The organism is Candidatus Enterococcus moelleringii (genome assembly GCF_017377575.1).
Lineage (GTDB): Bacteria > Bacillota > Bacilli > Lactobacillales > Enterococcaceae > Enterococcus_A > Enterococcus_A moelleringii.
Window position 1 is genome coordinate 1 of record NZ_JAFREM010000021.1, and the last position, 57671, is coordinate 57671.

The 57671-nt window shown below is 41.5% G+C and carries 61 protein-coding genes and 1 riboswitch (1 of these 62 running past the window's edge); of the genes, 16 read left to right on the forward strand and 45 right to left on the reverse strand.

The genetic code is table 11. From position 1 onward, the window contains the following. Positions 1-252: 252 nt before the first annotated feature. On the reverse strand, positions 253-1185 hold the full coding sequence (locus JZO70_RS13770) for an AraC family transcriptional regulator (RefSeq protein WP_207674169.1): 933 nt from the start codon (positions 1183-1185) through the stop codon (positions 253-255). Between the two features lie 124 nt (positions 1186-1309). On the opposite strand from JZO70_RS13770, the gene JZO70_RS13775 reads away from it, so the two are divergent. The 3 genes from JZO70_RS13775 to JZO70_RS13785 are packed head-to-tail and all read left to right on the forward strand — an operon-like array spanning position 1310 to position 2387. After that, entirely contained in the window at positions 1310-1885 is a 576-nt protein-coding gene (locus JZO70_RS13775; protein ID WP_207674170.1) for a TetR/AcrR family transcriptional regulator, read from the forward strand. Positions 1886-1890: 5 nt separating this feature from the next. Next, positions 1891-2142 (forward strand): zinc ribbon domain-containing protein, encoded by a 252-nt coding sequence (locus JZO70_RS13780; RefSeq protein ID WP_207674171.1) that lies wholly within the window; start codon positions 1891-1893, stop codon positions 2140-2142. Continuing rightward, the gene (locus JZO70_RS13785) at positions 2130-2387 is read left to right on the forward strand and encodes a TfoX/Sxy family protein (protein WP_207674172.1); all 258 of its coding nucleotides are present in this window, start codon (positions 2130-2132) and stop codon (positions 2385-2387) included. The genes JZO70_RS13780 and JZO70_RS13785 overlap by 13 nt, the downstream gene beginning before the upstream one ends. A 48-nt stretch (positions 2388-2435) precedes the next feature. Here the strand turns inward: JZO70_RS13785 and JZO70_RS13790 are convergent, their stop codons facing one another. Further along, positions 2436-3872, reverse strand: a complete 1437-nt coding sequence (locus JZO70_RS13790) for a cryptochrome/photolyase family protein (RefSeq protein WP_207674173.1) — start codon at positions 3870-3872, stop codon at positions 2436-2438. 134 nt (positions 3873-4006) lie between these two features. On the opposite strand from JZO70_RS13790, the gene JZO70_RS13795 reads away from it, so the two are divergent. The 5 genes from JZO70_RS13795 to JZO70_RS13815 all read left to right on the forward strand — a co-directional run bounded on the left by JZO70_RS13795 (position 4007) and on the right by JZO70_RS13815 (position 7903). Then, positions 4007-4726 (forward strand): DUF2087 domain-containing protein, encoded by a 720-nt coding sequence (locus JZO70_RS13795; RefSeq protein ID WP_207674174.1) that lies wholly within the window; start codon positions 4007-4009, stop codon positions 4724-4726. A gap of 119 nt (positions 4727-4845) precedes the next feature. After that, positions 4846-5058, forward strand: coding sequence for a hypothetical protein (locus JZO70_RS13800; protein WP_207674175.1), 213 nt, complete (start codon positions 4846-4848; stop codon positions 5056-5058). 67 nt (positions 5059-5125) lie between these two features. After that, the gene (locus JZO70_RS13805; protein ID WP_207674251.1) at positions 5126-5773 is read left to right on the forward strand and encodes a pentapeptide repeat-containing protein; all 648 of its coding nucleotides are present in this window, start codon (positions 5126-5128) and stop codon (positions 5771-5773) included. Between the two features lie 185 nt (positions 5774-5958). After that, complete coding sequence (locus tag JZO70_RS13810) at positions 5959-6531, forward strand: RNA polymerase sigma factor (protein WP_207674176.1); 573 nt, start codon at positions 5959-5961, stop codon at positions 6529-6531. Continuing rightward, the gene (locus tag JZO70_RS13815; RefSeq protein ID WP_207674177.1) at positions 6524-7903 is read left to right on the forward strand and encodes a hypothetical protein; all 1380 of its coding nucleotides are present in this window, start codon (positions 6524-6526) and stop codon (positions 7901-7903) included. The genes JZO70_RS13810 and JZO70_RS13815 overlap by 8 nt, the downstream gene beginning before the upstream one ends. A 651-nt stretch (positions 7904-8554) precedes the next feature. Here the strand turns inward: JZO70_RS13815 and JZO70_RS13820 are convergent. Beyond that, positions 8555-8794, reverse strand: a complete 240-nt coding sequence (locus JZO70_RS13820; protein ID WP_207674178.1) for a hypothetical protein — start codon at positions 8792-8794, stop codon at positions 8555-8557. Positions 8795-8951: 157 nt separating this feature from the next. Between JZO70_RS13820 and JZO70_RS13825 the strand changes: the two genes are divergently transcribed. Continuing rightward, entirely contained in the window at positions 8952-9494 is a 543-nt protein-coding gene (locus JZO70_RS13825; protein WP_242703948.1) for a restriction endonuclease, read from the forward strand. Between the two features lie 21 nt (positions 9495-9515). Here JZO70_RS13825 and JZO70_RS13830 read toward each other — a convergent pair whose 3' ends face one another. The 7 genes from JZO70_RS13830 to JZO70_RS13860 all read right to left on the reverse strand — a co-directional run bounded on the left by JZO70_RS13830 (position 9516) and on the right by JZO70_RS13860 (position 12886). After that, positions 9516-9689 (reverse strand): hypothetical protein, encoded by a 174-nt coding sequence (locus JZO70_RS13830; RefSeq protein WP_207674179.1) that lies wholly within the window; start codon positions 9687-9689, stop codon positions 9516-9518. Between the two features lie 203 nt (positions 9690-9892). Next, positions 9893-10045, reverse strand: coding sequence for a hypothetical protein (locus JZO70_RS13835; RefSeq protein WP_207674180.1), 153 nt, complete (start codon positions 10043-10045; stop codon positions 9893-9895). A gap of 11 nt (positions 10046-10056) precedes the next feature. Further along, positions 10057-10719 carry a CPBP family intramembrane glutamic endopeptidase gene (locus tag JZO70_RS13840; RefSeq protein WP_207674181.1) on the reverse strand — a complete coding sequence of 221 codons (663 nt, stop codon included), beginning with the start codon at positions 10717-10719 and terminating at the stop codon, positions 10057-10059. Between the two features lie 87 nt (positions 10720-10806). Next, a complete protein-coding gene (locus JZO70_RS13845; protein ID WP_207674182.1) occupies positions 10807-11310 on the reverse strand; it encodes a hypothetical protein in 504 nt (167 codons plus the stop codon). 24 nt (positions 11311-11334) lie between these two features. Further along, positions 11335-11700 (reverse strand): DUF6483 family protein, encoded by a 366-nt coding sequence (locus JZO70_RS13850; protein ID WP_207674183.1) that lies wholly within the window; start codon positions 11698-11700, stop codon positions 11335-11337. A 225-nt stretch (positions 11701-11925) separates the two neighbouring features. Beyond that, the gene (locus tag JZO70_RS13855; RefSeq protein WP_207674184.1) at positions 11926-12492 is read right to left on the reverse strand and encodes a GrpB family protein; all 567 of its coding nucleotides are present in this window, start codon (positions 12490-12492) and stop codon (positions 11926-11928) included. After that, the gene (locus JZO70_RS13860; protein ID WP_207674185.1) at positions 12380-12886 is read right to left on the reverse strand and encodes a hypothetical protein; all 507 of its coding nucleotides are present in this window, start codon (positions 12884-12886) and stop codon (positions 12380-12382) included. The genes JZO70_RS13855 and JZO70_RS13860 overlap by 113 nt, the downstream gene beginning before the upstream one ends. A gap of 288 nt (positions 12887-13174) precedes the next feature. Next, a riboswitch (FMN riboswitch) is annotated at positions 13175-13291 on the forward strand. Between the two features lie 117 nt (positions 13292-13408). Here JZO70_RS13860 and JZO70_RS13865 point away from each other — a divergent pair. Beyond that, positions 13409-14008 carry an ECF transporter S component gene (locus JZO70_RS13865; protein WP_207674186.1) on the forward strand — a complete coding sequence of 200 codons (600 nt, stop codon included), beginning with the start codon at positions 13409-13411 and terminating at the stop codon, positions 14006-14008. Beyond that, entirely contained in the window at positions 14008-14463 is a 456-nt protein-coding gene (locus JZO70_RS13870; RefSeq protein WP_207674187.1) for a pyridoxamine 5'-phosphate oxidase family protein, read from the forward strand. The genes JZO70_RS13865 and JZO70_RS13870 overlap by 1 nt, the downstream gene beginning before the upstream one ends. Before the next feature lie 40 nt (positions 14464-14503). Here JZO70_RS13870 and JZO70_RS13875 read toward each other — a convergent pair whose 3' ends face one another. Next, the gene (locus tag JZO70_RS13875; protein ID WP_207674188.1) at positions 14504-15127 is read right to left on the reverse strand and encodes an NAD(P)H-binding protein; all 624 of its coding nucleotides are present in this window, start codon (positions 15125-15127) and stop codon (positions 14504-14506) included. Between the two features lie 154 nt (positions 15128-15281). Between JZO70_RS13875 and JZO70_RS13880 the strand changes: the two genes are divergently transcribed. The 3 genes from JZO70_RS13880 to JZO70_RS13890 are packed head-to-tail and all read left to right on the forward strand — an operon-like array spanning position 15282 to position 17170. Next, a complete protein-coding gene (locus JZO70_RS13880; RefSeq protein WP_207674189.1) occupies positions 15282-16079 on the forward strand; it encodes a bifunctional hydroxymethylpyrimidine kinase/phosphomethylpyrimidine kinase in 798 nt (265 codons plus the stop codon). A gap of 40 nt (positions 16080-16119) precedes the next feature. After that, positions 16120-16614, forward strand: coding sequence for an ECF transporter S component (locus tag JZO70_RS13885; protein ID WP_207674190.1), 495 nt, complete (start codon positions 16120-16122; stop codon positions 16612-16614). A 16-nt stretch (positions 16615-16630) separates the two neighbouring features. Further along, complete coding sequence (locus tag JZO70_RS13890) at positions 16631-17170, forward strand: TIGR01440 family protein (RefSeq protein ID WP_207674191.1); 540 nt, start codon at positions 16631-16633, stop codon at positions 17168-17170. 43 nt (positions 17171-17213) lie between these two features. On the opposite strand, the gene JZO70_RS13895 is transcribed toward JZO70_RS13890, so the two are convergent. The 15 genes from JZO70_RS13895 to JZO70_RS13965 all read right to left on the reverse strand — a co-directional run bounded on the left by JZO70_RS13895 (position 17214) and on the right by JZO70_RS13965 (position 32741). Then, complete coding sequence (locus JZO70_RS13895) at positions 17214-17690, reverse strand: GNAT family N-acetyltransferase (RefSeq protein ID WP_207674192.1); 477 nt, start codon at positions 17688-17690, stop codon at positions 17214-17216. Positions 17691-18166: 476 nt separating this feature from the next. Further along, the gene (locus JZO70_RS13900; protein ID WP_207674193.1) at positions 18167-18679 is read right to left on the reverse strand and encodes a type 1 glutamine amidotransferase domain-containing protein; all 513 of its coding nucleotides are present in this window, start codon (positions 18677-18679) and stop codon (positions 18167-18169) included. Positions 18680-18804: 125 nt separating this feature from the next. Next, a complete protein-coding gene (locus tag JZO70_RS13905) occupies positions 18805-21048 on the reverse strand; it encodes an AAA family ATPase (protein WP_207674194.1) in 2244 nt (747 codons plus the stop codon). A 17-nt stretch (positions 21049-21065) separates the two neighbouring features. Then, complete coding sequence (locus tag JZO70_RS13910; RefSeq protein WP_207674195.1) at positions 21066-21545, reverse strand: DUF6530 family protein; 480 nt, start codon at positions 21543-21545, stop codon at positions 21066-21068. Between the two features lie 117 nt (positions 21546-21662). Continuing rightward, positions 21663-22511: a DegV family protein gene (locus JZO70_RS13915; protein ID WP_207674196.1), complete on the reverse strand. Its 849-nt coding sequence runs from the start codon at positions 22509-22511 to the stop codon at positions 21663-21665. Positions 22512-22591: 80 nt separating this feature from the next. Beyond that, positions 22592-23764, reverse strand: coding sequence for an LCP family protein (locus JZO70_RS13920; protein ID WP_207674197.1), 1173 nt, complete (start codon positions 23762-23764; stop codon positions 22592-22594). 100 nt (positions 23765-23864) lie between these two features. Beyond that, the gene (pheA, locus tag JZO70_RS13925) at positions 23865-24704 is read right to left on the reverse strand and encodes a prephenate dehydratase (RefSeq protein WP_207674198.1); all 840 of its coding nucleotides are present in this window, start codon (positions 24702-24704) and stop codon (positions 23865-23867) included. Next, the gene (locus JZO70_RS13930; RefSeq protein WP_207674199.1) at positions 24704-25204 is read right to left on the reverse strand and encodes a shikimate kinase; all 501 of its coding nucleotides are present in this window, start codon (positions 25202-25204) and stop codon (positions 24704-24706) included. The genes pheA and JZO70_RS13930 overlap by 1 nt, the downstream gene beginning before the upstream one ends. Positions 25205-25206: 2 nt before the next feature. Then, positions 25207-26490 carry a 3-phosphoshikimate 1-carboxyvinyltransferase gene (gene aroA, locus JZO70_RS13935; RefSeq protein WP_207674200.1) on the reverse strand — a complete coding sequence of 428 codons (1284 nt, stop codon included), beginning with the start codon at positions 26488-26490 and terminating at the stop codon, positions 25207-25209. Between the two features lie 4 nt (positions 26491-26494). Further along, positions 26495-27574 carry a prephenate dehydrogenase gene (locus tag JZO70_RS13940; RefSeq protein ID WP_207674201.1) on the reverse strand — a complete coding sequence of 360 codons (1080 nt, stop codon included), beginning with the start codon at positions 27572-27574 and terminating at the stop codon, positions 26495-26497. A 14-nt stretch (positions 27575-27588) separates the two neighbouring features. Continuing rightward, positions 27589-28755, reverse strand: a complete 1167-nt coding sequence (gene aroC / locus JZO70_RS13945; protein WP_207674202.1) for a chorismate synthase — start codon at positions 28753-28755, stop codon at positions 27589-27591. Positions 28756-29105: 350 nt separating this feature from the next. After that, positions 29106-29888 carry an ABC transporter ATP-binding protein gene (locus tag JZO70_RS13950; protein ID WP_207674203.1) on the reverse strand — a complete coding sequence of 261 codons (783 nt, stop codon included), beginning with the start codon at positions 29886-29888 and terminating at the stop codon, positions 29106-29108. A gap of 4 nt (positions 29889-29892) precedes the next feature. Then, positions 29893-30771, reverse strand: coding sequence for an ABC transporter permease (locus JZO70_RS13955; protein ID WP_207674204.1), 879 nt, complete (start codon positions 30769-30771; stop codon positions 29893-29895). Positions 30772-30774: 3 nt separating this feature from the next. Continuing rightward, the gene (trpX, locus tag JZO70_RS13960) at positions 30775-31791 is read right to left on the reverse strand and encodes a tryptophan ABC transporter substrate-binding protein (protein WP_207674205.1); all 1017 of its coding nucleotides are present in this window, start codon (positions 31789-31791) and stop codon (positions 30775-30777) included. 374 nt (positions 31792-32165) lie between these two features. After that, positions 32166-32741, reverse strand: coding sequence for a hypothetical protein (locus tag JZO70_RS13965; protein ID WP_207674206.1), 576 nt, complete (start codon positions 32739-32741; stop codon positions 32166-32168). A 169-nt stretch (positions 32742-32910) separates the two neighbouring features. Here JZO70_RS13965 and JZO70_RS13970 point away from each other — a divergent pair, with 169 nt between their 5' ends. Together JZO70_RS13970 and efbA are read left to right on the forward strand one after the other, a co-directional pair. Further along, positions 32911-34584 carry a phosphoenolpyruvate carboxykinase (ATP) gene (locus tag JZO70_RS13970; RefSeq protein WP_207674207.1) on the forward strand — a complete coding sequence of 558 codons (1674 nt, stop codon included), beginning with the start codon at positions 32911-32913 and terminating at the stop codon, positions 34582-34584. A gap of 89 nt (positions 34585-34673) precedes the next feature. After that, entirely contained in the window at positions 34674-36377 is a 1704-nt protein-coding gene (gene efbA / locus JZO70_RS13975; protein WP_207674208.1) for a fibronectin-binding protein EfbA, read from the forward strand. Between the two features lie 39 nt (positions 36378-36416). Here efbA and JZO70_RS13980 read toward each other — a convergent pair whose 3' ends face one another. From JZO70_RS13980 to JZO70_RS14070, 19 genes are all read right to left on the reverse strand, one after another. Then, the gene (locus tag JZO70_RS13980; RefSeq protein ID WP_207674209.1) at positions 36417-37433 is read right to left on the reverse strand and encodes an AI-2E family transporter; all 1017 of its coding nucleotides are present in this window, start codon (positions 37431-37433) and stop codon (positions 36417-36419) included. An 85-nt stretch (positions 37434-37518) separates the two neighbouring features. Continuing rightward, the gene (locus tag JZO70_RS13985; RefSeq protein WP_207674210.1) at positions 37519-37848 is read right to left on the reverse strand and encodes a bacteriocin immunity protein; all 330 of its coding nucleotides are present in this window, start codon (positions 37846-37848) and stop codon (positions 37519-37521) included. 127 nt (positions 37849-37975) lie between these two features. Beyond that, complete coding sequence (pyrE, locus tag JZO70_RS13990; RefSeq protein ID WP_207674211.1) at positions 37976-38608, reverse strand: orotate phosphoribosyltransferase; 633 nt, start codon at positions 38606-38608, stop codon at positions 37976-37978. Next, entirely contained in the window at positions 38605-39321 is a 717-nt protein-coding gene (gene pyrF / locus JZO70_RS13995) for an orotidine-5'-phosphate decarboxylase (RefSeq protein ID WP_207674212.1), read from the reverse strand. Before pyrF ends, pyrE begins: the two co-directional genes overlap by 4 nt. Further along, the gene (locus JZO70_RS14000) at positions 39321-40244 is read right to left on the reverse strand and encodes a dihydroorotate dehydrogenase (protein WP_207674213.1); all 924 of its coding nucleotides are present in this window, start codon (positions 40242-40244) and stop codon (positions 39321-39323) included. Before JZO70_RS14000 ends, pyrF begins: the two co-directional genes overlap by 1 nt. Next, the gene (locus JZO70_RS14005) at positions 40244-41014 is read right to left on the reverse strand and encodes a dihydroorotate dehydrogenase electron transfer subunit (protein WP_207674214.1); all 771 of its coding nucleotides are present in this window, start codon (positions 41012-41014) and stop codon (positions 40244-40246) included. The genes JZO70_RS14000 and JZO70_RS14005 overlap by 1 nt, the downstream gene beginning before the upstream one ends. 73 nt (positions 41015-41087) lie before the next feature. Further along, positions 41088-44270: a carbamoyl-phosphate synthase large subunit gene (gene carB, locus JZO70_RS14010; protein ID WP_207674215.1), complete on the reverse strand. Its 3183-nt coding sequence runs from the start codon at positions 44268-44270 to the stop codon at positions 41088-41090. Next, positions 44271-45350: a carbamoyl phosphate synthase small subunit gene (locus JZO70_RS14015; RefSeq protein WP_207674216.1), complete on the reverse strand. Its 1080-nt coding sequence runs from the start codon at positions 45348-45350 to the stop codon at positions 44271-44273. A 4-nt stretch (positions 45351-45354) separates the two neighbouring features. Continuing rightward, entirely contained in the window at positions 45355-46635 is a 1281-nt protein-coding gene (gene pyrC, locus JZO70_RS14020) for a dihydroorotase (protein ID WP_207674217.1), read from the reverse strand. Between the two features lie 198 nt (positions 46636-46833). After that, positions 46834-47760 carry an aspartate carbamoyltransferase catalytic subunit gene (locus JZO70_RS14025; RefSeq protein ID WP_207674218.1) on the reverse strand — a complete coding sequence of 309 codons (927 nt, stop codon included), beginning with the start codon at positions 47758-47760 and terminating at the stop codon, positions 46834-46836. 12 nt (positions 47761-47772) lie between these two features. Continuing rightward, the gene (locus tag JZO70_RS14030; RefSeq protein ID WP_207674219.1) at positions 47773-49044 is read right to left on the reverse strand and encodes a solute carrier family 23 protein; all 1272 of its coding nucleotides are present in this window, start codon (positions 49042-49044) and stop codon (positions 47773-47775) included. A gap of 7 nt (positions 49045-49051) precedes the next feature. Continuing rightward, positions 49052-49594: a bifunctional pyr operon transcriptional regulator/uracil phosphoribosyltransferase PyrR gene (pyrR, locus tag JZO70_RS14035; protein ID WP_207674220.1), complete on the reverse strand. Its 543-nt coding sequence runs from the start codon at positions 49592-49594 to the stop codon at positions 49052-49054. 213 nt (positions 49595-49807) lie between these two features. After that, a complete protein-coding gene (locus JZO70_RS14040; protein WP_207674221.1) occupies positions 49808-50716 on the reverse strand; it encodes an RluA family pseudouridine synthase in 909 nt (302 codons plus the stop codon). Next, positions 50706-51170 (reverse strand): signal peptidase II, encoded by a 465-nt coding sequence (gene lspA / locus JZO70_RS14045; protein ID WP_207674222.1) that lies wholly within the window; start codon positions 51168-51170, stop codon positions 50706-50708. Before lspA ends, JZO70_RS14040 begins: the two co-directional genes overlap by 11 nt. 4 nt (positions 51171-51174) lie before the next feature. Next, complete coding sequence (locus JZO70_RS14050; RefSeq protein ID WP_207674223.1) at positions 51175-51873, reverse strand: CBS domain-containing protein; 699 nt, start codon at positions 51871-51873, stop codon at positions 51175-51177. A gap of 407 nt (positions 51874-52280) precedes the next feature. Further along, on the reverse strand, positions 52281-54536 hold the full coding sequence (locus JZO70_RS14055; protein WP_207674224.1) for an AAA family ATPase: 2256 nt from the start codon (positions 54534-54536) through the stop codon (positions 52281-52283). Then, positions 54526-55245 (reverse strand): ABC-three component system middle component 1, encoded by a 720-nt coding sequence (locus JZO70_RS14060; RefSeq protein WP_207674225.1) that lies wholly within the window; start codon positions 55243-55245, stop codon positions 54526-54528. Before JZO70_RS14060 ends, JZO70_RS14055 begins: the two co-directional genes overlap by 11 nt. After that, complete coding sequence (locus JZO70_RS14065; RefSeq protein ID WP_207674226.1) at positions 55238-56965, reverse strand: ABC-three component system protein; 1728 nt, start codon at positions 56963-56965, stop codon at positions 55238-55240. Before JZO70_RS14065 ends, JZO70_RS14060 begins: the two co-directional genes overlap by 8 nt. Positions 56966-57525: 560 nt before the next feature. Continuing rightward, positions 57526-57671, reverse strand: partial view of a DUF1643 domain-containing protein gene (locus tag JZO70_RS14070; RefSeq protein ID WP_207674227.1) — the 3' end only. It continues 520 nt past the right edge of the window; only the last 146 of its 666 coding nucleotides appear in the window; its start codon lies beyond the right edge, outside the window — the gene reads right to left on this strand; it ends in the stop codon at positions 57526-57528.

Below are 57671 nucleotides of genomic sequence, written 5' to 3' on the forward strand. Positions count from 1 at the left end.
AATAATAATAGCAGTAAGCTAAAAAAGCCGATGCGGGTATTAATAAATTGTTTATATTTTTTTAATTGAGACATATAACGCTCCTTATCACTGAAAGTGCAATCATTATCTATTCTATCGGTTTTGTGAAAAAGCGTCAAACTAAATAGGAGGTTTGTGACGTTTCCTTAATGTTTGTCATCGAATTGTGTTTCTTTGACTTGCTTAAAAGCTTCTATATAAATAGTAACAATCTCGTCGAAAGGGTTGTTTCTAGATCTGCAAGGGTGCTACCCAAATTTCTTGGTAGACAGTGTTTGGATTTTTCGCCGGAAAGTATTTTTCTAGGGAATAAGGTTCAGTGACCAATTGTTGACTAGGCAGCCAGGTTCCCAGCAAATAACCAAGAGCTTTAGCAATAGCGATGTTGCGGGCTTCCGGTGTATTTTCCGCTTCGCAGCCGCAAACGATGTATTCACCTGGGGGTATAATCCAGGTTTCCAGGTGTTCATCCAATGTTTCAACTCTACCGCCGGCAAAATAGTCGAAGCTTTCGGTAGGTGCTAAGGATGTTGGATCAACAGATGGATCTTTTAAGAAAGAAGCGCCCAATTGAATGTCTTCAGTAAACAGCTCGGGCCGCTGTTTTTTCAACTTGTGAAACTCAGTCCAAATGCCATCGGCTTGATTCATTCCGGTTGCTCCTCCCACAGGAATATTATTAGCGATCAGCATTTTCCCAACCACCCCTTGATAATACTCAGGTTTGGTTAACTGTCGGCGAGTAATGGTCACCACCATATTTTCCGCAATAAAGGAATCATTTTCTGCTATGACCGTTTGTTTCATCGTTAAGTCCGGCTTCAGCATCTGATGTAAAGCCGGCTGATTTAAGCGATACTCATCGGGGGTCATCCCATATGCCGACTTGAAAGCCTTCGTATAATAAGCATGGCTGTTAAAACCAACAGTTAAAGCTATTTCAATTATTCGTTGATCGGTGGTTGCCAGCAGCTGGCAGGATTTTGCTAAACGGCGCAGCTTCACGTATTCCATAACCGGACGCCCAACCAGCTTTTTGAATAATCGCTGGAAATAAAAAGGGGACAAATAAGCAATCGCTGCTAATTCGGTGATCGGCAGTGACTGGTCCAAGTTCGCTTCAATATAATCTAATACTTGCTGAATGCTTTGCCAGGTCTTCATAAGGGTCCCACTTTCTGTATTTACTATAATTATCATACCACGGGTGATGTTGAAGGCAACTATTGACAGAAATAGCGGGCGGAAATAGAATGAGTGTATACTCAGTGAGTGGAGGGTCAGTGAAATGACAGGAACAATTCGGGAAAAAAAGAAACTTCAGACTAGAACAACTATTTTAGAGACTGCCAGCGACCTGTTTGCCGCAGAAGGCTTTCAGCTGTCTACTAGTAAAATTGCGAAGACTGCTGGAGTAGCTCATGGCTCATTATTTCTCCATTTCCCAACTAGAGAAGATTTAATCGATGCAGTAATCCGTTCATTTTTTGAGGAGCTGAACACACGGATCCATCAGGTAACCGAAACAACCGGATCATTAGAAGAATTTCTACGACAGCATCTGGAAATGCTAGAGGAGAAGGAAGCCTTTTATACCCAGCTGATTACTAGCTTGAATTCATTGCCTGCCACGACTCAGCGAAAACTATTCGCTTATCAATCGACACTTTCATCTCATCTGTTGCTATTGCTGGAGAAAGAAGACATTGTAGCTGTTGCACCTCATATGCTGTTTAACACCTGGCTGGGTATCATCCATTATTATCTGCAAAACAAAGCGATGTTTGCTTCTGAAGAATCGGTGATTGCCCGATATAGGGATGAATGGATAACGACTTATATAAAATTGATTCGGAAAGGTTGAGTGAGATGGAAAAATGTATTGCTTGCGGCATGCCAATGGAAAAGCCAGCAGATCATGCGCTAGGAGACGTTACAAAGAATTACTGTCGGCATTGCGCCAAGGAAAATGGCGAGATGCAATCCTTTGAAGAAAAACGTTCTAACTTGATCGACTTTGTTACTCGTACTCAAGGCCTTGATGACAAAGCAGCCGTTGGTGTGGTAGAAACGATGATGAAGGAATTGCCAGCATGGAGGGATCAGTTATGGAACAATTAATAACCTTGCCTAATGTAGGGAAAGTCTTAGCTGAGCATTTAGTGGCAATCGGGATTGATTCACCAGAAGCGTTAAGACAAAACGGCACAGAGAACGTCTTTTTGAAAATTCGCATGCAACGAGATGCTGGAGCTTGTTTGAATATGCTGTACGGAATTGAAGGAGCTGTTCAAGGGATTCCCAAAAGACAATTACCGCCAGAAATAAAGCAGCAGTTGAAGCAATTTCATCAAAGCTTGGAATAGCACATCCAAAAAAGCACTGAAATCCCTTATCAGGAATTTCAGTGCTTTTTATTCTTCATCAGAGGAATCATCAGGAACTTCTTTGGCGAACTCACGACTGTTTTCGTATACGGATAAGGCTTTTCGTCGTGCTTCTTTGTGGTGAACAATTGGTAAAGGATAGTCCTCTCCCAGTATCACACCGTATTCCCGCTGTTCAGCTTCCTTCATCTTTTCCGGCTGATGGATGAACTTATTGGGAAGATCCTTCAATTCCGGTACATATTTCCGAATAAATTCACCTTCCGCATCAAAACGCTCTGATTGAGTCGTCGGATTGAAGATGCGGAAGTAAGGAACCGCGTCCGTTCCTGTAGATGCAGCCCATTGCCAGCCGCCGATGTTACTTGCCGGATCGTAATCAATCAGCTGCTGCTGGAAATATTTTTCTCCCCGTCGCCAATCAATCAGCAAATCCTTTGTCAAAAACGAAGCCACGATCATCCGCAGACGATTGTGCATCCAACCGGTTTGGTTCAGTTGACGCATCGCCGCATCCACAATCGGATAACCGGTTTTGCCTTCCTGCCAACGTTGGAAATTCTCATCATCGTTGTCCCATTGAATAAACTGGAAATTGGTTTGGATCGGCTGCTGCTTTTGCTTAGGATTGGCCGCATAAATCATGTTGTAAAAATCCCGCCAACACAATTCTTTTTCAAAGGTCTGCTTTCCTTCTGAGTCATCTGCTTCCTGCAGCTGCTGCCAAACGGTTCGAATAGAAAGTTCTCCCGTCCGTAAATAAGGGGAGAGAAGACTGGTTCGATCTTCAGCCGGCAAATCTCGTGCCTTTGAATAATCGACAACATTTTCCAGCAGAAAATTCTCTAATTGCTTCTTCGCCGCTTTGGTTCCTACTTCATATAGAGGCTTATCAAGAAGGTTCGCCACTAATTCCGCAAATTTTTCCTCATCTTCTGGGAACAAAGTGTCTTTAGTTACTTTATCAGCAGAAATAGCTACTTTCACCGGCTTTGGTTTAGTCAGCTGCTTCCATTGATTGTAATAGGGAGTATATACCTTGTAAGGGTCGCCGCTTTGATTTTTTATCTCCGTAGCACCATGGAGATGATGATCCATATAATCATGAACAATAATCTGATTCTCCTGGAAAAATTCCCGCATCTTCTGATCTCGTTCCGCCCCGAAGCCGCGTTCGTCCAAATTAAAATAGACCCGGTCCCAATTTTTTACTGTTTTTTTCAATTTAGTAAAGCTTTCCTCCAGATTCCCGAAAAGAATCTGCAAATGCATCTTCTGGTTCACAGTCTCTTGGAAGTGAGCCACGCTGGCAAAAAACGCCTGATGATTGCTGCTGTCAGCTAAAAATTGCTCTGGATTGACTTGGAAAAGCAGTACCAACTCATCGGAATCCTCGAAGGCATGATACAGAGCTGTATTATCTTCTAGACGTAAGTCACGTCGAAACCACATCACGGATGTCATCCGATCACCTCTTTCTTCTATTTTAGTATGACACAATTCAGGCATTCACGAAAAGTTAATGCCTAAAAAATGATCGTTTGTCTATTTGTAAACGGATTCATAATTTGTTAGTATATTAGTAGATAGAGAAGGAGATGAACGCTGTGGAGGAGACGATTGAAGACTATCAAAAAGGTTATCAGTACCAAGATGAGGTATATCATTGCCTGTATTGTGACCAGATTTATGAGGATGGCTATATTTATCCCGTGGATGGGAAACAAGCTCTGGCCCAAAAGGCGATGGTCCATCATCTGAATACGCAGCATGCCGGAGCATTAGGATCGTTGATTGCCCAGCGCAAGGAAATCAGCGGATTAAGTGAAAGCCAACAGGATATTTTGGAATTGTTTGCTCGTCAGTTAAGTGATTCAGTCATTGCCCAGCGCTTAGGAATTTCTACTTCGACAGTTAGAAATCATCGGTTCAAACTGCGGGAGAAGGAGAAGCAGGCCAAGGTCTTTCTCAGCATCATGAGTTTATTGAAGGACGAACCTTTTATTCCCCCGCATCGCGGCGCCCGGATGATCGATGAACGTTATCATATTACACCCGCTGAACGAACAAAAGTCCTAGCGACTTATTTTACGAAGGAAGGACGACTCACTTCCTTGCCCAGCAAAGAAAAGCGCAAGGTAATTGTATTAGGTAAAATTGTCGAAGGCTTCGACTCTAGTAAAAATTATTCCGAAGCTGCGGTGAACGAAATTTTGCTGCTGATTCATGAGGATTACGTTACGCTGCGTCGTTATTTGGTTGAATATGGATTTATGAATCGCACGAAGGATGGCAAAAGTTATTGGGTGATTGACTAGAAAGGGGAGGTTGAGATGAAGTATCGCTTTCACCACTTGCACGTAACTGTCGGATAGGTGGTTTTACTCAAGCTCCGGCTAAAGTCGTTTCTGATCCAGTCATAAAAGAAAGCTTGCTGGTGTTGGAATGTAAGGTAGGCGATGCGGCTAAAATAATCGAGGGTGATCTGACTGCGACAATTCTGGCAGAGGTTGTCCATGGAACCTTCAGCCAATCCTACATGGAAGGAAAACAGGATTTGATGTATTTAATGCCTGGTAAGCAGGACCTTAAAACCGGTAAGCCAACACCATCATCAATCGGTCACATAGAAATAGATTTCAGCGAGTGATGGTATTTGCTGGGAGTATTGGTATAATGGATGGATAAGCGAAAATCAAGGAAAGGTTTGATGGACTATCAGTAAGAAAGCCAATTTAGACAAACACCGTCCAGCACCACCGAATTTACCCACACAATTTACCGAAGATTTTTATCTGGAAGACGAGGTAACTTTCGAAGGAATCAAAATTGAAGACCTCGATTACAGCTATTTAAGTGCCCGAAATTTGATGCTTAAAGGTTCCCATTTAAAGAAAATCACGATGCAGCGCACTCGCTTGGAGCGAGTAGAGTGCAGCAACGTTGTTTTCGAGAAGTGCGACCTGTCAAATTTAGACTGGATCGGCGGCAGTTTTCACCAAGTAGTTTTTGATCAATGCAAACTAACCGGCACAAATTTTGCAGAAAGCTATTTACGGGATTGCCGTTTTACCAATTGTATCGCTAATTTCGCTTCCTTTAGTGCGACGAATGTGAAGAACGTCCAATTCGATAATTGCCAGTTAAACGATAGTGAATTCTTCGAAGCAACCTGGAAGCATCTGTTTTTAGAGAACAATGAGTTAACCAATAGTAATTGGATGAACACCACGATGTCAGGCTTAGACTTATCCACGAATGAATTCGAACGGATCATATTATCGCAGGATCGGCTACGGAATTTGACTGTTAACCAAGAGCAGGCATTAACGATTGCTGCTGGATTAGGAATAAAGATCGTATAGTATAAGCAAATAATAATATCGCATAAGAAATATATGTAAAACCAATAGAAAACTAGTACATGTAACTAGCAAGCTCTCTTTAGACAAGATACCTTTGTTTAAGGAGAGTTTTTTTGAACAAATTAGCAAGTTAATGAGGAATTCCAGCAAATCGGATTGTATTGTTAGTGAAGGGGAGGTTAGCTATGACCGATGAAGAAGTTCGCAAAAGAATAATCGCAGGCGACGAACAGTTTTTTGATCAATTAATGGATCAATACAGCAAATTATTGTGGGCGGTGGCCGCAACAATTTTGACCGCTAAAAACTCAAGCCAGCAAATGGATATTGAAGAAGTCGTCAGTGACGTTTTTCTGCGTTTGTGGCAGCAGCCAGAAAAATACAAACCAAGCAAAGGTTCAATCAAAAGTTATTTAGTCGTCATGACGAAAAGTATGGCCTTAAACAAATTAAAATCCAAACAACGACATCAACACGAAAATATTAGCGAAATCAGTGAAGAATATCTTTCCAATATTCCAAAAGCGGAGGAAGAGATAGCCTGGCAGGAACTTTATGACGCCGTTATGCTGCTAGAAGAACCAACCCGGCGGATTTTGATTCTACGCTTTTTCTACGAAATGAAACCTAGCGAAATTCAATCGCAGCTAGGATTATCCAGCAAAGAAGTTGATAATCGACTGTACCGCGGCAAGAAAAAGCTGCAGGAATTCCTAGAATACCGAAAGTTTATAAATGAGGTGAATACCTATGAGTAAAAAAATCGAAAAACACCCCTTTGAACATTTGACCGATCAGCAGCTGGAGGAATTTTTAAACTATTCTGAGATTCCTTATACAGAAAACAACGCCCAAAACATCAAAGAAAAATTTGCAGCTAAAAAGCTGGCGAAACCTAAAAAAAGCCGATTCAATCCAAGAGTGATCGCAATTGCTATAGCAGCGGCCAGTATATTGCTGCTGACGGCTTTCACATTTCGTGACGAGCTAACCTTGATTTACCAAAAGAATTTTGGCTCCGAAACGGAAATATTGTTGGCCAATTCGGATCGTCTGGACCAAGAAGTAGAGGATCAAGGGATTCGCCTGAAAGCAATCGGCTCCTTTAAAGACGGAAATACCACTTATTTCGTCGCTCAGCTGACTGACTTAACCGGTGATCGTCTGTCTGAAGATACCCAAATTTCCAGCTGGCAAATGCTAAACGGCGGCAACAGCCGCGTGGTTGACTATGATAAAACCACCAAAACTGCGACAATTATCACCCAAGCAATTGATTTTGGTGATAATATCAAGCCTGGGTATTTATTAGAAAGCTTTACAAGCAGTAAAAAGGAATTTCTAGAAAGCTACCCTGTAAATTGGCAAGAAGTACCACAGACTGAAGCTTGGCAAAAACGTCCGGCAAACGAAGGACTGGGGGGCGGAAACGATCCCAAAGCTATGAAGCGACTAAAACTGAAGTTCGATGAGCTCGCTAATACGTACTTAGAACCAGCAGCAAATCCGATTGAGCTGGGCAAGTACGCAGCTATTTCAGCATTAGGCTTCAAGGAGGGTCTACTGCATTTACAAACAAAAGAACTCAATACTGTTGATTCAGCAACTTTTATCAGTCTAAAAAATCGCGAGACTGGGGAAGTGGTTAGTGAAATCGCTTCTTACGGTGTAGATGCTGGTACACACGATAATGAAACAGATCGACCAGATTATTACGAACATATATTCGAGATCCCAGAAAATGCGCTGAAAAATTACGATTTGTTTGTTGAAGGCTTTGAATCGCAAGTTTACCAAAAGGGACAATGGGCAATCCAGTTACAGGAACCACAAGAGCTGCCAGCTGAAAATTTACCTGATCAAATGGTAAAAATTGACGATCAGAAAGTTCAACTAAAAAATGTTCGTTTGTCGCCAATTTCATTGAGCTTTGATCATGTCGGATATTTAAACGATTGCAAGATCGAGCTAGTATTTAAGGATGGAACAACTAAAGAGCTTTTAGTTGAAGCCTATGAATATCAACAAGAAAATGATTACTTTGAATGGCAATTTGGTTTAGATGAACTAGATAAGTTTGAAACAGTAGAATCAGTCAAAATAAACGATCAAGAACTAAAAATGAAGTAACTAAAGAAAACTCCAAAGAAATTGCCGCAGCAAACAATTTCTTTGGAATTTTTTCGCAAGTTTGCAGAATAGAATTGAAAGTTCGTGAAGTAAACAAAAGAGAAAACAAAGCAGAAAATGCCGAATTAATTGCAAAAAGCTTCTAAAAAGCATAAATTTATCGAATTAACGCCAAAAAACTACTGAAATGCCTATAAGACTGGGATAGCTGATTTAGGCCAATAATTTCGAATTTTTTATTTTAGTTTACATAATATACATTAAGCAAAGTTACATACAAAGTTTTAGTTAATCAGTGATCCCAATCAACCGATCAAATTCCACATATCTATATATGGCTTTTCACAGCTGTTTATCCAATCCCGACATTTTACCGTACAAAATTATCTGTTTTTCCGTTCAAAACTACGATTTTATTCTAAAAACTATTTCACTTAGAGTTTTTCTCTGATAAATTTTCCTCGACTAATTATTTATCAGCCTAGAATTTTTCCTTAGTAGTTCAAATTTGCTGACTCCAGGAAAAACTTAAAGCAGACACAAAATAAATTTCTATCCAGCACAAATCAAAACGAATTCAACAAAGTTTCAATTGAAACACTTACAAGCTGATCAAAAAAATTTCTTAGCTCATGTGAAAAAATTCACTTTTTATACTCTATACTTTGAAGTCTCCAAATCTGTTACAGCTTCTTTTAACTGCGCAACTATTTTTTTGAAATCCTCATTATTGTCAAATTGATCACCATTAATACTGTTAATCAATGCGATTGCTCCTTCGGCTTTTAGATTTTGTATACTAGTTTTCCCACGGACTGTTACTTCCAGTCTTTCGCCGGTTCTTAAATCTTCTTGGGTTAATAGAACATCTGCTGCTATTTTTTCTATCACTCTCACCCCTTTTTCTTATCTTAGCACTAAAATAATGTTGTTGCTTCTTCTTCATAAACGGCCGTTATTTAGTCATGAACGGTCAATTTTAGAGGTCTCTCCTCCTATTTTACATGGTATAATTGAAGAAATTTCATATCAGAAAGGAATCAACCATTTGAAAAAGGATAACTTCTCAGTCGTCTTCTTCGGTATCTTGCTGATTATCTTCCGCTACTACTTTTCGATGTCAGTAAATTATATGTATTTTGGCGTAGTCCTAATCCTATTAGGAGTAGTTGCTGAACTCTACCCTTACTTCAGCAAGCTTAAACGTTTCTCGAAAGCTGAGCTGGCCAACATTGATCAGATGAAAGGCATAGAATTCGAGGAATACATGGCTTTTCTGCTGGAAAAGGCCGGCTATATTAAACCCAAAGTCACCCAGGCTTACGGTGATCAAGGAATCGATATCATTGCAAAAAAAGACGACGTAAAGCTGGGAATTCAGTGTAAACGCTGGAAAAAGAAAGTTGGCAACAAGGCTGTACAGGAAGTTCATGCTGGGATTGGCTACTACTCTCTTGATAAAGCGATTGTTGTAACTAACAGCTATTTTACTGAATCAGCGGAACAGTTGGCAAAGAAATTGGACGTTGAATTGTGGGACCGGACCGATTTGACTAAGCTGCTGGAACAAGTTAAAAAGCAAGCTAAATAAGAGCGCATTGACTCCTGGTTGCTACTCGACGGAGAAGATGCGCTCTCCTTTTTTGCTATACATCCACTGGTCAACCGGATTGTAATCCATAAATCCGTCTTGTTGGATAAAATACTCAAACAGCTCTTCTTCAAAATAGTCTGAAAATGCCAAGCCGCTTGCATAAAAATCTTGTATGCTGACGATAGTAATCAATTTTGGTCTCCTTAGGTAAACAGTATTACCTAACAAAACTCACCCTAATGCTCTTTTATCTTAACAAAAATCACGCTGCACCAACAGATGGTTTAGATAATAACAATAAGATTTAACCTTTTCTATTTGCTGTGGTTACCTTATAGTCATTTATTTTATATGCGATAATTTTAGTCCGTTTCCATGAACCTCACGTATTATTTTCACTTCTTTTTTTCTTCCCGATCCAACTTCTTCAGCTTATTAGTAATCTCTGCGTTAGCATGCAGTTGGTTGCCTGGTGTCTTCACTACAGAATCGGTTTTCTTCTCCTCAAAGAAAAATCCTTTTATTCTAGCCAACAGCTTTTTCATCATTGAGCCCTCCTTTAGGCGCCCCCAAATACTCGTGAATAGTCCAAAATCGCATGTATCAAAATTGGTACCCACAAATTTCCGCTTTTCTTGTAAAGAAAGATATAAAACAAACTGCCTAGTATCCCCATGCCGCCTAGTTCACTCATGCTTTTGACTAAGAATTGCGAAAAAGTATCACCTCTCACAATAGATGGTAAAATCGCGTGCATAAAGCCGAAGATGGCTCCACTTATGATAATCGCTGGCCACATACTTGTAACTTTTTCCAGTTGATTAAACAAGAAACCGCGAAAGATGATCTCTTCACTAAAGGCGACCGCAAATAAATAAAAATAAGCTTGATAAAAGCCATGAATCGAAAAATCTTGGTTTAAAAGAAACATTCCGAAATAGATAATTATCAGACCGATAACTAGTTTAGGCGATTCTTTAGTAAGACCTATATCAGCCATTCTACGATTCTTCCGGTAAACTAGCCCAATAAACAGCAGAGCCCACGCGATATTAACAATAAAATCACTGGTAGCCTTATTTAAAAGATTGCTGCTATTCACTTCCGAAAGACCTATTAGATTCCCGCTTTCCCATAAAAAACTAAGACTGAATGCAAAGAAGAGCATATACACAATTATCCAAATAAGTGCCGACCCGCCGTTTTTCAATCGTTCAACCATCATCCACCTCCAAGTTTCTTTATTACAACTAGTTTACCAGACCCCCTACAACATATCACCCCAAAAAAAGCCTGGGGCTAAAATGCCTCAAGCTATCTCTTTAATCTTCATGTTGACAATATTTTCAAACATTAACGGGAACACAACCTCTTGCTCGGCTTCAAATTGATTGAAAGATAAAGGATGATCGTACATATTCGCCCACTTTTTAATGCCGACTAAATCAATGCCAATGTCTGGAAATTCAGCCTTTCCTTCAATCAGCAAGACTTCCTTCCCCTTTTCTAACCAAGAAAAATCCAAGAAATCTTTTTGCTTGGTCCAGGATACAAAGGAGGTATTTTCTACTACACCAAATGGATGCTTCTCCTCAAACTCTTGATGAATCCGATAAAGGGGGCCGGAATACTGGGCCATTCGAGCAAAATCGGCTTCGTAATCCATCGGTGCTTCACACCCTTCGATACGTTGAATTTCCAGGATTAAATCATTCCACAACTTATCGAAATAAGCTGCTTGATCGGCAGGTCGGCCCTGCCCATTGGCTGGGTGCTCCAGCCAGCGCATAATATCTTTTGCTAAATTTGCCATATTTCCACCACACTTTTTAAGTTATCAGTCGGTTCGCTGCTTCAAAAGTCGTCGGATTTCATCTTGCCCTTGGTGAATCTCATCCATGGTAAAATTGTATTGGATGAGCTCGGTTTCAGGGATGGCAGCCAGCTTTTGATAGAACCATGAAGAAATTGATGTGATTTGTTTACTCGTTAACTCATGAAGATGGGCGAAAAAGACATCCTCTGCCCTGCAAATATTCCGCAGCAAAACACTCTCATGCATATACTGGGTCAGTGACACGGATCGCTTCTCACCTGTTAGCGTATCCTCTACATCAATTAACGGATCATTATTGGTTTGTTTAATCGTTGGCAATTGCTTAGGAACAATTTGCAACTGACGCATCAACCAATCATCTTGCATCGCATTTCCTCCCTTTATTATAATTCTATCATCCTAGTTCTCATTTTACTAACGATAACCTAAATCTAGCCATCAGCAAAAAGACTCACCTATTCCAAGGGAGTCTCCTAAAAAAGTTCTTTAACCCCCGGCTGATTCAGAAGTTCTCTAATTTAATCAGTATTTGATTCTTCACTTCGGTTGCGCTGTTTCAAAACCAATGCACGATTCTAGATTGATCCCACACTAGTATCTCACTCCATACAGCGCTTTGGCTTTCTTGGTCATCTCTTCCACAAAAGAACTTTTTTGCAATGTGTATTGATCTCGATCGTATTTGAAATCGATGGCTAATTTTTCCTTTAAAGCTTCATATTCTTTAGCAAGCTCCGGAAATTGATTCAAATAATCACGAAAATACAGTTCATCGTTGTCTCCGGCAAAGCGCAAATGAATATGGTAGACCTTCTCAGCAAAGCCCTCCGGCGTATACCCGCGATTCAGCGAAATACGAGTCTCACTAACAGACATAATGATGCAACCATTTGATTCCAATATTTGAGCCATCGATTCTAAGTTGGTTTCCGACGTAAATTCCACTAAAACATCAACAATATTTTTGGCCTTAATACCCTTAATCGCGGTACTGCCGATATGAGCAATACGAACAACTGCTTCTTCAGGCAGCCAGCTATTTAATTTATCTGCGATTTCTTGATAATCGTTCCACCACTCGCTTCGTGATTCTCTTAGCTCGATGGGAAATAACTGCCATAGCTCCCCCAGACTCATCTCCGTTAGTTTTTTCTTCATCAGGCTTCACCTCTACTTCTTTTGGTTTCATTCGGTGAAGTGCCAATAAAAGCTCCGGCTTTTGATGATACATGGCAATTTCGACTTGCTGAATCCGTCTTAACTTATAGGCGATTTCCTCATCCGTCCGCATCAGGAATTCAGCTTTTCGTATTTGCAGTGCTTCAGTTCTCTTTTGATTGATGTGAGCAGCAATACCGAAATTGGCAACCAGAAAAATAAAGAGCACAATATAGAACAACTCAGTTTTATCACCATTGAAGTTTGAGACGACTACAAAAGGCACGATAAAAATCAAAGCGAAGCTGAACCATTGATATTTAGTCAAATTCTTCAGCTTTTGCGGTTTTTCCTGATAGCTCACTTTAGTTTCAGCATAAATAGCCAGAAACAACGCTTCAAGCTCTTCATACTGCTTGTGGGTTTTGTTCCAGCGATATTCTGCTTGAGTCCTGGTCAGGCCTTTTTCTTTTATGTAATAGTTGATGGCTTTTGATTTTTTTATGATGGGAATCACCACATTTCATCCGTAAGATAGTTTTTCTGTAGAACATTTCTTCGTCTAGTTTATCACATCTCCTCCTGCTTTTTTCAGTCTTTGATGAGAAAAAGTCGATAGTTTAATAAGAAAAAAATTAAAAACCGCTTGCAATTTCAGATAACCTATGTGAAAATGAACACAATAGTTCTTCAGGGCAGGGTTAAATTCCCGACCGGCGGTGATAGTCCGCGAGCCTTTTTAGGTTGACTCAGTGCAATTCTGAGACCGACAGTACAGTCTGGATGGAAGAAGAAAAATAGGCGTGTTTAGTGACCAGTCTAATCATTGGTTTATTCAAGCACCTTTTTTCTACTTGCTGTGCCTTGCGAATTTGTTGTAAGGTTCTTTTTTATGTCTAAGAAAGGTGTGACAAGAATGAAATTCACTGCAAGAAAACTCGTATTAACTGCAATACTCGGTACCATCGCTTATCTCCTAATGATGTTCAGATTCCCACTGCCGTTTATGCCGCCATTTATGGACTTTGACCTGGCTGGTGTACCGGAAATGATCGGAACCTTTTTATTAGGTCCGGTTTCAGGACTGTTCATCGTACTTATCAAACTGTTAATAAAACTAGCAACTTCAGGAACCAGCTCCATGTTTACTGGCGAAATTCAAAACTTTATTTTGAGCGCCAGCTTCATCCTGCCATCATGGTTCATTTACAAACGGGCCAGCAATAAACATCAAGCACTCAACGGCATGCTTTTAGGGACATTTTGTGCAATTATTGTGGCCTGTGTCTCAAACGTTTACTTCATCATCCCTTTTTACGCAACTTTATATGGACTATCAATGGAAGCAGTCATCGCTATGACCCAAGCCGTTAATCCTTTTGTGGACAGCGTTTGGAAATTAGTATTAATCGGGATCGTTCCTTTTAACCTGATCAAGTTTGGCGTCTGTACCAGTGTTGTTTACTTATCCTTGGATCGCTTGCGAGCAATCTTCCTGAGAAGGGAGTTTAGCTGATGGAGTGGGGACCTGCAACAATGCAAATGTATGATAAGTTGGGTAAAAAAAGAATTATGGCTCTAGCTACCAGCTTAAATGATCACGTAACGGTTCGCAATGTCAGTGTGATTATCCACGAAGGCCGCATTTTATTTAAAACGGACAAAAACTTCCGTAAAACCAAGCAGCTGCTGGAAAATCCCAATGTGGCTATTTGCTACTGGGGTGTGCAAATCGAAGGCCAAGCAGTCAATCACGGACTAGTAGTGGACGAACCCGGCCAAGTTTTCCAGGAGCTTTATAAAGAGCACTGGGACAAAAGCTATAATGCCTACCCCCATAAAGATACTGAGATTTTGATTGAAATTATGCCTCACTTTGTCGAGATCTGGGATCAAGACAAAGATGAAAAAGGCTTCCAGCTGCTGTTAGACTTTGACAAACAAGAAGCGGAAATTAAATATTACGACTAACAAAAATGCTGCAGACCTAATCTTGGCCTGCAGCATTTTTTTAGATGTTAGAAAGAGCTTCGTCGATTGGAGTATCGCCGTCACCCATCAAGATGACTTTTTGGTAAGTGTTAGGACGTTCCAGAACTTCTGCCAATACAGTCGCCACATTTTCAATCGAATTCTCACTGCGTTTTTCGATGCTTGTGGTGATTTTGCCGCTGCCCTCTTCTTCTTTCAAATTACCTGGCTGTACAATCGTATAATCCAAATCAGTATTATCGATTAACCAAGAATCCGAGAAGAATTTAGCAATATTATAGTTTGTGATAGTGTCACTCCAATTTTCAGGAACTAGAGCAAATAGCGAGCTTAATTGAATGTAACGGCCAATCCCTTGCTGCTCAGCTGCTTGCATCAATTTCACTGCTCCATACAGATCTGTTTGCAGCAAATCTTTTCCCCGAGAACCAGCTACGAAATAAATAGCTTCAGCATCCCCTAATGTTTTAGCTAAGTCAGCCACATCCCCGTGTAAATCTAAATGAACCGGTTTTACCTGTTCATTTTCGGGAATTTCATTTTCTCGTCGTGCCCCAGCATAGACAAAATGTCCCTTTTCAACTAAACGTTCAATCAACGCTTGGGCAACGCGCCCAGTCGCTCCTGCAACAAATACTTTCATACGTGATTCCTCCTTCTTTTCCTTTATGCTAACTGATTTTGTTCGTTCCTACAACTGTTTCATCTTTTAAAAATTGGATGAGCAAGAAAACAACCAATTGGCTGTTTTTATTTTAATAACGAGTATTATAATAAGAAAGCATAAGGAGGTTATTATGGCAAAAACTATATTAACTATTGCTGGCTCAGATACCTTAGCCGGCGGAGGACTTCAAGCTGACCTCAAAACCTTTGAACATTATCAATTATTCGGTTTAACGGCGATTACCTGTATTGCTGTAGTTGAAGATAACGAATTTATCATTCAAGATCTTTCCCCTGATCTTTTAGCACAGCAATTACAGACGATTCAATCAGGAGTGGACTTATCCGGAATTAAAATCGGCTTGATTCATAATTCGGAGTCAATCCAGATTATCAAAGATTTTTTAGCGCAGCAGGATGTATCGATTGTGTTGGACCCGGTTCTGGCTTTTAAGGAAACCACCGAAGTTTATCAATCACAATATCGCGAATTGTTAATGCGTGAATTGTTTCCTTTAGCAGATTTGGTGACACCTAACTTAAAAGAAGCCGAGCTGTTAAGCCAGATGGAAATTACCGATGAATCTTCCATGAAAAAAGCTGCCCAAATTATCCACCAAGAAGGACAAACATCTGTTGTGATTAAGGGTGGCCAACGACTAATCGGTGAACAAGCAATCGATCTATATTACGATGGCAAACAATTCGAAGTCTTTCGTAAACCTAAATTAGAAGCAAAAACCATCAACGGCGCTGGCTGTACCTTCGCTTCAGCGATTGCCTCAAATTTAGTATTAGGCAAATCACCGCTTGAAGCCATTGAGAAAAGTAAAAAATATGTGTATCAAGCCATTCAACATGGGATCATCTTAAAAAATGGTGAAGGCAATGTGTGGTATCCAGACACAACTTCGGGTGTAACCCCCTAAAGAATACGAATTACTTTACTTACCTGACAGGAGGAATAAAATGAAGATAAAGACGTTAACTACTTTAGCCATGATGATCGCCTTGACGGTGACCTTGTCCCTGATGTTTATCTTTCCGGTTCCGGCAACTAGAGGCTTTGTGACCTTGTGTGAGGCGGGAATTTATACTTCCGCTTTGTTGTTTGGTCCTGTGGGAGGATTATTTGTTGGGGCTATGAGCGGCGGGTTAATTGACTTAATTTCCGGCTATCCCGAATGGGCTCTTTTCTCCATCCTTATTCATGGTGTGCAAGGACTTATCCTGGGTGCGGTTTATCAAAAGATATCCTCACGGACAGGAATGATTGCGGGCTTTACTGCTGCGAGTCTATTTATGATCGCAGGCTATGCACTGGCGACATCCTTTTTATACAGCTGGCCAGCCGGTTTAGCCTCATTGCCAACGAATCTCGTACAAAATCTTTTCGGTATCGCCGTAACTGTTCCCTTGTATCAAGCACTTCAACGAATCGTTCATCGCGTCCAATTAAAATAGAAGGAAGTTTTAGACTATGGAAAAAACAGAATTGAAAGAAACCTTAACGACCATTGTAAATGATGTTTTAGCTGAAGCTGAATTGAAGCCCGGCAACGTATTTGTCCTAGGCTGTACCACCAGTGAAATCGTTGGTGGCATGATTGGGAAAAACTCCAGTAAAGAAGTTGGCGAATGGGTAATTGAAACCTTAAAGGAAATTCTTGATCCAAAAGATATTTACTTGGCTATTCAAGGCTGCGAACATATCAATCGTGCCTTAGTTGTTGAACGGGAATTGGCTGAGAAGAAGGACTGGGAAATTGTGAATGTGAAACCAGCGTTGCATGCTGGCGGTTCTTGTTCAGTTGCTGCCTTCGAACAATTTACTGATCCAGTGGAAGTGGAGCATATTGTAGCCCAAGCTGGCGTAGACATTGGTGACACGTCTATCGGCATGCATGTAAAACATGTACAAGTGCCGGTTCGTCCTTCTATCAAAGAACTAGGTGGCGCCCACGTAACAGCGTTAAGAAGTCGCGCTAAATACATCGGCGGTCCACGAGCAAATTACTAAACTATCAACTGAAACCCACTCTCTGCGTCATTGAGAGTGGGTTTTATAGTTTTTTTCTATAATAGCGGTCAAAGACAAAGCCGTTTGCTTCCAATACTTCAATAGAAGCAAAGTTCTGTGGATCTGGCTCAACAATAATTTCTTCCGCCTCTTTTTCTTGCTGCTGGATAATTTGAACCAGCTCTTGAACAATTTGTTTGCCATACCCCTGACCGATGTACTCAGCTTCACCAATCAAATAGTCGATACTAAAAATTTTATTCGGCTCCTGTACCTCTGTCCATTCTTCTAAATCCTTCGCTTGATAACAATCATAATATTGGCAAAATCCAATCGGCTGATCCCCCAGCATGACAATATAGTGGTGAACCCAATTAAATTTATCATGACGTTGATCAATTTCCGCCAACCAGTTTTCCGGATGAATCAGCCACTTCTTTACGTAGTCCTGGTATAGCCAAGTAACCATTAGCTGGCGATCAGTATCTTCAAAAGGACGAATGCTTATCTTTTGCTTCATGAACACTGCCTCCTCCAATCTTGTTTAGATAAATTATATGCTAATTATCAGTTTTCTCTTATTGTTTGGGAACTTCTTTCTTCCTTTATTAAACTGCGAAAAGTAACACTGGCAGCTAGCTCTTTGCTGGAGTATTCATTTTTCCAAAAGCCGGAAAAATGAGTCTTATTTTCGTACGCATACCATCTTACTAGACTTCACGTGTCAGTTTTCGGTTGTTGTTTGGGAATATCTTTCTTACTTTATTAAACTGCGAAAAGTAACACTGGCAGCTAGCTCTTTGCTGGAGTATTCATTTTTCCAAAAGCAGGAAAAATGAGTCTTATTTTCGTACGCATACCATCTTACTAGACTTCACGTGTCGGTTTTATTTTATTGTTTAGGAACTTCTTTCTTCCTTTATTAAACTGCGAAAAGTAATACTGGCAAAAAAAGATCCTGCATATTTTACAATACACAGAATCTCGAAATTTCAGTTATGCATTTAGAATTTCAACGATTTTCTCGTTAAATGCTGGAATGTCATCAGGATTCCGACTAGTTACTAGATTTCTATCGACAACTACTTCTTCATCCTTCACATTGGCGCCAGCATAAGCGATATCGGGACGAACCGTATCGTAAGCGGTCATTGTGCGGCCTTCAGTTAAACCGGTTTGGATAAATAGTTGTGGTGCGTGACAAATAGCAAATAGCGGACGATCATTTTCCAAGAAATAAGCCACAAAGTCCACGAACCGTTGATCTGCACGTAATTGGTCCGGTGAGAAACCACCAGGAATTAACAACGCGTCAAAATCTTCAGGTTTTACATCATCGATGCTGGTATCGATGGTAAAGGTGTTCCCTTGTTTACCAGTAATTTCTTTACCCGCTTCTTTTTCAATCAAAACAACTTCATTACCGTCTTTTTCTAAAGCTTCTTTCGGGGAAGTTAACTCGACATCTTCCACTAAATCAGTGACTAGTACTGCAATTTTCTTTGTCATATTGTATCTTCCTTTCTTTTAGCCTAATTACAGCCTAACGAAGAAAGAAAGAGATTACAAATAATCTGTTTGCGTAAAAAGACTTCCCAAACTTGCATTGGGAAGCCCGATACTGTCTTAAAATATTAGATAAATCGACTAATCAACTGCAATAGTTGTTGCGGCATAGTAGCCAGGTCGCTGATATCTACGAAACGATCCTCTCCGTAAATGTTCTTAATTGCTTCTTTATCTTCACCTATTGCACACGCGATAAATATAACACCTTTTCTCTCGTAGTCTGCTATTACCTGCTGAATATCCTCCTGCGCTTTTTTCGCAGTATAGTCTGGCAAAGCTTTGGGTTGACCATCGCTGATATTCAATAGAATTTTTGTATCGGCAGTTTCGGAACTTAACTTGTCGGCCAATACCCGCAAAGGTACCCCGTCCCGATTATTTTGCCGCGGCTTCATGGTAGTAATTTTAGCGGCCAAAAAGTCATATGGATCGTTGAACTCTTTATAGGAGTACAAAGAAGTTTTTTCTCGTTGGCTAACATCAGCGGAATCGCCATAAAGCATAAAAGGAATTTTGGTTTTCTCGGCAAATAATCCCAGGGCCAAAGCAGCTTGCTTGGCTTTTTCTATCCGATCATCCCGCACCATTGAACCTGATTCATCCACCCGGACTGCTAAAGCTAGAGAAGGCTGCTCACTCGGTGGATTCTTCTTGTCAAAGTTCCGCAGGTCGCCGTAAGCTACTCGTGAAGGATTGAAACGTGCACCGTAATACTTTCCACTGGAAAAATCGGCACTTTCTTCCTTCTCCAATAAATCATTGATGACCCGACTTAAGCTTTCAACCTCCGGCAACACTAGACTAGTTAACTTTTTGCCTTCCTCGACTGCTTTAGCCGTAATCTTAGGGCGATGAACAATCGTACCTTCCTTGGCATGAATGGTATCCTTCATTACAGCACGAGTCTCACGATTCAGTTCTTTGCGCTGCTGCTTATCCCATTCTGCCATCTCGTCCAAAGAAAGATTGGAGCCGATCTTTTCTTCATCGGACATTTTTGCACTGTCACTTTTTCCGTCAGAGGTGTTTCGTTGGGTTTCTTCGGTTTTCTCTACTTTAGAACTTTTCGGTTGAGACGACTCGCTTTTTTCTTCCTCAGCTTCAACTTCAGGTGCATCCTCAGATTCGGCTTCCACCGCTTCGACTTTTAACGTAGCATTTTCGGCCTCTTGAGTGATATTGCGCTGGTCAGCTTCTTCGGCACTAATTTTTCTACCTTTATTCTTTTGAATGATTGCTTTGCTTTCTACTTGTTGGAGGTCGACTAGGAGATTACTGTCATCTAACGCATTAATCAAAATCGATAGTTCATTTTCATCAGTCGTTAGCTTGTAGAGCACCTTAGGATACAAACTTTCCAAAGGATTTTGTCCTTGCTTCAAGCTGTTGACCCAAAAGAAATACGAACGCATCCCAGCTACCCCTTTAATGGCATTGGCTTTGGCCGTTTCATCTAGTAAACGAATGACTTTCGCCATAATTTCTAAGTAGCGTTCATCTGCAAAGCCCGTTTTTGCTTGAGCTCGTTCCATCATTACTTCAAGGGAAGGCAGGTCCATCTTCTCGGCATGCTGCACCCGGTCCCGCAAAGATTCGTTCAAGGGACGATTGCCTTGATAGTTGCGGTTGGTAGTAATCACTACAACACAGTCAGGATGACGGCGAATGATTCCGGTGGGGATGTTCAAAATCCCATTGTTTTCCAGCGCCGAATTCAACGCCACTAAAACAGAAGCATCGCGAATCACTGTAGGTTCTTGAATTTCCAGCAAATAGCCCTTTTCAATCGCCCTCACAATTTCAGAAGGGTAAAACTTATACTGAATCGGCCGATTGTCGGTGTCATTAGTAACTCGCTGAATCAGTTCTGCAAACCTTTCCCGCGCTTTTTCCTGGCTGATACTGTAATGACGCGCAATCAAATCCAGAACGCCTTCCAAACAGTCCGCCTGATAGATAGCTTCCAGCAGTTCGCCATCTTCTTCATCATCCGCGGATACTACCGGCAGTAAAGCGCCAAAGACATCGGTTTTATCCATGTCCGCAAAACAGGTTACTTTGGTATACGGCAGCTGCAGGTCGGCTGACAAGGCACGAGCCAGCTGAGTCTTCCCAGAACCAGCATCGCCTTCCAGCAACACGTTCATGATTTTCATCTCGGGATCATCCCAGTTCAGCTTGATCTCGGAGGCAATCCGCAGCTCTTCGACACTGGTTTGATGACTGGCTGGTTTTCGCCAAATCATCTGCTGCTCAACTTTCGAAAAATGACGGCCCTCGGTAACCGAATAGTTTGTTGTTTCCGTCATGCTATGTCACATCCTTCTTAATAACCTAAATCTGTTAACAGGCGTTTCAACGTGCGGTAGCGTTCCGCCAGCAAATCACCATTTTTATTCATGGTATCATTAAATAGAATAATATCTTCATCAATCATCGGATTTTCCGTATCAACTTCTACCGTCATACGACCGCCCTGCAGTCCGATAATATCCACCGTCGGATTTTCTGGATCGTAAAATTTTTCATAGCGATAGGCATCCTGCAAATACAAGCTGGACTGTGCCACTAAAATCGCCAAGTCTAATATCCGGTTAATTGGTAATTCTTCCGATTGGCGGGACCATTTCTCACCAGTATGACGCCAAACTTTTCCGGAAATATCGACTTTTCCTCGGTCGTTCCATTGGGCTAGTCCGAGAGTTAAGCCTTTCGCATCACTGTCCCAGGCGTTGTAGCCGTCGATGCGATCGTAGTTTTCTACTAGGAAGACGGGTTTATGCTTTAAATTTGTTGGAATTTTCATGATTTCTTGCCCCTTTACTAAATTAGTAAATTACTAAACAACTAAAGCATAGCGAACCCTCAGCAATTTTACAAACAAAAAAGACCGCTAAGAACAAAATTCTTAGCGGTTTAATCGTTAAATACCTGATACACCCAACGCGATTGCTTTGTCGCCTAGGTGCGTCCCAATAACTGGGCCGAAGCTGCCGATTTCAATCACGGCTTCCGGATACAGCTGGCGCAATTTTTCATATTCTGTTTGAGCTAATTCTAAGTTATTGGCATGAATCACATACAAGCGTAATTCGTCACTTGAATCCTGGCGATGCTGACCGATAATTTCTTCGGTCCGCTGCAAGGCTTTTTTCAACGAACGAATTTTTTCATACAGCACAATTTTTCCATCAGTAAAGGTTAAAATCGGTTTGATTTTCAATAGGCCGCCAATAATAGCAGCGCCGTTGGTCAAACGTCCACCACGGACCAGGTTGTTCAAATCATCCACGATGATATAGGCATTGGTAGTGTCACGAATGCGATCCACCCCAGCGATGATCTCTGGCAACTCTTTACCAGCATCGGTTAATTCCAACGCTTTTTCTACCATATAACCCATTGGCAAGCTGGTGATAGTAGAATCATAAGGAATAATAGTTAGCCCGTCGATTTCCTCCTTGATGGTATGAAGGGTACGGACAAAACCGGAAATGCCTTCTGATAGATGGATACTTAAAATGGTATCATAGCCTTTTGCTTGAATCTCTTGATACATGGTAATCACTTCGCCTAAAACCGGTTGTGAAGTAGTTGGAAATTCTTGGCTTTGATTCAATAAACGATAAAATTCATCTTCATGAATGTCTACCCCTTCTTCAAAGGGCTGGCCGTCAATTACAACTGGGATAGGGATAATAAATAAATCTTTATGGTCCTTAATGCGTTCATTTAGATAGGCTGAGCTATCTGTCACGATCGCTAGTTTCATGATGAATTCCTCGTTTCACTTGAAAATTTGCAGTAAATAAAATATAGCATACTCTACAGGTCATTGGAATCGAAAATCGGTTATTTCGCTAAAAATGATTGAACAGCCTGCGCATTTGAAGCAAAATCGACGAATAGAACACTGCCGGCATCGTAGGTATCGCCATAGGACCATGAACCATCCACAGGTAACGTCAACCGGTCTACACCCATCGCTGTCTTAGCAAAATTAAAGGTATTGGCTACTAGGAAACCTGTGCCCATATCTGTGGATAAATAGCCGAAGATTTTTCCAGCCGCATACGGTCCCCGTAATAGAACCAACGGATTCTTCAATTGGCCAAAGACGGTTTGAATCACCTGCTGCTGTCTTCTTACCCGACCAAAGTCGCCTTCTTCATCCATCCGGAAACGAGCATAGTTCAGCAAGGTATGACCATTCATTCTTTGCATCCCTTGAGAAATTGGTTCATCGATATAAGAACTCATATCCTTTTCAGCTTCAATCGGCACTCCCCGTGGAAACAGGGCATCTACCCCTTTTTCAAAGGATTGGAAATCCACCATCGCATAGTAACGACAATCCACACCGAAGTTTTCCTTGATGGTCTGCCTTACTAAATCGGCACCGCCATAAGCGTAGGCCGCGTTTAATTTATTGTCCCCGACACCAGGAATAGTTACATACATATCCCGCATAAAGGAAACCAGCTTGGTTTTTCCGCTGCCGTCCACCTGCAAAATCATCATGGAGTCGGCTCGTCCCGTTTCATTGTCCCGGGTATCGCTCCCTAAGAGCAAAATGTTTTTAGTTCCGTCTGCGGAATCTACCCCGTTAAATTCCTGGGTTTCCATACCGGGAATTGACGAATCCGTCCGAGCCATTACATTGCCGATACCAAAGGTTACAACTGAAAAAATCAGCAATCCCACTAGTACCTTCAGAATAATTCGGCCAATGCTGCGCTTTTTCTTCGGCTTTTTGCCAGTTGGATAAACTTCCGGCCGTTTGGCTTTCCGTTTCCAGCGGGGAATTTTTATCGCCGGCATTTTCAATTTAGGTTTTGATTTTTTTGGTTCGCTTGAATAATTTGTCTCAGGTTCTTCGTACGTATCGTGAGTAAATACCGGCTCTTCAGTAGGCTGTTCTTTTTCCCGTTTAGGCTTTTTGACCTCCCGTCGAACCAGTGAAGCTTTACGCTCAGATTTTTTGCTTTCTTCATGGATTTTTTTATAACGATCCACTCGACTCATTGGTCCACCTCTTTACTTGGATGTTGATAGTATAAAAATAGCAAACAAATGCTTTACGTCTTATTATACTCACAAAAAATAAGAAAACCTTAACGTAATGCTAAGGTTTTCGATAGGTTGGATAATTTCCAATTAAGTTAAAAGGAAAGGCTTGTTTTTCAAGTCGTTCCAAGGCTGTCTGCAGCACGGCTTTGTCAGAAGGCACCTCGATATCCATGATAAAGAAATACTCTCCCAGCTTCGTTTTTTGCGGACGGGACTCGATTTTGGATAAATTGAGATCCGCTTTGCTGAAGATGCCTAGCATATGGTACAAGGCTCCTGGTCGATCCATTGGCAGTTCTATCAGTAACGTCGCCTTTTGTTCCACAAAAATCAAATTTGTCGCAATCGGCTCATCTCCCAATAGCCAAAAACGGGTTTCGTTATTGGCTACTGTTTGGATGCCTTCTTTTACAATCACTAAATCATATTCATCGGCCGCCATTTTCGAGCCGATTGCCGCGTAAATTTCTTCCGGATGATCAGCCACTTTTTTCGCCCCCAAGGTAGTAGAGGCCATTGGCTCCACCTCCGCTTGAGGCAGATTTTTGTGAATGAACACTTGAGACTGAGCTAGTGCCTGCGGGTGGCTGCTAATCAGCGTCGCTTCCTGCCAACGATCTTGATTGTTTTTATGAACCATCAGCTGCTGAGCAATTGGTAAAATCAGTTCTCCTTGAATCGTAGGCAAGGTTTTATAAATCCCGTCGATGGTGGGTAAAACGGACCCTTCAATCGTATTTTCAACCGGCACCATCGCGTAATCAATTTGCTTGTTCATGCGGGCATCGATTAATTGCATCAACGAATCATAGCTGATCAAGTTGCCGCTGGAAAAATAACTGCTGGCAGCCGAATGAGTGAAGGACCCCTTAGGACCCAAATAACCAATATCCATCACACGCCAACCTTTTCTCTAATTTCTGCCACAATGTCTTCCGGTGTACGGTGAGAAGTATCTACCGTTACCTTAGCTAATTTTTCATAAAAATTTTCCCGTGAGAAAAACAGATGCTTAATTTCGCCGTCATTTTTGTTGGCCGCGTTTGGTCGGATGTTTTCTTTGTCCTGACGAATCCGTTCCACTAAAACATCGGGATCAGTCTTCAAATAAACCACCGTTTTATCGGCTAAGATTTCTTGGTTTTCCTTTTGCATAATCACGCCGCCGCCCGTAGCGATAACTGACGCTTGTTGGACTGCTTCTTTCAACAGATTGGTCTCGTGGACTCTGAATGAAGGCTCCCCATGCTCTTCAAAATACACGTTAATCGGTCCAATGCGATCAACCAATACATCATCCATGTCTACCCGCTGATAATCTAATGCCTTTGCTAATTCTCTACTAATCGTTGTCTTGCCTGCTCCCATAAACCCAATCAACACAATTGCTTCCATTACTATACTCGCTCCTTTGCTAATTTATCCAAATCATTGAAAAATTCGGGATAAGAAATATTAATTGCTTCTGGATTGTTCAATTCCACCGCTTCTTCCGTTAATAGGGCAGCGATTTGCAGCATCATCCCAATTCGGTGATCTCCATGGCTGTCTACTGCTGCACCATGTAATGGTGTTGGTCCGTGAATAATCATGCCATCTTCGGTTGGTTCAATGTTAGCGCCCATTTTATTCAGCTCGTCGGCTGTGGCGTCGATCCGGTTGGTTTCCTTCACCTTTAACTCCTGAGCATCCTTGATAACCGTCGTTCCTTCCGCCTGTGTGGCTGCTAAAGCTAAAATCGGCAGCTCATCAATCAGACGGGGAATGATCTCACCGCTGATTTCGGTAGCTTTTAAGGAACTGCTTTCCACCAATAAATCGGCTGCTTCGTTTTGTGTGTCTTCATTGCTCTGAGTGATTTTAGCACCCATGTTCGCCAAGACATCTAAAATACCGGTTCGCGTTGGGTTGATCCCAACTTTTTTCAAATTCAAGGAACTGCCAGGAACTAACAAAGCCGCAACTAAGAAGAACGCTGCTGAAGAGATGTCCCCAGGTACATGCACTTCTTGTCCTACCAACTGCTGCTTGCCAGGAAGTTTAATTTCCTTGTCGTTCACCTCAATCGTTCCGCCAAATTGACGAATCATTTGTTCGGTATGGTTGCGAGAACACGCTTGTTCGATCACCGTCGTTTCACCTTCTGCCTGCAATGCAGCAAACAGAATCGCTGATTTCACCTGAGCACTGGCAATCGGCATGTTGTATTCGATCGCCTGCAGCTCAGCGCCTTGAATCGCGATCGGCGGGTACTGAGTGCCTTCGTTTCCGGCTAGATCGCCACCCATTTGACGAAGCGGCCCCATCACTCGCTCCATCGGACGTTTGTTCAAAGAGGCATCTCCTTGAATGGTAGAGGTAAACGGTCGTCCAGCTAAAATTCCCATAACCAATCGCATGGTAGTACCGGAATTGCCGGCATCCAACACTTCACTTGGTGCTTGCAGTCCTTCAAAGCCTTTTCCATGGACTATAAATACGTCCTCTTTTTCTTCAATTGCTACCCCCAGTTTTTTAAAAACAGCCACGGAACTCAAACAGTCCTCTGCCTTTAAAAAATTATGGATCGTGGTGGTTCCTTGACTAATCGCCCCAAACATCACACTGCGATGAGAAATCGATTTATCTGCTGGAACCACTAATTCACCTGTTAAACCTTGTGCCTTATTCATTAAACGCATGCTGTTAACTCCTTATCCGACAATGAAATTTTTCCGACTCCACCAGTGCTTTACCTGCTAGCAAATCGGCTTTATTTTTAAAGGATAGCTCCAAAACACCGAAAATATCTTCCCGGGTTTCTTGAATTTTCAAATTGATAATCGAAATATGATTCTGACTTAATACGGTAGTTACTTGTGCCACCGCCCCGGCGATATCCGGAATATCTACCAGCAAATCGTAGAAGGCTGGAATCGCGCCTTGGTCCTTTGCCGGCAGTTGGTCCCGCGTCAGTTTCGCTCGAGAGAAAAACTGGTGAATCGCGCCTCGATCGTTTTGTTCCAGCTGATGCTTGATTTCGGTCATTTCCGCTTGCCATTTGTCCATCAGATCCAACAAAATCTCCCGATTCGTCAGTAACACATCGGTCCACATCCGAGGATCAGAAGAAGCAATCCGAGTAATGTCTCGGAAACCACCGGCGGCCAGCTGTTTCGCTCGCGGATAGGTTTGGGCCAGCTGATCGCTCATCTGAACCAATCCCGAAGCTACAATATGGGGCAGGTGACTTAACACCCCCACCATCTCATCGTGACTGCTTGGATCAAGCACCACAAACTTGGCTCTTGTTGGCGTCAAAAGTTCGATTAGCTGATCCACTGCGGCCTGCTGCTCACCAGAAGGCGTTAATATATAGTAGGCTTTCTCAAAAAGATTCGGATTGGCCGCTTTAACTCCTGATTTATGAGAACCAGACATGGGATGCCCACCAACAAAAGTGAAGGGCAGTGTGTCCGCCAACTGAACCACCGCTGACTTAGTGCTGCCTACATCAGTGACCAGCACATTCTCCTTTAATGGAAGCTTCGCCAATTCCTGCAAGTATTCCAGCGACACACCGACGGGCACCGCCAGAATGATGATATCCATCTCCACCGCTGAATCAAGCCCCGCGACAACCTCATCGACAATCCCGGTTTCTAAAGCAATCTGACAGCTTTCTTCTTTAAAATCCCAGCCGTATAGTTTAATGTCCGGCTGCTTAATCGCACGACACAAGGAAGCACCGATTAAGCCTAACCCCACCACAAAAATATTTTTCATTTAGTATGACCTTCCTAAAATTCCAAATGCTGCTGGCGGGTGTCATTGACACTCTTCAACAAATCAGCTAGATTATCCGCCTGGAACTGCTCTAAAATTTCTGTCGCAATTACTGTTGCCACGACGTTTTCAGCTACAATCGCGGCTGCTGGAACAGCGGTACTGTCTGAACGTTCCACGCTGGCTTTGTAAGGCTCTTTGGTATCAATGTCGACACTCATTAATGGCTTGTACAAAGTCGGGATCGGCTTCATGACACCCCGCACAATAATTTGTTCACCGTTAGTCATGCCGCCTTCAAAGCCGCCTAGGTGATTGCTGGTGCGGCTGTAGCCTTCTGCCTGCTCCCAAACAATCTCATCCATCACTTCAGAGCCTGGCCGGTTAGCTGCTTCAAAACCGATACCGAACTCAACACCTTTAAAGGCATTGATGCTGACAATTGCTTGAGCGATCTTGCCGTCCAGTTTGCGGTCCCATTGAACGTAGCTGCCTAATCCGGCTGGTACATTTTCTAAACGAACCTCAACCACACCACCGATGGTATTTCCGGCTTTTTTGGTTTCGTCGATTTCGGTTTTCACTGCTTCTTCAATCGAAGGGTCAATCATGTTTACTTCAGATACAGCTGCGGCTGCTTGAATTTCTTTTACGCTGATCACTTCGGGAACGTCAGCTGTGATGCCGCCAAGGTTGACTACATGGCTGGCGATTTCAATATCTAAAGCTTGTAAAATTTGTTTTGCTAAAGCACCGACAGCCACCCGCATAGTTGTTTCCCGTGCAGAGGAGCGCTCTAAAATGTTGCGTAAATCCCGGTGCTGATATTTCATTCCACCTACTAGATCGGCGTGTCCGGGTCTAGGCTTGGTGACTTTTCTTAATTGGGTATCTTTTTCGGCAACTTCTTCCACTGACATGACGGTTTGCCAGTTTTTCCAATCGCGATTTTCTACAATCATCGTAATCGGCGAGCCTAAGGTTTTTCCATGACGGATCCCGGAAGTAATTTGGACCTGATCCTTTTCGATCTTCATGCGGCCGCCGCGGCCATAACCGCCTTGGCGTTTTGCCAGCTCCTGGTTAATTCCCTCGACTGAAACGGCAATACCGGCTGGTACTCCTTCAATAATAGCTGTTAGCTGTGGTCCGTGTGATTCTCCTGCTGTCAAATAACGCATCCTTCATTCCTCTTTCTAACCTGATTTCTTTCAACAAAAAAGACCCGTTGTAGGATATACATCTACAATGGGTCTACTAAAAGAAAAAAGCCATTATAGATGAATCATCTACATGGCTTTAAAGTCAATTTAAAGTTCTTCAGCCATCATAGATACAAACTTGCGTCGTCTGCACCCATGAACACATGAATACAAACCTATCTAAAATAGCTAAAGTAAAAAGTATTCAGTTGTGGATGTCTAGTTTTTGTCATGATCATCGCTCCAAACTGATTGGTGATTGAAATAAGTATAAAATTGTTTAATTTACTTGTCAATCCTTTTTTACACTTTCCGCTTTTTAGACCGTTTTACAAGCCTTCGTCGTCAACATCCTCTTCTTCAAAGAACAAGAAAAGATCGGTTAGAGAAAGCTGGGCTTTTTCTTCACCCTTTAAGTCTTTGACGATTTGTCCCTTTTGCATCACAATTAATCGGTTGCCGTAGTTTAAGGCGTCCTCCATTTTGTGAGTCACCATCAAACAGGTCAGCTGTTCTTCCTTGATCTTCTGATCAGTGACCTTCATTAATTGTTTTGCCGTTTTCGGGTCTAAAGCAGCAGTATGTTCATCTAGTAATAATAAGTCCGGTTTGGTTAAAGTAGCCATTAGCAGACTTAACGCCTGGCGCTGACCACCGGATAAGAAACCAGTCGGTGTATCCAAGTGATTTTCCAAGCCATTACCTACCTGGCTGCACAACTGAAAGTAGGCTTCCTTTTTCTGAGCCAGTTGACGTGAACGCAATGCCCGTTTTTGACCACGTTTTTCCGCCAAGCCCAGATTTTCGGCCACCGTCAAACGTGGTGCCGTGCCCATTTTTGGATCCTGGAACACGCGAGCGATGTAACTAGCGCGTTTTTCTTCTGATAACTTAGTGACATCGTTGCCCATTACTGAAACAGTGCCGCTGTCTAGCTGCATCGTGCCGGAAATACTATTGAACAAGGTACTTTTCCCGGCGCCGTTTCCACCTAGTACAGTAACAAATTCACCTGGCTGGATGGTTAAATCAACAGAGCGAAGAATTTGGCGTTTATCGCTGATACCGTTACGAATGGTTTTAGATGCTTGTTTAATTTGTAAGGCTTCCATCTTCTTACTCCTTTTCCAATCCAGTTTTTAAATTCAAGGCTTCTCTTAAACGCGGAATCATTAAGCAAATAGCTAGAATGATTGATGAGAAGATTTTCAAGTAAGTCGTATCGAGACCTAGCTTGATAATTAACAAAATCAGCAGCTGATAAATGACACTGCCCAGCACAACGGCAATTAAGCGTTCGCCGAAAGATAATTCTCCATACAATACTTCCCCAATGATGATCGAAGCCAAACCGATGACGATCACGCCGATCCCTTTTCCAATGTCGGCATAGCCGTCGTTTTGAGCGATTAAAGCACCCGACAACGCAATGACACCATTGGATAAAGTCAAACCGATCACCTTCATACGGTCAGTGTTAATGCCGATAGAACGAGCCATGTTTTCATTATCACCTGTGGCAATGTAGGCTTGTCCGAAATCAGTGAAAAAGAAGAACAATAATAATGCAATGATTAAGCTGACTGCAATTAACCCTAGAATTACAATATCAAAGTGATTCGGTAAATTTAATCCGGTAAGAAAATCCTGAATCTTTGGTTTGCCCAGCAGTGACAAATTTGGTGTCTGCATAATGAACAGCATCACGGAGTTCAAACCTGACATGACTAGAATTCCGGCTAAAATTACCGGAATCTTGCCTTTCGTGTAAAGCATACCGGTAATAAATCCGGCACACATACCAGCGACAATTCCTAACAAGGTCGCTAGTATCGGATGTACGCCTTGGGTGATGGCAGTCACGCAGACTGCCCCACCTAAAGGAAAGGACCCTTCCGTTGTCATATCCGGGAAGTTTAAAATTCGATAGGTCATGAAAATCCCTAGACCTAAAATTGCCCATAAAAATCCTTGTCCAATTGCTGAAATGACCATTTTTTATTCTCCTTCAACCATTGTTGCTTCTTTTTTAATATCTTCTGGAATTGTGATGCCTAGTTCGGCAGCTTTCTTTTCATTGATAATCATTTCGCCGTAGTCGATAACATTGACTGGTGTATTGCCTGCATCCGTGTTGCCTCTTAATACATCCGCAGCCATTTTTCCTGTTTCCACACCTAAATCGAATTGATTTTGTCCGATTGTTGCAATACCGCCTTCAGTTACCATGTTGTCTACTGATACGAAGACTGGTGTTTTCGTTTTATCTGATTCATTAATAACCGTTTGGAACGCATTAGCAATAATGTTGTCCTGTGGTACATAGATAAAGTCATTTTCTTCTGCCGCTGATTGCGCTAGCTGGGCAATTTCATTACTTGAAGATACGGCATAACGAGTAGCTTCGTAGCCTTGTTCTTGCGCCATTTTTTCAGCATTGTCAATTTGTGCTTGTGAGTTTTCTTCTGATGATGAGTACAACAAGGCGATTTTCTTCGCTTCTGGGAATAACGCTTTGATCAAGTCAAATTGTTGAGCAACGGGTGCCAAGTTGTTTACGCCGGTTACGTTGCCGCCAGGTTTTTCTAAACTTTCAACAAGGTCAGCGCCGACAGGGTCACTGATTGCACCCATGATAACGGGAATTTCTGACGTTCCGTTGGCTAAGGCTTTAGCAGCTGGTGTAGCAACACCGACTAAAACGTCTGAATCTTTGTTTAATAATTGCTGCGTCATGGTGTTCAGCTTGCTTTGGTCTCCTTGACCGTTTAAGAATTCAATGTTGATGTTTTCGCCTTCAACAAAACCTTCTTGCTTCAAGCCTTCGATGACGCCATCAGAGATTTGATCCAATGATGGATGGCTGATAAATTGTAAAATCCCTACGGTTTGCATTTCGTCGGTGCCTTCATCTGTTTCGGCTGTGTTTTGTCTTGAACCCATTTGATAAGCAAATACTCCAATTAATACGACTGCCAATGCAATAATAGATCCGATAATCCCTTTGTTTTTCATGATAATTCCCCCAAGTTTTTTAGTATGTGTATGATTGCGTTTGATTGCATGTGAATATAATACGAAAAAAGGCAACTACCCCGAAATTCACGGTAGTTGCCCCAAAATAGACAAAAACCGCATAGATCTGCTCTATGCGGGAAACGACACAAAAAGTACCAGCGCATAGATACACAATTTAGAGATAGTCTAAACGTTGTATCTATGAAGTGAATTCATAAACACAACTTATCTACGCCAGTTTTGCCAGCTATTCAATTGAACGGATAAGTTTGTTTTCAACATGAATGTCACTCCTTCTTTGATATTGACAATAGTCTACCGAAAAATCGGATAGCTGTCAACGGTATTTATTAAAAAAAGATGAACTTATTTTAGTTATTCTCATTTTTGGCTTTTAAACGCCACATTGGCAAGCGGTTCAGCTCAGGAATGAATTCCGTATTTAAGTCGGACAGCTCTTCTACTACAAAACGATTCTTTTCCTGCCCTTTTTGGAAGAAAACAAACGTTACCTTGGTTGGATCGATATTGTACTCTTCAGCAATCCGGCTGCTGTTATAAACCAGCGGATAATAATAAAAGGTCCGGTTCAGCTCTTCTTCCTGCTTCGGTGTATCTAAAATATTTAATACATTTTCAAAGGAGCCGCCATGGGGCTGGGCAAACATCACTGAAATTGCCGGGCTGTCCTTAATCGTTTGATCACTTTCGCCGTATACAAAAGGAATAATATGGTCGGACTGGATTGTTTGGTTCACCAGGGTATCCAGCTCATCCTGGCGCACACTCTTTTGAGCATAACCAACTGTTACCGAAAAGAGAATCGAAAAAATGAGCAGACTCGCTGCAATCATCAATGATTTCTTTTCATTTTCAGATACGGCTTCGATAAACAGCTGCCACCCAGCAGTCAATCTGTTTTTAACCGTCACCAAAAAATTCTTCATCTTCTTACCTCCTGCGTTCTATTATATAGCTTCCCACAAGCCTTGACTAGTTTTATATCAATGAAAGAAATTGGCAGTCCATTAATGTTTTTTTAAGATTTGTACCGAAAAGTTTTTAATGCTATTATAATATTGTAGAATTTATAGATTTTATAGAGGAGGACGCCACATGAGCAGCATTCAGTTTTTTAAACAGACCGAGATTACCGACAAGAACCCTATTTTTTCAGTCACCCGTACAATTATTGAAACCGCTTTTTATGGAAACAATGTCACGCAAGTTTCATCCTTATCTGAGGCGTATCATTTAGCAAAAAAAGCCCCAGATGTGATTGTCACTGATTTACCTGTTAGACACACCGAAGAACTAGGATTACCTAGCGACACGAAAGTGCTGGTTTCCAGCGATGGAGAGATCGTTGGTCGGACAGCCGCAGCGCGGCGCGTGATTGGCCACGCAGGAATCGACGAAGCTTACCACGATAAATTATTGCGGGAAGCTGTTTTCCAAGTAGGTACAAAAGAGTGTTACAGCGGAGATGTGTATGTTGGCTTAGACAAAGAGTTTACCATGCAAGCCCACATCCTGTTGCCGAAAGAATACGCCGCGAATTTATATACTTATTTACTAAATTTCCAAATTGTCCAAGAAGCCTTAGGTTTTTATGCTAATTCTGATCCGATTCCAGAAGGAGATATCTTTGTGTTGGCCGATCCAGACTGGTCACATCCTGATTTCCCACATGGGTTGGTTTTAGTGGACTCTGAGCATAATTGTGCCGCGGTCTTAGGACTACGCTATTTTGGTGAATTGAAAAAAGCAACCTTGACCTTAGCTTGGGCTGCTGCACATCGCAACGGATTTATCGCTTGCCACGGTGGAATGAAGCAATACGCTACTTCAACAGGCAACTACACGATGGCTGCTTTTGGTTTGTCCGGGTCTGGTAAATCAACGATTACCTTGGCAAAACACGATGGCAAATATGCGATCAAGGTACTGCATGATGATGCCTTTGTAATCTCTAAGGAAAAATGCTCCACTACTGCCTTGGAACCATCTTACTTTGATAAAACACAAGATTATCCTAGCAGCAGCGAAGAATTAAGTCATGTTGTTACTGCGCAAAATGTCGGGGTAACTTTAAACGAAAATGGCGAAAAAGTTTTAGTAACCGAAGATATCCGTAATGGTAACGGACGCAGTATCAAGAGCCGATATGCCACTGAGAATCGAGTGGACCATCTGTCCGAAAACGTCGACGGTATTTTCTGGATTATGAAGGATGACAGTCTACCACCTGTTGTCAAAATAAATGATCCTTGCTTAGCTGCAATTTTTGGGGTAACTTTAGCAACCAAACGTTCTACCGCTGAAAATATCGTTAAGGCGAAGGCCAATGTCGATCAGCTGGTAATTGAACCATTTGCCAATCCTTTCCGCAGCTATCCATTAGGAGAAGACTATCAAGACTTCCTGGAGCTGTTCCAAAAAGGGCAAACGGATTGCTATATCTTGAATACCGGGGTCTATGAAGACAACGACGTAACACCGAAGCATACCTTATCTTCAATTGAAAAAATTGTAGAAGGTACAGCTGAGTTCAAGACCTTTGGACCGTTAAAAGACTTGTCTTACTTGCCGATTGAAGGGCATGAACCGCCGTTCGAAAGTGCCGAGTATATTGAGAAGTTGATTGGCCGGATTGAAACTCGTCTATCCTTCATTCAAAAACGTAAAACAATCAACGAAGGCTACGATCGTCTGCCAAATGAGGCAGAAAAACAGTTGCTGCAGCTTTTAGAAGAGCTGGCAGCCTATAAAGATTCTCTAACGAACTAAGCCAAAGCGGCTTTGCCAGTGACAACTATTGGTCACTGGCGTTTTTTTCGTTATAATAGAGACATTACGAAAAGAAACGAGGGAAAAAGATGTCATTTGACGGAGTTTTTACCCATGCAATGGTGAATGAACTGCGGGCCTCTTTATTAAGCGGTCGGATTTCGAAAATTCACCAACCATATGAAAATGAAGTAGTTTTAGTGATTCGTTCACAAGGAAAGAATCACCGGCTGCTGCTTTCGGCGCATCCCAGCTATGCCCGGATTCAGCTGACGGAGATTGCCTACCAAAATCCTGATACCCCACCGAATTTTGCCATGATGCTGCGCAAACATTTAGAAGGTGCCATTTTAGAAGATATTCAACAAATGGAAAACGATCGGGTGGTCCATTTTACCTTTACCAAACGCAATGAGTTAGGCGATTTGCAAGGTATCCAGCTGATTGTTGAGCTGATGGGACGGCATTCAACGATTATTTTACTGAACAGTGAAACTGGAAAAATTTTGGATGCCATTAAGCACGTCGGCCATTCCCAAAATACCTACCGCTTGATTTTGCCCGGCAGTGAATACATCACGCCCCCTAAACAGGAGCAGCAAAATCCGTTTACAGCAACGAAAGAAAGTGTTTTTCATCTCCTTTCTACCGCTGAAGAACTAAACGGCAAATATTTGCAGCAGCAATTTCAAGGCTTAGGTCGTGACACCGCTGACGAGCTGGCCTATCGTTTAAACGAAAATCCTAACGAGAAGATGACGGTTTGGCAAAGCTTCTGGCAAGATGTCGCTGATAATTTGCAGCCAACCTTAGGCTTGAAAAACGACAAAGAATTTTTTGCTCCACTGCTGTTTGAAACTTTATCTGAACCAGTAGAGTACCCTACTTTGAGTTTATTGCTGGATGCTTTCTACGGCGAAAAAGCCGAAAAAGATCGCGTGAAGCAGTTAGGCAATGAACTGATTCGTCGCGTAGAAAATGAAATCAAACGGAACCAAACTAAGTTGGAAAAACGTCAGAAAACCTTGAAGGATTCAGAAAACGCTGAGGAATTTCGTCGCGATGGTGAGCTGTTGACTACCTTTATGACCCAAGTTCCCCGCGGTGCAGAATCAGTGGACTTGGCGAATTATTATGATGAAGATCGAATGATTACCATTCGGTTGAATCCAGCTTTGACGCCAAACCAAAACGCCCAGAAATATTTCCAGCGTTATCAAAAGCTGAAAAATGCCGTGAAATTGATTTACAAACAAATCGATGAAGCCAAAGAAGAATTAGCTTATTTGGAATCGATCCTGGCTCAGCTGGAAATCGCCGGACCAATGGATATTGAAGTCATTAAAGAAGAATTAGTGGCTAGCGGCTATTTGAAGAAAAAGAAAAGTAAGAAAAATCGCAAGCAGGCCCCTTCACAGCCTGAGACGTTTTACGCTAGTGATGGCACGCAAATTTTAGTAGGTAAAAATAACCTGCAAAACGATCAGCTGACCTTGAAAAAAGCTCGCAAAACCGATATCTGGCTCCATGCCAAAAATATCCCTGGTTCTCACGTGATCATCAAAGACGATGACCCAACTGAAGAAACCTTGCTGGAAGCAGCTGAGTTAGCTGCCTACTTCTCTAAGTTTCGCCAATCGGCCCAGGTTCCAGTGGATTATGTAGCAGTTAAGCATGTTCACAAGCCAAATGGCGCCAAACCGGGATTTGTGATTTATGAAAATCAAAAAACATTGTATGTAACACCGGAAGAAGCAACCGTTGAAGCGTTAAGAAAAGCGCCTCAAAGCTAAATTTGATTGCAATCCAGACATGAAAAAGAACCAAGGGAATTAATTTTCCTTTGGTTCTTGTTTGACTTGGACATGAATGACCTCTAAGAAAAAGGTGAAAATCGGAATTCCGACAATCAATCCCCAAACTCCTAAGAAGCGTTCACTCAAGAGTAAAATAACAAACGTGTAGAAGATCGGCAGTTTAGTGCGACTGGACATCAGCTTCGGATTTAAGATATAAGACTCGATTACGTGAACCGCCAGCACCAGCAACACAACATAAAAGACTGTCTGCAAACCGTTAATCGAATACGCAATCAGCGTCAACGGTACAAAGGAAATAATCACCCCAGCCACTGGGATCAGGCTCAAAAAGAAAATCATAATAGCCAAGGATGGCAGCTGACCAAATCCAATCAACGCGAGACCAGCAATTGTAATGGTCGTATTCACCAATGCAATCACCAATTGAACCTCCAACACCACTCCAAATGTTTCAGTAAAAATCTTAGCAAAGTAATAGACATCCTGGAAAAACCAAGCATAATCACTACTTAAAAAATGGCGAGAAAACTGAAAGGTTCGTTCTTTTTCGATCATAAAGAAAAAGCTCAGCAGAAATGACATAAAGAAGGAAACCGCAATCCGGCCCACATTTTGCAGCTGCTGAAAGATAATCCCCGCACCGCTCTCCAATTTATCCTGCCAATTATGGGTTTCAAAATACTTGGACAAATAGTCTGTGACCCCGGAGGAATCAAACTCCGCGTGACGGTAAAAGTGCAGCAGTGAATTGTAAGTCTGGATCGCTTGCTGAGCTAAAATCGTCGCATAACGAGAAAACAGCAAGTACAACAGAAAGACCACAACAAGATACAAGCCAATCGTCGCCGCCATATGAGGCAGCTTTAAATACCGATTCAACAGCTTCACGATTTTTGATGATAGATAAGTAAAAATAAAGGTCAGTAAGGCAATCGAAATAAACGATCGCGATAGATAAACAACTAGAATTAGGACTGCCAGTACAACGAAACGCCGCAGTCGGATGTTTTCCACAAACTTTTGATACATACGCATCCCTCCACTGCTTTCCAATATACCATTAAAGCCTTTTTTAGGCTCAGTATAAGCATTCGCAGGAGGACTGCAGAAAACGTTAATCCAAGTAACCGAAAAATTGCGTTTTGTCCGAAGTATTGGAGCGATACACACCATTTAAACCAGCGCGTTGACCGATGACAGAAAGATCTATGAGCAGCTGCTCTTCTTTTTTATCAAAATGAACGCGACTAGCCAAACCAACACTATAAATGTAATTGACTAAACGATTCACCAAAGCTTCGGGATTTTTGGCTGTGTCCAATTTCTTATACACCTGCAGCAAGACATCAACAATATCCTGTAACCCTTCTGATGGATCAGGCTGTTTCACTAAGCAATTATATAAATCATGAACCAATTCTTGGGCTGTCTCTCTTGTTTCCATCGGATCGTCTCCTTTTTTCGTCGGTCTTAGCCTTAAGTGTACTCCTTTTCTTAAAAAATGGAATGAATTTCTGAAAACAAAAAACTCCCAAATCAGCAAATCTCATGCTGATTCAGGAGCTCTAAACTTATTTCAACCAGTTTTCTGGGTCTTGGCGCCATTCTTTCAATAGAGCCAATTGGTCTTCGTTGATGTATTTTTCTTCTAAAGCAATTTCGATCAAGGTTGAATAGTTGGTTAAAGTCAATAGCGGCATGTCAGCGGCTTTGAATTTTTCCACACCTTTGTCTAATTCGTAAGTAAAGATGGCTGCGACACCTAGTACGTCCGCCCCTTCTTTTTTCGCTGCTGCGGCTGCTTCTAGTACGCTTCCGCCGGTTGAGATCAAGTCTTCAATGACTACCATCTTTTGGCCTTCCGTGATGCGGCCTTCGATTTGGTTGCCTTTGCCATGGTCTTTGGCTTTGCTGCGGATGTAAACCATTGGCAAGTCCAATAATTCAGCTACCCATGCAGCATGAGGAATCCCAGCAGTTGCAGTTCCGGCAATTACTTCAACATCTGGATATTTTGCTTTGATCTCTTCGGCTAAGCCTTTGGCGATTTCGCGACGAACTTCTGGATAGCTCATAGTAATGCGGTTGTCGCAGTAAATCGGTGATTTGATCCCGCTAGCCCAAGTAAAAGGCTCATCAGGGCTTAAAAAGACCGCTTCAATTTTCAATAAATCTTTGGCAATATTTCCTGCTACTGTTCTCATGCTTCACCGTTCCATTCTTTTTTAATTTGAAGATAGCTTTCGTAAGGTGTCTCTGATTGGGTAATCGGACGGCCAACTACGATATAATTCGAGCCGATTTCTCGCGCCTGTTGCGGATCCATCACTCGTTTTTGGTCACCGACGCTAGCACCCTTTGGCCGGATTCCCGGAGTTAGGCAAATAAATTCATCGCTAGTTGCGGCATGAATCATCTCAACTTCTAAAGCAGAACAAACCACGCCGTCTAGTCCAGCTTCTTGGGCACATTTCGCATAGTGAACGACACTATCCTTCAACGGCACTTGAATCAGCTGATCGTGATGCATTTGTTCTTCGCTTGTTGAAGTTAATTGCGTTACTGCGATTAAGTCTGGTACGTCTTTGCCTGCCGCAGTTCCTTCAGCTAAACCTTCTTTAGCTGCTGCCATCATTTCGATTCCACCAGCTGCATGAACATTGGTCATGCGAACGCCTAATTTCGCCAAGCCTTTCATAGCTTTTTTGACAGTGTTAGGAATATCATGCAATTTCAAATCCAAAAAGACATCGTGTCCCGCGGCGGTCAATTCATGAACGATGCTGGGTCCTTCTTGGTAGAAAAGCTCCATGCCGATTTTCACAAATAGTTTTTCCTCAGCGGGAAATTGCGCTAAAAAGGTTTGGATTTCTTCTTGGGAAGAAAAATCCAAGGCGATGATTGGTCGTTTTTCCATTACTTTCTGGCCTCCTTGACTTCTTTGCGTAATTCTTCAAGAGAATCAATACCTAATTCTGCCATTTTTGCAGGCAAGGCGTCAATAAGTTTTGGACAAATATATGGATCAGTGAAATTGGCAGTACCTACTGCAACTGCGCTGGCACCCGCCATGAACATTTCCAGGACATCATCCACCGTTTGTACACCGCCCATACCAATAATCGGCAGGTCGCTGACACCGGCAACTTGATGGATCAAACGAATTGCTACTGGTTTAATCGCAGGACCTGAAAGTCCCCCGGTTTGGTTAGCTAAAATTGGCTGACGGGTCTTCAAATCAATCCGCATCCCCAACAAAGTGTTAATCATGGTAAAGCCGTCTGCTCCGCCTTCGTCAATCGCCTTAGCAATCGGTACAATATCGGTAACGTTGGGACTTAATTTCACGTAAATCGGCACGGAAGCAACTTCCTTCACCGCTTTAGTCAGACGATAGGCTACTTCAGGATCAGTACCAAAAGCAATCCCGCCGTGTTTTACATTGGGACAAGAAATATTCAGTTCGATCGCTTTAACATTCGGTGCGTCACCGATTCGGCTGCACACTTCGATATAATCTTCTTCGCAAGCGCCAGCAACATTAGCGATAATCGGCAGCTGCTCGAACTTTTCCAAAGAAGGTAAAATTTCAGTCATGACTGTTTCCAAACCAGGATTTTGCAAACCAATCGCATTCAGCATGCCGCTTGGCGTTTCAGCCACCCGCGGCGTTTCGTTGCCGTAGCGTGATTGCGGTGTGGTTGCTTTAATCATAATCGAACCTAGTTGGTTTAAATCATAATAATCCGCATATTCTTTACCAAAGCCAAAGCATCCGCTGGCTGGCATAATCGGGTTTTTCAAATCTAACCCTGGTAGTTTAACCGCTAATGGATTCATTAAAATACAACCTCCCCTGCTTGGAATACTGGCCCGTCATCGCAGACCTTGACGCTCTTACTTGGATCTTCGGCTACATGGCAAACACAAGCGTAACAAGCACCCATGCCGCAAGCCATCCGTGATTCTAAAGAAAGCTGCACATTGTCAACTTCGGTATACAACTGTTCGACTGTTTTCAGCAAGCCGTTATTTCCGCAGGCAAAAACAACTGTTGGCTGCTCTTCTTCTGCCAGCAGTAAATTGCCGACATTTCCCTGCATGCCAAAGCTGCCGTCATCTGTCGCAAAACGAGTATCCCCTAATGCCTGGAATTCCTCGTCATAATAAACAACATCCTTTGAGCCAAAGCCTAGGAAATGAACCACTTCTACGCCTTGTTTTTTCAGCTGCTTAGACAGCTCATACAAAGGAGGCACACCGATTCCGCCGCCTACGATAAAAGCTTTATCGCCGCTATTTAGACCAGACAAATCGAATCCGTTTCCTAAAGGACCCATGACATCCAATTGGTCGCCGGCCTCTAATTCCGCAAAAAATTTCGTACCCTCACCTTCCACACGGTAAATGATGGTGCAGGTGGCTTTTTCATGATCAATTTGGTTAATACTAATCGGACGACGCAGCAGTAAATCTGCTCGTGGTACTCGAATATGGATAAACTGCCCCGGATTATGCATTTGTTCCACCAGTTCGCCGGTTAGAACCATTTCGTAAATCCGCGGTGCTAATTGCTGCTGGCTGACAATTGTCATCATTTCTTGTTTCATATGGCCCTCCTATAGAAAAAAGATTCGTACTATTCAAAAGGAGACAGAGTGCTCAGCACTCTGTCCTAAAGTTCTAAATTTCTTGAATTGAAAACGAGCGTGATTCCATTACCCGTAAAATAGCATTGGCTGTATCTAGTGATGTGAACAATGGTACGCCATGTTCCACTGCTTCCCGACGAATAATGAAGCCGTCTTGCGAAGAGTTTTGGCGGTCTTTGTCCATTGTGTTAATTACTACTTGGGCTTCGCCGCGGCGGATCATCTCAACCACGTTGTCTTCTGACGATTCTGAAATCTTAGCAATCGTCTTAGAGCTTAAGCCGTTTTCTTCAAAGTATTTAGCTGTTCCTGCTGTTGCTAGCAAGCTGTAGCCTACATCGCTGAAGCGTTTCGCCAAGTCCAGTGATTCTTCTTTGTTTTCATCCGCAACGGTGAACAACACTGCGCCGTAATCAGGCAAGTGCAATCCAGATGCTTCGAAGGCTTTGTACAAGGCTTTTTCCAAATTACGGTCAGAGCCCATGACTTCACCAGTGGATTTCATTTCAGGGCCTAAGTAAGTATCCACTTTTTGCAGTTTAGTGAAGCTGAAGACCGGTGCCTTCACATGAACCAATTTGCTTTCAGGATACAACCCATCTTTATAGCCCATTTCTTCCAACGAGCTGCCTAAAATTGCTTTAGTAGCAACTTGCGCCATTGGAATGTCAGTAATTTTGCTCAAGAATGGTACGGTCCGGCTGGCCCGGGGATTTACTTCAATCACGTACACTTCATCTTCATGAATAACGAATTGAATGTTCATCATCCCGATACAGTTCATGCCTAAAGCCAGCTTGCGAGTGTAATCTTCAATCGTCGCAATGATCTTATCTGAGAAAGTTTGCGGCGGATAGACAGCCATCGAGTCGCCTGAGTGAACCCCAGCTCGTTCGATATGCTCCATAATTCCTGGGATTAGGACAGTTGTTCCATCACAAATCGCATCCACTTCACATTCTTTACCTACCATGTAACGGTCAACTAAGACTGGATGTTCAGGTGAAGCCTTCACAGCATTGGCCATATAGTCTTCCAAGTCCGGCTGATTTTCCACGATTTCCATCGCACGTCCGCCTAATACATAGCTTGGACGTACCAAGACTGGATAACCGATGCGGTCCGCGATAACGACTGCTTCTTCGCTGCTGGTAGCTGTATCACCCACTGGTTGAGGAATGCCTAGTCGCTTCAAGACTTGCTCAAATTGGTCACGATCTTCCGCTCGGTCCAAATCTTCAATCGTCGTGCCTAAGATTTTGACGCCGTTTTTCACTAAAGGCTCAGCTAAGTTAATCGCTGTTTGCCCGCCGAATTGCACGATGACACCGATTGGCTGTTCCAATTCGATCACGTTCATTACATCTTCCAGGGTTAATGGTTCAAAGTAAAGCTTGTCAGAAACCGAGAAGTCAGTGGAAACTGTTTCCGGGTTGCTGTTCATGATAATCGCTTCATAACCCGCAGACTGGATCGCTTTGACTGAGTGAACCGTCGCATAGTCAAATTCTACCCCTTGTCCGATGCGGATAGGGCCTGAGCCTAAGACTAAAACTGATTCTTTATCGGAACGAACACTTTCGTTCTCAAATTCGTAGGTGCTGTAGAAGTACGGTGTTTGCGATTCGAACTCTGCCGCACAAGTATCCACCATTTTGTAAACTGGCAAGATTTTTTCTTCATGGCGCAGGTCGCTGACGGCTTTTTCCGTAGTTGACCACAATGAAGCAATTTTCTTATCGGCAAAACCATTTTGTTTGGCTTTTTTCAAGACTTCAGTATCTTGAACATTTTGCGCTAATTCATTTTCCAGCTCAATAATGTGCAGTAATTTATCTAAGAAGAACAAATCAATCTTGGTTAAATCACTCAACTCTTCAATCGTGTAGCCCCGACGTAACGCTTCTGCTAAGTAGAATAAGCGGTCGTCTTGGGCTTTAACGATTTTTTCGGTTAATAGTTCATCAGTTACTTCGCTGAATTCAGCGATTTCGACGTGAGAAACGCCGATTTCCAATGAACGAACTGCTTTTAGTAAAGACTCTTCAATGTTACGGCCAATTGCCATAACTTCGCCGGTCGCCTTCATTTGCGTACCTAGTACTCGTTCGCCCGATTCGAATTTATCGAAAGGCCAGCGTGGGATCTTAGAAACAATGTAGTCTAAAGCTGGTTCAAATTCAGCATAGGTTGTGCCTGTTACTGGGTTCTTCATTTCATCTAACGTTAAGCCGACAGCGATTTTCGCTGCTAATTTCGCAATTGGATAACCAGTTGCTTTACTTGCCAAGGCAGATGAACGAGATACCCGCGGGTTCACTTCGATGACATAGTAGTCAAAGCTGTGAGGGTCCAAGGCCAGCTGAACGTTACAGCCACCTTCGATTTTCAAGGCGCGGATGATTGATAATGACGCATCCCGCAGCATTTGGTATTCATAATCTGATAAGGTTTGGCTTGGTGCGAAAACGATAGAGTCTCCGGTATGAATCCCAACTGGGTCGAAGTTTTCCATGTTACATACTACGATTGCGTTATCCGCTGAATCCCGCATGACTTCGTATTCGATTTCTTTGAAGCCGGCAATTGATTTTTCGATTAAACATTGGGTAGCTGGTGACAGCTTCAAGCCGTTTTCAGCAATTACCCGTAATTCTTCTTCGTTGTCACACATCCCGCCGCCGGTACCGCCTAGGGTGAAGGCTGGGCGCACGATGATTGGGTAACCGATGGTGTTAGCGAAAGCTACCGCTTCTTCCACCGTATTAACGATTTCTGATTCCGGAATCGGTTGATCCAATTCTTCCATTAATTGTTTGAACAGATCACGGTCTTCCGCTTGGTCAATCGCCGCAAGCTTCGTTCCTAGCAGTTCAATATTCAATTCATCTAAAATGCCTGATGCCGCTAATTCCATTGCCATGTTCAAACCAGTTTGTCCACCAAGAGTCGGCAGGATCGCATCTGGTAATTCGCGTCGCAAAATGCGAGAAACGAATTCCAAGGTAATTGGTTCTATATAGACTGAATCAGCAATTTCTTTATCTGTCATAATCGTAGCTGGGTTGGAGTTCACCAAGACAACTTCGTAACCTTCTTCTTTTAATGCTAAGCAAGCTTGGGTGCCGGCATAGTCAAATTCGGCTGCTTGTCCAATCACGATCGGTCCAGAACCGATAACCATGATTTTTTTAATGTCTGTCCGTTTTGGCATTTACGCTTGCTCCTTCCATGCATCCATCATTTCCATAAACTCATCGAATAAATGCAGTGCATCATGTGGTCCAGGTGCTGCATCCGGGTGGAATTGTACACTGAAGGCTGGGTAATGACGATGTCTTACCCCTTCAATCGTGTCATCGTTGACCTCAGTATGAGTCACCATTAATTTTGTCGCATCAATTGTTTTTTCATCCACCGCAAAGCCGTGGTTCTGGGAAGTGAAATCGATCCGACCAGTCGCAATCTCCCGCACTGGGTGATTCAACCCGCGGTGACCGAACTTCATTTTGTAAGTGTCTGCGCCATTAGCTAAAGCGAATAACTGATGTCCTAGACAAATACCGAAAATCGGCACTTTGCCTTGAATCTGTTGAATCATTTCGATTGCTTCTGGTACATCCTTTGGATCTCCAGGGCCGTTGGTTAACATTACGCCATCTGGTGCTAAGTCTAAAATGGTTTTTGCGTCAGTATCATAAGGCATTACCGTTAAGTTGCATTCTCGACGAGACAGTTCTCGTAAAATACTGTGTTTCAAGCCAAAGTCGATGACTACCACATTTCGGCCGACACCTGGGCTTGGATAAGGACTAACTGTTGAAACCTGCTGAACCTGATTGGTTGGCAAAACAGTTGCTTTCAATTGATCAAAGGCATGCTCGAACTGATCGCCGGCATCTACCATGCTGGCTTTCATGGTTCCGTGATTCCGCAATTTTTTCGTCAAGGCGCGAGTATCAATTCCAGCGATTCCTGGAATCCCTTTGCGCTTCAAAAATTCATCTAAAGTCATTTGGTTCCGCCAGTTGTTTGCACGGCGAGCGTGTTCTTTTACGACAACTCCTTTACAAGTTGGCGCGATCGATTCGTAATCGTCACGGTTGATGCCGTAATTCCCCACAATCGGATAGGTGAAGGTAATAATTTGTCCGTTAAAGCTTTGATCGGTAATCGTTTCTTGGTAACCTGTCATACTGGTGGTAAAAACAATCTCACCGAATACGTTGGCTTCAGCACCGAAGGCTTCCCCTTCAAATACAGTGCCGTCTTCTAAAATTAGCAGTCTCTTCAACTTATTAATCCTCCTTGTTGTACACCAGTTTGCCGTCCACGAAGGTGAACATCGTATGACCTTTCACTGGCCATCCTGTAAATGGTGTGTTAACACCCATTGAAGCAAATTGCTTGTCGTCAATTTTTTCTTCTGTATCTAAATCGAATACTGCGACATCAGCTGGTGCGCCAATGTTCAATGTTCCAGCATTTAGACCGAAAATTTCAGCTGGCTTCACGGCCATCCAGTCGATGACTTGTTCTAAAGTGAAGCGGCCTGTTTCTACAAAGTGCGTGTAGATTAGTTGGAAGGCTGTTTCGCTGCCAACAATTCCGAATGGTGATTTCAAGAATGTTTGGTCTTTTTCTTCTAAGCCATGCGGTGCATGGTCAGTTGCGATGCAGTCGATGGTGCCGTCCATCAATCCTTCGATCAATGCATCACGGTCTTCTTTAGCACGTAATGGCGGGTTCATTTTCCAGAAGCCGTTATCTTCCGGAATATCTTCGTCCATTAAGATCAAGTGGTGAGGTGAAACTTCAGCTGTTACATGAACGCCGGCTTTTTTCGCGTCACGAATTACGCGAACACTTTCTTTTGTTGATACGTGGCAGACATGGTAATGCGCGCCAGTTTCTTCGGCTAAGATTACGTCGCGGGCAATTTGAGAAGATTCAGTAGCACTCATGATACCTGGCAAGCCTAGTTTTTCACTGACTTCGCCGGTGTGCATTACGCCGCCGAATAATAGAGAGTCGTCTTCAGTATGAGCGACTAAAGCCATTCCTTGTTTTGCGGCTTCTTTCATTGCTAAGTACATGGTTCCTGCAGTTTGTACGCCCACGCCATCGTTAGTAAAGGCGAATGCGCCCGCTGCTTTCAATCCAGCTTGGTCAGTTAAAACTTCGCTGCGCAAGCCTTCAGTAATTGGTGCGTATTGCAATACTTTAACTACAGCATCACGTTTGATGATATCAAGAACGTTTTGGAATTTTTCCACTGTATCTGGGGTAGGATCAAGATTAGGCATGGCACAAACGGTAGTAAAACCGCCACGAGCAGCTGCTTGACTTCCTGTTTTGATGGTTTCTTTGTAAGTGAAGCCTGGTTCCCGCAAGTGAACGTGAACATCCACTAAGCCGGGTGTGACCAATTGGCCTTTTGCATCGTAAACTTCGTCAAATTCTAGGTTTGAAAAATCTTTACCGATTCCAGCGATTACGCCGTCTTCCAACCAAACATCTGCTTCTATTAATTGATTGCCTTTTCCAGCAATTTTACCGTTTTTAATAAGTACCTTCATCTTAATCTCTCCTTGTTCGTTTTAGTGGAATAATTTTTCTTTGGGAAAAATTAGTTCGATTCTCACGCCGTATACCATCCAACTACACTGTACGATTCCTGTTTTAGTGTTCCGGTTCTTTTAGTTTGCTTCTATTGTAAGTAGAACTGTGAAAAGTTGGACTGGCAGTCCTAATTTCTTATCTCCCATAAAGTGTTACTAAGCGACACCATTCAAAATGGCTTCCAAAATCGCCATCCGGACGAACACGCCATTACTCATTTGTTCGACGATTCGTGATTGATAGCTTTCGACTAATGAGTCAGCGATTTCTACGTCGCGGTTGACTGGGGCTGGGTGCATAATGATGGCTTTATCCTTCATACGTTTCGCCCGTTCAATTGTCAAGCCGTATTCTTGATGGTAGCCTTCTTTAGAGAAGCTTTCGTTGCCGTCGTGGCGTTCGTGTTGTACCCGCAGCAGCATGATTACATCTACTTGGTCGACTAGTTCATCCAACGGACGATATTCGCCGTACACATCAAAGCTGTGGTCGTACCATTGTTCAGGACCAGAGAAGAAAACTTCTGCCCGCAAACGATTCAGCATTTGCATGTTGGATTTCGCTACCCGCGAGTGAGTAATGTCGCCCACGATCGCTACCTTCAAGCCTTCAAAGTGTCCGAACTCTTCATAAATAGTCATCAGATCAAGCAAACATTGCGTTGGATGCTGGCCGCTGCCGTCGCCGCCGTTGATGATCGAGCAGTGAACCGTCCGGCTTTGGATCAATTCGTCGTAGTAATTTTCGTCGCCGTGGCGGATGACACACACGTCCACACCGATAGCCGACATGGTTAATACAGTGTCGTACAAGGTTTCACCCTTTTGCACTGAGCTGGTTCTAGAATCAAAATCAATCACATCCAACCCCATTTTCTTCTCAGCAACCTCGAAGCTTTTGTGCGTTCGGGTGCTGTTTTCAAAAAAGAGATTTGCAGCAAAGTATTGAGGCTTTTCCGGTGTCCACTTGGCACCGTTCTTGAATTGCTGTCCTCGGGTAATAAGTCCCATAACTTCCTGATCGGATAAGGCTTCAACTGTCAACAAATGCTTCAAACTAATTTTTTCAGATTGGATGATCATGATATTTCCTCCTTATTTTTCGCTGCGTGCTTTCTCAGGTAAAATCAAATTTAAGATAATGCCCAGTACCGTTGCTAGGGCCATTGAAGATAAAGTAAATGTGCCTGCTTGGAAGACCAAACCGCCGATGCCGATTACTAAGATCGTTGATGCGATCAACAGGTTTTTCTTCCGGTCAAAATCTATTTGGTTCTCAATCAGGATTTTCAGTCCGCTGGCAGCAATTACCCCAAACAGGATAAAGCTGATCCCAGAGATAACCGGTCCTGGAATACTCAAGATTAAAGCACTCAGCTTTCCGACAAATCCTAAGGCGATGGCGAAGAATGCTGCTCCACCGATAACGAACACACTGTGTACGCGAGTGATGGCTAGTACGCCGATGTTCTCGCCGTAGCTGGTTACTGGCGGACCTCCCACAAGTCCAGCGACGATTTGTGCTAAGCCATCTCCCAATAACGTGTGATCCAAGCCTGGATCGTCGAAAAAGTTGCGTTTGGTTAATTTGTTCAATACCATCAAGTGTCCGATGTGCTCAGTCATTGTTACAAAAGCAATCGGCGCCATGGTGGTAATCGCGTTAACATATAATTTCGGTTGATACGTAGCAAATGGTACTTGGAAAGCTGGTAAAGCGAACCAATGGGCATCAATAATCGGCTGATAGTCGATGATGCCAAACAGCATCGCTGTGATATAGCCGCAAACAATTCCCAGTAAAATCGGAATCAAGCCCAGAAAGCCTGAGAAAAACATGTTGAAGAAAATCGTTAATCCCAAGGTGATCAAAGCCACCAGCACATACTTAAAGTCATACACGTTGTTGTTGTACATCGCGTTCGTCGCGGCATTGGCTGCCAGTCCTAACCCGATAACCATTACAACAGGTCCCACAACAATTGGCGGTAAAATTTTATCTAACCAGCCAGATCCGATCTTGCGAATCAAGAAAGATACGATCAGGTAGACCAACCCGCAGGTCATTGCCCCCTGAGCCACAGCCGGATACCCATCCGACTTCATCAACAATTGCATCGCCGCGATAAAAGCAAAGCTGCTGCCTAGATACGCCGGAATTTTCCCTTTCGTGACCGTCAGATAAACCAACGTCCCTAACCCCGAACTCACCAGCGCAATACTTGGGTTGATTCCCACCATAATCGGAACCAGCACCGTTGCGCCAAACATCGTAAACAGATGTTGAATACTTAATCCTACCCAATGTCCTAACTTAGGACGATCCTTGATGTCTAATACTACATCGTCGTTGTGAAACTCTTGCATTTGTCTTCTACGCCTCTTCCTTTTGGATCAAGATACGATCTTGTCCGTCCATTTCTTCCATCTCAACAATGATTTCTTCTGTTAATGCAGTCGGGATATTTTTCCCAACGTAGTCGGCCCGAATCGGCAGCTCCCGATGTCCCCGGTCCACTAAAACTGCCAGTGAAATCCGGTTTGGTCGGCCGTAATCCATTACTGCATCCAGTGCTGCACGGATCGTCCGTCCGGTGAACAACACGTCATCCACCAAGATCACTTCTTTACCTGCAATCTCAAACGGAATGTCTGATGAATGCAGTTCCGGCTCAGCCGCTTCTGTCTCCTTCACGTCATCCCGGTAAAGGGTGATATCAAGCTCTCCCACTGGAATTTCGATATGCTCTAATTGCTTTAAGCGTTCAGCGATCCGCTGCGCGATGAAAATGCCGCGGGTTTTGATTCCCACTAAGACAATATCTTGAACCCCTTTATTACGTTCAATGATTTCATAGGTAATGCGGGTTAACGCTCGTTTCATCGTTACTTCGTCGACAACTTCTTTTTTGTACATCCTGTCTCCTCCTCTTTTTCCATAAAAAAACTCCTACCCGCATGCAGGTAGGAGGATTGTAATCGACTTCGTCAAAAATGATAGAGTTGTTCCTAGGCGCACCTAGTCCAAGCTTCTATCTCCACCCTTCTTAGCCTCACGGGACTACTCTTAAAGGATCTCGCTATTTAGTTTTTCTTGCTGGGAATACTATACCGCTCTTTGAGACAGAAATCAATCTTTTTCTTGCAGCTGCTTCAAAGTTTTTTGAAAAATTTCAGGTAATGGTGCTTCAAAGACTAAATTCTCGCCAGTTTTCGGATGAGTGAAGCCCAACATCTTTGCGTGCAAGAATTGTCCGTTACCTTTTAGAGTCTTTTTCGGTCCATACAATGGATCACCAGCAACCGGGTAATTAATGTATTGCATGTGCACCCGAATTTGGTGGGTCCGACCGGTTTCCAATTGCAGCTCAATCAAAGTAAAGTTCTCATAGCGCTGCAGCACTTGGAAATGAGTCACGGCAGGTTTGCCGCCTTCGACTACTGCCTGCATCTTGCGATCGACCTTGGAACGACCAATCGGTGCTTCGATCCGGCCTTTTTCGTGAGGAATTTCCCCATGAACTAACGCTACATATTTGCGCAATGAAGTCTTGTCTTTCAGTTGTTCGGCCAACGCTTCGTGAGCTTGGTCATTTTTTGCTACCATTAATAAGCCGGATGTATCCTTGTCAATCCGGTGAACGATCCCCGGACGAACGACATCATTAATAGTAGATAAATTTTTAATCTGATGAAGCAAGCCGTTCACCAATGTACCATTCGGATGTCCAGCAGATGGATGTACCACCATTCCTTGCGGCTTATTCACTACAACGACATCGTCATCTTCGTACACAATATCCAGTTGTAAATCCTCCGGCAAAAGCTCCAGCTCTTCCGGCTCCGGCACACGAATAAAAATCTTGTCTCCTTGACTGACTTTATAATTCGACTTAATTGGTTGGCCGTCGATGGACACTTGACCGTCTTTGATCCATTGCTGAATCTGTGAACGGGAATGATTCTTCAACCGCTCATTTAATACCTTATCAATTCGCCCAGTTTCCTCGCGAACAATTACTTCAATTTCATTTTCCATGCTTTTTATCTCTCTCATCTAATAAAATGTAAATAAAGATCATCGCTACACCGATCACCAACGCCATATCCGCAATATTGAATATCGGAAAGTTGATAAAGTCTAGTTGAAACATATCGACCACGTATCCTAAGCGCAGACGATCGATGAAATTCCCTACTGCTCCTGCCAAAAACAAACTCAAACCAATGGTCAGCCACTTGCTGTCGTGAAGATGCTTGGACAAATAATAAATCCCAGCAACCACCGCCGCAATGGTAATGATAATGAAGAAAACTCGTTGACCCTCCAGCAAGCTAAACGCTCCGCCGGTATTATGAATGTAGGTCAAAGACAAAACCTTGGGAATCACTTCCTGCATGTCTCCCAAATTAAAATTTCCCACAATCCAAAGCTTCAACCATTGATCCGCGCCAATGATGACAGCACTCAAAATTAAATATACAGCTAACAATAAACTACTCCTCTTTCTGAACATAAATATCCCGCGGTCGAATAATCCCTAGCAAATTGCCGTCAGGATCGCCATCTTTGGTAATCAAGACCGCTTCTAAGGTAGTCTGCGCCCGGAACATCTCTTCCACCTCAGCCACCTTAGTCTCCGCATCGACAAAATGGAAGTTGGTACTCTTGCCATTGGACTGAAGCAAATCCTCCGCCTTCTTGCCCTCCAAATTAACCGGACCTTCTAAACTAGCTTGCGCAAAGAACAAACCAATCGTCCGCAACGTCACTAAGCCCTTGAACTCTCCCCGATGATAGACCGGGAATTGCGAGAAACGTTTTTCCGCCACAATCTCCATAATACTACGTAAAGGCAAGTTCTGTTCAAAGCCAGTCACCTTTTTACCAAATCTTGGCAAAACCTTTTCCGGCCGAATCAATACTTCTTCAATCTCCGCAATCCGCTTCACTGCCCAATCATTAGGCTCCGCAATTACAAAGTCATCCGCAATCTGATCATGCACAATCGCATTGCGCAGCTGCGCCAGCTGCAGCAAATCATTTTCATTATTGCCCACCAAAACACCTTTACGCTTAGACAGACGACGAACCATCTCACTAAAGCCCATGTTGGCAGGATTATTTAATTGATTCCTTAATTCCTTCTCAATTCGGTTAAATGTACTAAGAAATTCCTCAGCTCTCTCGCCCATAAATGCGCTCCTTTTTCGTTACTATTCACAGTATAGTAAAAATGAAGGTATAAAGAAAGCAGGAACGACGAAAAACTCGGCAAATTTGGGTTTGCCGAGTAAGTGGAGCGGATAATTGAAGTATCACCATAGCTTTTTAACGATGTCCCTCTCTGGAATGTGCTTATACAAGCAATTTTCATCCTCAACGTAAATGTCATAAGAGTGGTAATTATGTTCAAGAGCTCCCCCGTAATCTGCAAATTCGATAACTCCGTGGAGAGTTTTGTTTTGGAATTGGAATAAGACAATATCGTTTATTTGATACATCATGAAAGATAGTTAAACCTCCTAAAAATTAGATCAGATCACTACACATTAGATTTTATTGCTAGAAAAATCACAGAAATTTCAATAATGAGTCTTAATCAGCCCAAGTATTCAATCTGTAGATTTTTTCTATTTATTGGAATACCTGATTGTTCATATTTGTAGTAGAACATTATCGTTTTATCTAATTCGTGTGTGGATATAATAATTTGATTATCAGCAAATTCTTGCGTTAATAAATCTACAAAGGAATGCGCACTTAAATCATCAATAGATTGTAACGGATCATCTATCATGAATAATCTTATACCCTTGTTGGACAAGTATGTTTTTTGCACTGCTAATAGGATTGATATCATTAATCCATTTAATTGTCCTGCACTTAACATATTAACAATGTCATGTGTTAATGTACCAGAAACGAATTCAATCCTTCTATTATCTATTTTAGCTTCAATACCAAGCCCCATAGGAGATGTTTGCATAATTCTACCACTAATAATAAAAAGAGGAATTTTGATGTCTTCTAAGAAGTCAGAATTATATTTTTCAATGGATTTCTTATAAACACTACTCAGTTGTTCTATCTCGTGAATTTTATTATCAATCTTCTCATTGTATAACTTCTTTTTGTCTTCTAAATCTTGCTTAATTAATTCCTGGTCGTGTTTCAGTCGCTTACTTTTACTATTTAAAGTATAAACTAAATAAGCTTTTTTTTCTTGAATATCAGCTAGTGTAATCATAGGAGTTTCATCATTAAAGTATTGATGTGAGATACTTTCATACTTAACTAAATCAGTAGCGCTTATACTTGTAGAAATAGGCTGTAATCCTCGACGAATTCTTTCTAATAATAAGTTATAGTTATTATCAAAAGAGTTGTCTGTGTTCATAAAAAAGTTGTATAACTTTTGATCTTTTAATGTATTTTCTAGTTTTTGAGGGTCTATTTCAAACAGACCCTCAAACTCTTCATAGTTTTTAATCAATGATTGATAATCCTTAAGATAGTCATCAATTTCTTTAACAAATACTTCGTTCACAAACTGTTCTAAATTGTCTTCTATTTCTTGAATTTCTTCTGTTGTTTCTGACTGGTCATCATTTACATAGTTTGTTAAAATATCGTATAATTCAATTAGATTCTCATCGTCCTTGCCACAGTAAGGACAAACATTATTTTCCAAAAGATGCACAGCATCATGAATCTGTCTCAACTGGCTTCTTGCTTCATTCAATCTCTTTTTTTGAAGTGTGATTTCTGAAAGTTTGTTTTCTTTTTTGTGAATTTCCGCATTCAATTCATTTATTTTGTCAATGGATGCTCCAAAGGTTTTCTTAAATAACTCATTATCATATTTTGGACTTTTTTCTTCGATATATTTTTGTTTAATGATTTCAAATTGTTTTATTTGTATTAATTCTTCTTCTTTCAGCTTCAACTCTTTAATAGTTTTTTCGTGAAACAATGCACAGTAAAAATCTTTTTCATAAGAAACTAATTCTTCTAAAGTCTTATTATTTTTTTGTGCAATAAAATCACCTCTTAACTCAATAAAAGATTCTATCTGACTAATCTCGTCTAAATATTTTTTAACATCTGAAATTTCTACCAACTCTTCATCAAAAGCACAATTAAGCTTTGGAAAAAGCTTTTGATATTTTGCTGATTGGACATTTTCTACATCATCTAACAATATTTTTTTATATTTTTCTATTTTTGTTGAGGACTCATTAATCAAGGTATCTAATCGTGAAACATATTGATCCTTTTTATTAAGTAATTCTTTTCTTAAATCGACCAAATACTTATTTTTATCTTTGTCTCTATCTGTTCCTACAATTGAACTAAACTTATCTTTGCGATCTTTGTAAGGTAACTTTAAAAAGTTCAAAGAATCACTCTGAGAAATATACATACCAATATTGAAAATACTATCCGTAATACCAAAAAAACCATATATTTCATCTTGTTTTTCAACTGTTTCAGTACTTCCGTCAGGAGACGTTAGCTCAATTAAGGTACTATCGTGATCCCAACAAAAAGTACGTGTTAGAATATACATTCCTTTGTCTCTTATTGCTATTTCAGCTGTAATAACTGTATTCTTATTTTTATCTTTAGCAACACTACTAAGAGATTCTCTTCCTCTATTGTATAATCCACTAAAAAAATGTCCTAGGTCTCCAGTCACTAACAGCTCGATTGCATCAAAAAAGGTGGTTTTTCCATAACCATTCGGACCATCAAGAATCGTAATATTTTGTTTAGATAAATCAAAGATAAGCGGCTGATTATACGGGATATTCCTTAAATTGGATATTACCACTCTGTTTATTTTAAATTTCATCTTGCTCACCTGCCATTATTTCATTAACCATATCATTTGCAATTTCTTCAGGAGTTATCTCACCGATCCATGAATCTAGTGATTCATTAAGAAACCTCATCTGTTCACCATTTTCTCTATGATCAATATCTTTGTTAACTCGATTTTGAACCGAGTTAAATGAAATTTCCGCGAAATCTAGTTGAATAATTGGCAACTTTATAGCTAGTCTTGGGAGTAATTGTAATGATAAACTAATTCTATTGTTAAACAAATTTTCATTATCCCAAAATCTCTTGGTGTGATTCATATTTTTTAATGCATTTTGTAAAAATAATAACTCATCATCAGTATATAGACAAACATACTTCTTGAACATAAACTCATTCTCTTCAATACGAATGATAAACTTTTGTAAATCGTCTGTATGGTTCTCAATTTCTGAAATAAATACAACATAAGTGTCTTGAGGAATGTATTTGCTGAAATACTTATCAAAGAGTTTTTCAGCATTGCTAATCACCAATTCTGAGAAATCCGAATTATTTACTAACTCATTATTTGGAATTTTATTTTTTAATTCAAAGTCATATATCATGACTTTTCGTCCATCAAATATTTTATAGAATGCTACCAAATCCGAGGCGTCTTTTGGAAATTCTAACCACTCTCCATCTATCAAGGGAAAAGACTTTATCATACTTATAATTTTCGAAAATCTTTTACTCACATTTATCACTCTTCTCTCGTAATTCATTTACAAAGCTAGCTCTGTCAATTATTTTGATGTCATTCTCACTAACGTTAATATTTTGATTTCCTTCTTTGCTATTACTACTTTCTTCAGGAAGAAACCTCTTTTTTATCTCTTTATAGTTCGTAACATTATTTTCCATAACACTCTCCAAAATGGGGCCTTCTGGTTTTATTGCTGTCAAAGCCTTCCCCTGAATCGCACTGTATATTTCAACATTATTAATAATATTGGATAATCTGATAGCAATCGACTTACCGAATTTCTCGCTTCCAAAATCTAAGAGAGTAGGAATTATATAGTTTTCGCGCCCCATATCAAGCATGTGATAAGCTGGATTCCAACAATAGTCATCAACATAAGAAAACTCAAACTGATATAACAAGTTTTTTATTTCTTTCTTTGAAAAAGTTTCAACAAGCTTTTTGAGATGATCAATTTTTTCCAAATGCAAAATTTGATCTGGATTTAAGATTGGAATATAATCTATTAAATTTGTTGCTAAAAAATTGTCTCTAAGAGAAGGTATTGAGCAAGTATCACAATCATATTGTGAATAACCATTTCTACACTCATCGCATCTTGATTCGATCACCTCAACTAAGTTTTCGCACACAGATAGATATAATATTTCGTATGTAGAAAAGATTGCACTCTCTTCTTTTTCATTAATAGAAGTTCTAATACTTTTCCAAAAATCCTGATTTAGATTCAGATGATAACTACTCTTATTTTCATGGATATTACTTACTCGTTGGTCTAAAAGACCACATAAATTTTCATAAACCACTTTAATAGTAAACTTATCTGTCGGCTCACCTATTTTCGCTAAAAGTTTTGCGAGCTCTTCTTTTATTTTTTTTGGTATTTCTAGAAGCTGAATACTGTCATAGAGTTTAACCGGACATTCTGCTTTCCAATTTCCTACAGGTATCGCAGACATTAGAATACATTCCGCCGTACTAGGATTCGCACCTTCATTACGATGATCTAGTAATTGTTTAATAGCTTTCGAATAATTACTAAATGTTCTTGAAGCTAAAGCCGCTTTGACTTGAATATATTCAACAGGGATATCTCTTTCATAAAGAACGAAATCTTCTTTCAATTCTATTTCAATCGAATAATTATCTAGTATTTTTTTTACCTCTGTTTCACTTGTTCCATCGTCCCAAAGTGCATTAATTTTTGTGATTGCTCTAAATATCACGCACTTTCCTTGGTAGTTAAATCCACTCCATGTTGGAATTGCATCGTTATCATTAAAACTCTTATTACCCAGCGGAACAGCTTTAAACTTACTCAACAATTCCTTTTTCTTTACAATAGGATTATTAGTTTCAAAAAAGCTGACCTTTAAGTTTGCTCTATCAACAATTTGCCATAGCACTTTGGCGCTTTTAGGTTCTAAATCTGGTGGTATTTCTTCTTTACTTAGTTTGCTATAATCACTGATACTTTGATACATATTATTTGAAGAAGCTATCAGTAAAACTTCTTTGTCAGTTTTTTTATAATGATCTTCCAACTTATTACAAGAGACCGATGAAAAGTGCTTATCACTATTTTGAGCGAACTTTACTTCCCTAGATTCATCAAACTTAATAATAAAAACTCCCATAAGTTTTTCGTCTGATCTTAATTGATTTAAACATTCATTTATTGAATACCACTTATCTATCTCTACATCCATCATCAAACCATTCCTTTCGAAAAAATCCTATTTTCGTTTATTTCGAAATTGTTTGGTACCACCATCCCCTTCAAAAAACACAATATTAAATTCTATCATTATCGTTATCTGTAAATAGCGTTCACAACTTATAAAAGTATTCTCATTTTTTACCTGATTTTACTATCATTCTATGCCTTTATCTCTTTTCCTTATCCTCACATGACGTTAACTACAACATGTCTGTCCAGAGAAGGCGTTCATTCTTTTTAGATATCTAATATTTTCTTTCAACACATAAAATTACCGATTAGTATTTCCCATTATAAACTATGATACGATCATATATTTAATCACTTCATAATTGCCCATATAACGGTCATAATGAGTCATAAAAGTCACTACTTTATATTTGACAGCAAAATAAATTAAGCCACTTCTGTACAATCAATCACTCATAATTTCAAACAAATCAAAAATAACCACTTGATTTTAGTTTACAGCCAACTTAATACAATAATGATTTTTACATTAAGAAAAACACAAAAAAACTCGACAAAGATAAAATTGCCGAGTTTCCGTTATTATAATTTTCTACGTTTTGCTAGTTTGAAATCCGGTATATTTTTTAGTTTTCCACGGATAAGTTCGTTTTCTAAGCATTTATTTGAAACAACCCTAAGATGTTTAGCGTAGTGATTCGATTTGTTTAATTCAGGACTTTCGTTAT

Coding starts and splice junctions, on each gene's coding strand:
- JZO70_RS13770 (WP_207674169.1), bottom strand. CDS start 1,185: ATGAAGACCTGGCAAAGCATTCAGCAAGTATTAGATTATATTGAAGCG.
- JZO70_RS13775 (WP_207674170.1), top strand. CDS start 1,310: ATGACAGGAACAATTCGGGAAAAAAAGAAACTTCAGACTAGAACAACT.
- JZO70_RS13780 (WP_207674171.1), top strand. CDS start 1,891: ATGGAAAAATGTATTGCTTGCGGCATGCCAATGGAAAAGCCAGCAGAT.
- JZO70_RS13785 (WP_207674172.1), top strand. CDS start 2,130: ATGGAACAATTAATAACCTTGCCTAATGTAGGGAAAGTCTTAGCTGAG.
- JZO70_RS13790 (WP_207674173.1), bottom strand. CDS start 3,872: ATGACATCCGTGATGTGGTTTCGACGTGACTTACGTCTAGAAGATAAT.
- JZO70_RS13795 (WP_207674174.1), top strand. CDS start 4,007: ATGAACGCTGTGGAGGAGACGATTGAAGACTATCAAAAAGGTTATCAG.
- JZO70_RS13810 (WP_207674176.1), top strand. CDS start 5,959: ATGACCGATGAAGAAGTTCGCAAAAGAATAATCGCAGGCGACGAACAG.
- JZO70_RS13815 (WP_207674177.1), top strand. CDS start 6,524: ATGAGTAAAAAAATCGAAAAACACCCCTTTGAACATTTGACCGATCAG.
- JZO70_RS13835 (WP_207674180.1), bottom strand. CDS start 10,045: ATGATGAAAAAGCTGTTGGCTAGAATAAAAGGATTTTTCTTTGAGGAG.
- JZO70_RS13840 (WP_207674181.1), bottom strand. CDS start 10,719: ATGGTTGAACGATTGAAAAACGGCGGGTCGGCACTTATTTGGATAATT.
- JZO70_RS13845 (WP_207674182.1), bottom strand. CDS start 11,310: ATGGCAAATTTAGCAAAAGATATTATGCGCTGGCTGGAGCACCCAGCC.
- JZO70_RS13850 (WP_207674183.1), bottom strand. CDS start 11,700: ATGCAAGATGATTGGTTGATGCGTCAGTTGCAAATTGTTCCTAAGCAA.
- JZO70_RS13855 (WP_207674184.1), bottom strand. CDS start 12,492: ATGAAGAAAAAACTAACGGAGATGAGTCTGGGGGAGCTATGGCAGTTA.
- JZO70_RS13865 (WP_207674186.1), top strand. CDS start 13,409: ATGAAATTCACTGCAAGAAAACTCGTATTAACTGCAATACTCGGTACC.
- JZO70_RS13870 (WP_207674187.1), top strand. CDS start 14,008: ATGGAGTGGGGACCTGCAACAATGCAAATGTATGATAAGTTGGGTAAA.
- JZO70_RS13875 (WP_207674188.1), bottom strand. CDS start 15,127: ATGAAAGTATTTGTTGCAGGAGCGACTGGGCGCGTTGCCCAAGCGTTG.
- JZO70_RS13880 (WP_207674189.1), top strand. CDS start 15,282: ATGGCAAAAACTATATTAACTATTGCTGGCTCAGATACCTTAGCCGGC.
- JZO70_RS13885 (WP_207674190.1), top strand. CDS start 16,120: ATGAAGATAAAGACGTTAACTACTTTAGCCATGATGATCGCCTTGACG.
- JZO70_RS13890 (WP_207674191.1), top strand. CDS start 16,631: ATGGAAAAAACAGAATTGAAAGAAACCTTAACGACCATTGTAAATGAT.
- JZO70_RS13895 (WP_207674192.1), bottom strand. CDS start 17,690: ATGAAGCAAAAGATAAGCATTCGTCCTTTTGAAGATACTGATCGCCAG.
- JZO70_RS13900 (WP_207674193.1), bottom strand. CDS start 18,679: ATGACAAAGAAAATTGCAGTACTAGTCACTGATTTAGTGGAAGATGTC.
- JZO70_RS13905 (WP_207674194.1), bottom strand. CDS start 21,048: ATGACGGAAACAACAAACTATTCGGTTACCGAGGGCCGTCATTTTTCG.
- JZO70_RS13910 (WP_207674195.1), bottom strand. CDS start 21,545: ATGAAAATTCCAACAAATTTAAAGCATAAACCCGTCTTCCTAGTAGAA.
- JZO70_RS13915 (WP_207674196.1), bottom strand. CDS start 22,511: ATGAAACTAGCGATCGTGACAGATAGCTCAGCCTATCTAAATGAACGC.
- JZO70_RS13920 (WP_207674197.1), bottom strand. CDS start 23,764: ATGAGTCGAGTGGATCGTTATAAAAAAATCCATGAAGAAAGCAAAAAA.
- pheA (WP_207674198.1), bottom strand. CDS start 24,704: ATGGATATTGGTTATTTGGGTCCTAAGGGGTCCTTCACTCATTCGGCT.
- JZO70_RS13930 (WP_207674199.1), bottom strand. CDS start 25,204: ATGGAAGCAATTGTGTTGATTGGGTTTATGGGAGCAGGCAAGACAACG.
- aroA (WP_207674200.1), bottom strand. CDS start 26,490: ATGCGTTTAATGAATAAGGCACAAGGTTTAACAGGTGAATTAGTGGTT.
- JZO70_RS13940 (WP_207674201.1), bottom strand. CDS start 27,574: ATGAAAAATATTTTTGTGGTGGGGTTAGGCTTAATCGGTGCTTCCTTG.
- aroC (WP_207674202.1), bottom strand. CDS start 28,755: ATGCGTTATTTGACAGCAGGAGAATCACACGGACCACAGCTAACAGCT.
- JZO70_RS13950 (WP_207674203.1), bottom strand. CDS start 29,888: ATGGAAGCCTTACAAATTAAACAAGCATCTAAAACCATTCGTAACGGT.
- JZO70_RS13955 (WP_207674204.1), bottom strand. CDS start 30,771: ATGGTCATTTCAGCAATTGGACAAGGATTTTTATGGGCAATTTTAGGT.
- trpX (WP_207674205.1), bottom strand. CDS start 31,791: ATGAAAAACAAAGGGATTATCGGATCTATTATTGCATTGGCAGTCGTA.
- JZO70_RS13965 (WP_207674206.1), bottom strand. CDS start 32,741: ATGAAGAATTTTTTGGTGACGGTTAAAAACAGATTGACTGCTGGGTGG.
- JZO70_RS13970 (WP_207674207.1), top strand. CDS start 32,911: ATGAGCAGCATTCAGTTTTTTAAACAGACCGAGATTACCGACAAGAAC.
- efbA (WP_207674208.1), top strand. CDS start 34,674: ATGTCATTTGACGGAGTTTTTACCCATGCAATGGTGAATGAACTGCGG.
- JZO70_RS13980 (WP_207674209.1), bottom strand. CDS start 37,433: ATGTATCAAAAGTTTGTGGAAAACATCCGACTGCGGCGTTTCGTTGTA.
- JZO70_RS13985 (WP_207674210.1), bottom strand. CDS start 37,848: ATGGAAACAAGAGAGACAGCCCAAGAATTGGTTCATGATTTATATAAT.
- pyrE (WP_207674211.1), bottom strand. CDS start 38,608: ATGAGAACAGTAGCAGGAAATATTGCCAAAGATTTATTGAAAATTGAA.
- pyrF (WP_207674212.1), bottom strand. CDS start 39,321: ATGGAAAAACGACCAATCATCGCCTTGGATTTTTCTTCCCAAGAAGAA.
- JZO70_RS14000 (WP_207674213.1), bottom strand. CDS start 40,244: ATGAATCCATTAGCGGTTAAACTACCAGGGTTAGATTTGAAAAACCCG.
- JZO70_RS14005 (WP_207674214.1), bottom strand. CDS start 41,014: ATGAAACAAGAAATGATGACAATTGTCAGCCAGCAGCAATTAGCACCG.
- carB (WP_207674215.1), bottom strand. CDS start 44,270: ATGCCAAAACGGACAGACATTAAAAAAATCATGGTTATCGGTTCTGGA.
- pyrC (WP_207674217.1), bottom strand. CDS start 46,635: ATGAAGGTACTTATTAAAAACGGTAAAATTGCTGGAAAAGGCAATCAA.
- JZO70_RS14025 (WP_207674218.1), bottom strand. CDS start 47,760: ATGATCATCCAATCTGAAAAAATTAGTTTGAAGCATTTGTTGACAGTT.
- JZO70_RS14030 (WP_207674219.1), bottom strand. CDS start 49,044: ATGCAAGAGTTTCACAACGACGATGTAGTATTAGACATCAAGGATCGT.
- pyrR (WP_207674220.1), bottom strand. CDS start 49,594: ATGTACAAAAAAGAAGTTGTCGACGAAGTAACGATGAAACGAGCGTTA.
- JZO70_RS14040 (WP_207674221.1), bottom strand. CDS start 50,716: ATGGAAAATGAAATTGAAGTAATTGTTCGCGAGGAAACTGGGCGAATT.
- JZO70_RS14050 (WP_207674223.1), bottom strand. CDS start 51,873: ATGGGCGAGAGAGCTGAGGAATTTCTTAGTACATTTAACCGAATTGAG.
- JZO70_RS14055 (WP_207674224.1), bottom strand. CDS start 54,536: ATGAAATTTAAAATAAACAGAGTGGTAATATCCAATTTAAGGAATATC.
- JZO70_RS14065 (WP_207674226.1), bottom strand. CDS start 56,965: ATGATGGATGTAGAGATAGATAAGTGGTATTCAATAAATGAATGTTTA.